Raw genomic sequence first — 56,724 nt, 5'->3', positions numbered from 1 at the left:
GATTTTCAAGTGGGCATGTGGCTCTCCAACAAGGATACGGTGAAGGACATCGCCGAGCATCTTGCCCAGAAGAAGCCGAGCGCCGTGCTGATTGCCGGTGATTTTATCTATCACCCTATCGGCGACGAGCCCAAGGAAGAGATTCGTGAAGAGTACGAGCCGGAAGACGTCAAGGAAGTGCTTAGCGAACTACGCCATGCCCTGTCGCTATTGTCACCGTTGGCGGAGGCTGACGTTCCTGTCTATGCCGTATTGGGAAATCACGACTATGCGATGGAGGAACCTGATGATGTCAAGCTAGAGTGGCTGGCTCATCAAGTGCAATCCACCTTGGAAGAGGTAGGCATTAATGTGCTGAACAATGAAAGCTTGGTCATGGAATCGCCAGCTAACGGTGAAGGGGCTCCTTTATATTTGGTCGGCGTCGGTTCGCATTACGCTGACAATGACGATGCTCAACGCGCTCTGGCGCAGCTCCCTGACAATGCGGCACGGCTCGTGCTCATGCACAACCCCGATAGTTTTGCCTCCTTTCCCGCCGGTACGGCACCGTTAGCCATGGCAGGTCATACCCACGGTGGCCAAATAAGGCTTCCCTGGACATCGGAGTGGAGTTGGATGGCCTTGCTGGCCGAGAATGACGTACATGCCGACGGGTGGGTCGAGAATTACGGCAATCCCGGCAACAGGCTCTACGTCAACCGTGGCATTGGGTTTAGCGTCATCCCTGTCAGACTCAATGCTGATCCTGAGGTTACGCTGTTTACCCTTTCCAGGTGATTTTCGACAAGCCGATGTGCAGCATCGGCTTTCTCCAGGGCAGAGGATCGCCCTGGGGCTGCCACAGTGTCCTGGACATGCAAATCTGCGGTGGAATGACGAACTGATAAACAAAAGCCCGGCATGTTTCAGCCGGGCTATGATCGAACTTTAAGCTTCCTTGCTGTGCAGCGCGACTGCAGGCATCCAGCCTACAACTCCTTGTCACACAGAGGGTCCCTTTCCGTTTCCTTGGCTAGTCTTCCATGACCATGGAATGCACTATCCTTTTTAACCGTGCATTGAAACATTACGTATGTTATCTAGGGATGTAAGCTATTAGCGCTTTGTTTTGTAAGATATAAAATATTACTACATTAAATATTAGTGGCTACAGCCGATGACCTATCCTCAGGATAACCAAGTCAGGCTTCAGGGAGGAAGAATGGCTGAACATTTCGAGAGTTGTGTCACACAGAACTTGTCTCACCACATGGCTATCGGAGAGCAAGAGGCTCGGATCCTTTCTGAACTGGAGCAAGCGCCTAGCAAGGTGAAAAAAGGGCATGAGCTGTGGAAGGCAGGCACACGGCCAGACCAGCTTTACACACTGCGCAGTGGTTGGGCGTATTCCTATCACAGCCTAGGCGAGGATTCGATTCGCGTATTGGACATTTTCATGCCCGGCGACCTGATGGGCATTCGCGACGCTACGCTTCCCCACCATTACACGACGGCTGCCATGCTGACGGACGGCGTCATCTGCCCGTTTCCTACCAGCCGCCTCAAAGGCATTTTCGAGAATCACCCCAATCTCGCCATGGGTATCCATGCCTCTGCCGCTCGACAGCAAGCCGTGATTACCGATCGGTTGATCAATGTGTTAAGCAACGATGCACGCTGTCGCATCGCTCACTTCATCCTCGAGATCTATTACCGCATCAAACGCGTGCACGGCGATCTCGGCAGCGGCTTCACGCTGCCCTTGCTGCAGAAGCATATCAGCCTGGCGCTGGGGCTGACCCATGTACACGTCAGCCGAATCCTCAAAGCGCTTCACGCAGATCATGTCATCAAGAAGACGCGTAGCGAGATCGAAATCCTGGATTTGACGTGCCTCCACCAGATATCGAATTTCGATGCCGAGAAGTTCGGGGACAAGATGAACCCGCTGCTGGTCGATGAGAGGGGGTGAGCGGAGCGCTATCGCAGCGTCTCCCAGACGTAGGTCTCGAGTATCCGGCAACCAGGAGAGGAGGGAGCCGATGCACCGGGGAAGCTGCCTATGCGGCAAGATCTGCTATGAATACCGGGGCGAAATCGACGAAGTCTCCATGTACCACTGTCGGCAGTGTCGGAAGGCGCAGGGCACGGCCTTCGCCGTCGCACCCATACGTTCGGCCGGCTTCCGCATTACCCAGGGTGCACAGTACCTGAAAGAGTTTCGCGCCACGCCGAGCAAGGCGCGGGTGTTCTGCTCGGAATGCGGTAGTCCGCTATACAGCGCCCGCGACGATCGTCCCGAGGCCAAGCGCCTGCGGCTCGGTACCCTGGACACACCCATATCGCCAAGCAAGTGCTACCACGCTTGGGTGTCCACCCAGGCGGAGTGGTTCGAAATCACCGATGGGCTGCCCAAGTTTCCCGAGTTTGCGCGCTGAAGCGGCTGTGATCGGGGGCAATGCGTTATACGGGCAGGGACCTGTATCGCTACCACGTTGATCGGCGTGTTGTAGAAGTAATCATTAGGCTGCATCCTCGTCGGGATACACCGTCAGCCAAAGGGTCAGCCTTGAATGGATTTCCTGCAGGGTCTGCTGAAAAGGGAGTTCATGATCAATGTGGCGGGGATCGGTAATATCCCAGAACAATGTCTCTTTTGCCTTGCCTTTCCACTCGGGGTGGTGCTGTTGTGCCTTTTCGCTCAGGATAATGACGAAATCGAATTCTCGATCGGCATAGGCCTCTACCGGTTCGCTGACCAAACCTGTCGTATCGATACCGGCATGCACAAGCGCATCGAGCGCAGCCTGCTCAGGGGGCGCCGTAGTAATGCCCGCACTGTAAATGTCGTAGTGATCTTCCGACATGTGCCGAAGCATGGCTTCCCCCATGAGAGAGCGTTCTGAATTGGTGTCACCGACAAAGAGGACGCTTTGCTTGGCCATGAAATAGCTCCACACCAGAGATGCTACTTGAATATACCCGTGATGTGTCAGAGCGAAGTCGGTTATATGAACGCGGAGATGCTTGTTTAGTTTTTGTTAAATGAATATTTATCTTCGTTAGTGTTTTTGCATGGAAGCACGAAGTTAATGTTGGGGATTGCCTGGAAATGGACTACTGCTTATGTCGACTCGGCTCGATTTTAAGTTGATGGCTCATTCATGCGGGCAGTGCTGCATTCCGGCACCGGTGCGTTACACGAACAGAAGACTCACGGATCAGACGGGGAGATCACATGGCTGAGCAGACCACACTCATCCTGGCCGGGGGAAACGCACTCGGCGCCTACCAGGGCGGCGCTTATGAAACCCTGTATGAACGCGGCTTTCGCCCCGATCAACTCTTCGCTGTCTCTACCGGTGCGGTCAACGCGGCATTAATCGCCGGCAATCCGCCAGAAAAACGTGTCAGCATCCTTCGAGACTTTTGGGATACCGCTGCACAAGATGGCGCCTGGGCACTCAGGCCAACCTGGACAGCAACGTGGGACAGCAAACGAATGCGTGCGCTACAGAGCCTGCTGCTCGGCAGCCCTGCGTTCTATCGCGCACGCTTTCCAGGCGTTCTGTCAATACTGCCGGGTATGCTGACCGACAATGGCATCTACGACCTCTCGCCGCTGCGCGAACACCTGGAACGACTGGTCGATTTCGACCGGCTGAATGATGGGCAGACGCGGGTGGTGATCGTCGCCGTGGATATGAATAGCGGGGAGGAGGTGCGTTTCGATAATGCCAAGATGACCCTCACGGCCGATCATGTCCTGGCGAGTTGCGGCTTCATTCCCTTTTTCCCACCGACACGCATCGACGGACGAACCATGGTGGATGGCGGCATGACCTCCAACCTTCCGCTGGAAGCGGCCCTGGACGAACCCGCTACGAATGATCGGCTGTGCATCGCGCTGGACCTGTTTCGACGCCTCGGCCCTGACCTCAACACCGTGGGGCAGGCGATGGACCGGCAACTGGAGCTGCTCCTGTCGACCCAGAGCTGGCGCGCCCTGAGAAGCCTGCGCCAACGCCACGAGATGCGTCGCCAATTGCGGCTACTTGCCAGCCGTATTCCGCAAGAACAGCGCAGCGACCCCACCTTGACCTCCGCCCTGGCGGAAGGAGAAAAGAAAGAAGGGGCAACTACCTTGCTCATGCTCAGTCATGCGGGCGTGCCGCACGACACCGAGATGCGCGCCTTCGACTTCTCCCGTCCCTCGCTGACCGAGCGTTGGGACGCGGGGCGTGAGGATATGAAGCACGCCTTGGCAACGCTAGGGGCCCGGCGTGCTGACCCAGGTGAGTTTGTAGTGCAGGCGTTTAATGGGAGCGAAGCTAAGGAGGTTAGTAAAGCTTCGAAGTAGTCATGCCTCTACTGGCCAAATTAGAATGAGATATTAGCCGTCGACCTGCAGCGCATTGTTAGACGGAATTATACTAACCATTTTTGTTTACTTCATATCGTAGCTCGGCCATCCCTACCCCCATTTGCTGAACGGATATTAGACAAAGAGTAGGGCTTAAAACACGGCGCGGAAAAAGTGGTTTACCTTTAGCAAGAGTAGCAGAACCAACTTGAATAATTAGTTCGTCCAGCAAGCCCGCGTCATAGAACTGACCAGCTAAGTCACCACCGCCGACGATCCAAATATTTTTATCTTTAGCAGCAACCTTCATTTCTTCGTGTGCTTGACGTACATCTCCATTTGGAAAATGGATATCTGCGCCGTCAATCACTGGTAGCTTACGACTTGAGAACACCCAGGCAGGTTTGTCATAAGGCCATGGAGAACCTGTCTCTTTAACGACCTGGTCTGCATTACGTACCATCCATTCATAAGTTGATGATCCCATAGCCAAGGCTCCAACTCCGGATATGAACTCTGGATAGCTAGAGCTATTAATATCTCCAAGAGGAAAAAGCCAATCAAGAGAATCTTCTTCAGTCGCGAGGAATCCATCAAGACTTGTGGCTGTGTAATATTGTGTTTTCACTATTTTCCACCTATTTAATTGTATTCGCCTAACAGGTGTTAGACAGCACGCGCGTTCAAGAATGTTATGCAGCTCGCATGCAGGCCCCTAGGGCAATGAAATATGGAACAATTACGTATAGTTCGGCTACATTACACCGATCATCGTGCATGCTGCATCCCCTCAATGAACGTGCTTGCTGCCTTTGTCGCCATGGCTGCTTTGGGTCGTAAACTGTCTTTAATATTTAAGCCAAGCCACTCACCCGCGTTACTTCTCGCAGCACCGCCTCATCCAGTATTCCGCGTCCGCTTTCCGCTAATGTAAACCAATCCTTAGCGCGCGTAACACCCGTGTAGACCAATTCTCTAGTCAGGATGGGGTTAGGGGCGTCGGGCAGTATCAGTGCGGTGTGGGTGAATTCCGAGCCCTGGGACTTGTGGACGGTCATGGCGAAGACGGTTTCCACCGCCTGCAGGCGGCTGGGCAGTACCCATTTGATGCGCCCGCTGCCGTCGTTGCTGGGGAAGGCGGCGCGCAGCATGGTCTTGCCGGGTTGGCCGGGCAGCGGCAGGGCGAGGGTGATGCCGATGTCGCCGTTCATCAGCCCCAGGCTGTAGTCGTTGCGGGTGACGAGCACCGGGCGGCCGAGGTACCAGCCGCGCTCGAGTTCGGCGTCGCTGGCGTGAATCAGCCCTTGGCGGCGCAGGGCGCGGGCAATGCGCGGATTCAAACCTTCCACGCCCCACGGGCCTTTGCGCAGGGCGCACAGCAACTGGAAGCGGCCATAGGCGTCGATTACGGCGCGTGCCCAGGCATCGAACGCCTCGCGGTCGTGCTCCAGGTCGGCATCGGCGGGTGGGCGGTGTTGGGCCAGCGTTTCCAGGTAATGCCGGTAGCCGGTGGGTGGCGGCAGTTCGCCATCGCGCCCAGCACGTCCGCGGCCCTTATTGAGAAAGCCGCCGGGGTTGCCGTCGACCACCAGCCGGTCGAGTGCCGGGTCGTCGCTGTCGCTCAGGCGTAGGTGGGCGATGTCCGCATAGCCCTGCTGGAAGACGCTACGTACCGCGCGGCGCTTGTCCTTGGGTTGATGGTCGCTGGCCAGCGGGCGGTTCACGGCCTGGGCTAGCTGGCCGATGCCGCTGCTGGCATCGAAGCGGTGGCTCACCCGCAGCATGGCGATGGCCTGATCCAGCGCCTGGCCGTGGTGGCTTTGATAACGCTCGGGGAGCGTGGCGCCCGCGACCTGGGCCAGCCAGTCGCAGGTGCTCGGGGTGTAGTGGGCACCCTCGGCACGCTGGCACAGGTCACCGAGTACGGCACCGGCTTCCACCGAGGCGAGTTGGTCCTTGTCGCCCAGCAGTACCAGCCGCGCACGTGGAGGCAGGGCGCCGAGCAGGGCGGCCATCATCTCGATATCGACCATTGAGGCTTCGTCTACCACCAGCACATCGAGCGCCAGACGGTTGCTTGGGTTATAGCGGAAGTGACGCGTGTCGGGGCGCGAGCCGAGCAGGCGGTGCAGTGTGGTGACTTCGGTAGGAATGGCTTCGCGCAGCGTTTGGATATCCACGCCGTCGGCGCAGGCCGCCGAGGCGAGTTCCAGCAGCGAGATGCCTTCGACCTGCTTGGCGATGGACTCGTTGAGGCGCGCGGCGGCCTTGCCGGTGGGGGCAGCCAGGCGAATGCGCAGTGGACGATCTCCCGTCTGGCCAAGTTGCAAGGCCTGAAGCAGGGCGAGCAGGCGCACTACGGTGGTGGTCTTGCCGGTGCCGGGGCCGCCGGTGATCACCGAGAAGCGCGAGCGGGCGGCCAGCGCGCAGGCGAGTTTCTGCCAGTCGAGTTGGGCGTCGTCCTGTGCGGCACTAGCAGTGGCTTCACCGAACAGGGCATCGAGCGCCTGTTTCAGGGTCTCGGTCGGCGGCGTGGGAAGCTCGTGCGTCAGTCGGCCATGCAGGGCGTGGCGAATGTCCTGCTCGTACTGCCAGTAGCGGCGCAGGTAGAGGCGAGTGCTGCCGGAGGTATCCAGCCGCACGAGGGGCGTGTTACCGGAGCGCGCCTGGTCCCCGTGGCTGACCAGCATGGGGTTGGCCAGTGCGGCACGCCACGTGTCGAGGTGCAGCCCGTCGAGAATCTCGCTGGGTAGCGGCGGCGGATCGTTGAGGTCGTCGCCTTCGGGTGGCAGCGAGAGCGCCAGGTTGGGGGCGGCCAGGGTCTGGGCGAGGTCCAGGCATACGTGCCCACGGCCGAGCTGATGGCTGGCCAGCGCAGCGGCGAGCAGCAGCAGAGGTTGCCCGTCGCCGACCTCGCGATGAAGGAACACGACCAGCGCGCGGTCCAGCGGGCGCAGCCAGCCGCGATCCACCCAGCGCTGCAGCAGGGCCAGCAGGGCATCGTGATCGTGCCAGGCGGCATGCGAGACGTCCCGCTGCGGCCTGTCCGCCTCGGGGGTGAGGTCGTCGAACAGGTCGAGTTCCTTCATGCCGGTGTCTCCATGGCCTGGGTGTCGGTGGCAATATCGAGTGGCTCACCGCGGAACAGCGCGTCCAGGGCCTCGATCAGTTCGCGTGGGGGGCGCTCGGCATGCACGCCTCGGCTGGCAGCGTGGGTGCCGCGCAGGAACACCGTCAGCGAGCCGCCAATATGACGGTCGTAATCGTAATCCTTCAGGCGCGCTTTGAGCAGGCGGTGCAGGGCAAGCAGATAAAGCGCGTACTGCAGGTCGTAGCGCTTCTCGGCGACGGCGGCACGCATCGCCTCCGGTGTATAGGCGCTGTCGTCCAGGCCCAGGTGGTTGGACTTCCAGTCGGCCACGTAATAGCGGCCCTGATACTCGAATACCAGATCGATGAAGCCCTTGAGCATGCCGTTGAGCCGGTCGCGTTCGGCGCGGGGGCGCGGCATGCCGTGCAGGGTATGGCGGCGCACCAGTTCGTCAAGCGCGGGCGCGTCGACCTGGTTGGCCGCGAACCAGAACTCCATCTCGACCTGATAGGCGTTTAGCGCCTCCAACGGCACCTCCTCACTGGCACCGGTTGCGCTGGGCAGCGGCAATGGTCGGCTCAGCAGGTCGGCCAGCCACTCGTCCAGCGTGGGTAGCCATTGGGTCCAGCCACGCAGGTTACAGCGCCGCGCCAGGGTGTCCTCGCGCTGAGCGGGGTAAGCGTTCACTTGGCCGAAACCCTGCTGACCGGCCCATTCCAGAATGCCGTGCAGGAAGGTGCCAGGGCCGGGGCCACGCGGGAAGCGGTGCAGGCTGGGCACGGGCTGGTCGGGGTCAGCGTTGTCGCGGGGTTCGGTCATTACCTCGAAAGCGGTGGCCTCGACGGCGGTGGCCGGCTCGAATGGGGCCGACTCGCTCATGGAGCTTGCGACGGACTCGGCGGGCGTGAAGGTCGTCTCCGGCGCGGTGGCCGGGGCCTCTCCGGAGAAGCGCAGCGCCGAGTAGCTGGCAATCCACCAGTGCTCACGGGCGCTGCGCAGCGGCTGGCGCGCTTCGCCAAGCAGCGGTTGATCGTCTTCCAGGGTGATGACGCGGCGAGTGATCTCCGGCGCGGGGCACAGCGTGATCGATTCGCAGCGGCCCTTGAGCGTGGCCAGCATGTTGCCGAAGTTGGATGGCGCGATGGCTTCGCCATTGGCCAGCAGTTGCCCGATGGCGCAGCTTTCCATGCCCTTGAGCGGCGCCATGCCCAGCCAGGTGGCGTGGCGGGCGCGGGTCAGCGCGACGTACAGCTTGCGCAGGTCTTCACCGAGGCGTTCGCGGTCGGCGCGCTCGAGAATGGTGTCATCGGCTTCCAGGCTGATCTGCAGCTTGCCGTCATCGTCGTGCCAGCGCAGCGGCGAATCGTCCTTCTTGGTCGGGCGGTGGCTGCAGATGAAGGGCAGGAAGACCAGCGGGTACTCCAGGCCCTTGGACTTATGGATGGTGACTACTTGAACCAGATCGGCATCGCTTTCCAGGCGCAGCTTGTGGGCGTCGCCCTGGCCCTGCGGGTCGGCAATGGCTTCGGCGAGAAAGCGGATCAGCGCATGTTCGCCGTCGAGTTCCTGGCTGGCCTGCTGCAACAGTTCGCCCAAATGCAGAAGGTCAGTAAGCAAGCGCTCACCGTCGCTGGCGGGCCCGTCGGCAAGCAATCGGGCAGGCACACCGAAGTCGTTCATCACCCGGCGCAGCAGTGGCAGCACGCCCTGGGTCTGCCACTGGCGATGGTAATCGCGGAACTGCATGACCCGGCCTTCCCAGGCCAACTCGTCCTCGTTCAGGGCATCGAGTGCGGGCAGGTCGAGGCCCAGCGCGGGGGTGGCCAGGGCGGCGCGCAGCTTGCGGTCGTCGTCGGGCTCGGCGCAGGCGCGCAGCCAGGTTTTGACCTGCGGCGCGATGGGCGAGGCGAACACCTTGTCCTTGTCGGAGAGGTAGACGCTCTTCACCCCGCGCCGGGCCAGCGCCTGACGGATGGCACGCGCCTCGCCCAGGCCGTTGACCAGCACCGCCATGTCAGAGGGCGTGAGTGCCTTGAAATCGCCTTCGCCGCTGTGACTGAAACCGGCGCGGCCGCGTTGGCCATGTTCGAGCAGTTCGACCATGGCGCTGGCGCAGCGCTCGGCCATCTCGGTGTGGTAGGCGCCCTTGGCCAGCGGCTCGTCGCTTTCCAGTTGCCACAACGTCATGGCCGGCAGTGGCTGGCCGTCCAGCGTGAGTGAGTCCTTGCGTCCCTTGGCGGCCACTTCATGGAACGGCACTGGATTATCTGACTTGCCCTTGAACAGGAAGGCGCCGGGTGGGTGCTGTTCGGCATGCGCGAAGCAGCGGTTGACCGCTTCGACCATTGGCGTGCAGGAGCGGAAGTTGGTGCCCAGCGTGACATGCCGGCCGGCGGTGTCGCGGCGCGCCTGCAGGTAGGTGTGGATGTCGGCGCCGCGGAAGGCGTAGATCGCCTGCTTGGGATCTCCGATCAGGAACACGCCGGTATCGCGGCGGTTCTCGCCGATGCGGTAGACGCAGTCGAAGATGCGGTACTGCACCGGGTCGGTATCCTGGAACTCGTCGATCAACGCCACCGGGAACTGGCGGCGGATCTGCGCACCCAGCGCCTCGCAATTGCCCCCGGCCAGCGCGCGGTCGAGGTGGATCAACAATTCGTTGGGGCCCATCTCGGCGCGGCGCTGCTGCTCGCGTTCCAGGCGCGTGCGGCACCAGTGCACGGCGTGGAGCAGCAGCGTGGCGCGCGGCTCTGGCAGCGCGTCGAGTTCGGCCTGGAGTTCGGCAATGGCATTGAGAGCGGGATGATCCGGCGGCTCGCCCTTGAGCCAGATTTCGGCCATGCCTTCCGGCGTCAGGCGTTTCCAGGCGGCGGGCGTGAGTTCAGGGCGAACGGCGTCGCCCTGGCACCACTCGCGCAGTGCGCCCAGCCAGTTGGCGCGGCTGCGGGCATTGAAACTCTGGCCTTTGAAGGCCTTGCGCTTGGCGGCGTCCTCGAACAATACCTCGCACTCGTCCACCCACTGCGGCCAGGGCGCCTTGAGTTCGGCGAGACGCTGAGCCGTGGCTTCGCGGGCCTCGTGCAGTGCCTCATCGGGGGGCGGAGCGCCCTCGGGCAGGGCGTCGCATTCCGGCAGCAGGCGGCAAACGTGGTCATAGAGTGTCTCGGGGGACTGCCAGTAGCGCATTACCGCGGGCAGCTCATCGACGCTCATTGGGTAGTAGAAGCTGCGCCAGTAGTCGCGTACTACCTCGCTGATCAACTCGCTCTGGTCGGTTTCCAGGTTGAGTGAGAACAGGCTGCCGCTATCGAAGGCGTGCTCGCGGAGCATGCGGTAACACCAACTGTGGATGGTCGAGACGGCGGCCTCGTCCATCCATTCGGCGGCCAGCTGCAGACGACGTGCACAGGCCGACCAGGTGGCCTCGTCGTATTCGTCACGCAATTGGAGCAGTAGCGGGTCGCCCTGAGCATCCTCTTTTGGCTGCAGGAAGACGTCAGAAGCCTCGACCAGCCGGGCGCGGATACGCTCGCGCAGCTCCTGGGTGGCGGCGTTGGTGAAGGTCACTACCAGGATTTCCGGGGGGGTCAGCGGCCGGGCGAAGGCGGCGGGGTCGTCTTCACGGCGCGCGCCGAGCACCAGGCGCACGTAGAGCAGGGCGATGGTGAAGGTCTTGCCGGTGCCGGCGCTGGCTTCGATCAGCCGGCTGCCGTGCAGCGGGAACTCCAACGGGTTGAGCTGGGTGACGTCGCTCATTTTCCGCCTCCCTTCACGGCTTGATACACGGGGGCCAGCAAGCGCTCGCTCAACGTGGCGAAGGCGTACGGCGTGCCGAGGTGCGTCTGGTAGAGCGCGGCGAAGTTTGCCCAGCGGTGAGCCAGATACGGGTCGCGGCCGACCTCGCCGGCGACGAAGTCGTCACCCTGATAGGCGCTGACGGCGGCCTTCCAGGCATCGCTGTCAGGTGTGCTCTCCGGGGTGCCTTCCTTGCCCAGCCAGGCGAACGCAGTGCCAGTGGCCAGTGGCAGGGGCGAGCGCATGCCGACCTGCCAGGCGTCGATCAGGGCGCGCAAGTGGTCACGGGCCACGGCGGGATCGAGCGGCGGCAACGTGATGTTCCCGGCCTTGGAGAGCAGGCGCGTGGTCATGGGTTCGTCGTCGAGATGCCCGGCCAGGTGCGCCACCCAGGGACGCAGCAGGTGGTGCCAGTTGTAGCGGTTCTTTTTCACCAGGCTACTGCTGATCAACAGCAGGCAGCAGCGGTTGCCGTCGTCGTCGCGGCGCAGGTCGCCCAGCCAGTCCTCCAGCAGCGGGCCACCGGGGGTGGCCAAGCGCACCGGTATCGGCTCGTCGAAGGCATGGGGCCATTCGTCCAGGGCTTGGCGGTAGTCGTCGAACAGCGCTTCCATCGGCTCGGCCAATGACTCGCGCATGCGTTCGCCGAAGGCGCCCATGGCCAGTACGCCCTGGCCCTGCAGGCAGTCGAGCATGTCGCTCAGTGCCGCCTCGCGGGAGTGACCGCTGTCCACGGCCTGGCGCTGGGCCTGGATCAGCAGGTCCTGCAATTGCCACTGTTCCAACCCATCGAGGGCGAAGGGCTCCTGGTCGTGACTGACGATATCCTCGCGCTCCAGATAGACCTTGAGGCGCGTATTGAAGAACGCCTTGGCGGGATTGCGCAGGAAGCTTCCGAGCTGGTGAAGCGTTAGCGGCGTGTCCTGCTCGAAGTCGGTTAGAAGCTCGGTGCTCGACGAGGCTGTCAGTGCATCGCTGTCAGCCGCTTCATGGTGATGCACTGCGCGCCACTCATGGGCATAGGTCACCAGCCGGCGTGCAGAGACGCCCCGCGTGGCATATTCCTCGGCGGTGGGAAAATAGGCGCGGCTGAACGGCTGCAGCGGGTGACAGGTGGTCAGCGCATCGAGCAGCTCGGTGTCGTCCTCGGCATGCCAGCCGGCCGCAAGGTGATCGCGCAATTGGCCGACCAGCACCGAGGGTGGCTTTTCGCTGTTATCGACGATGCTGCGGCCTACCCAACTGACGTAGAACTGCTGGCGTGACGAGAGCAGCGCTTCGAGAAACAGGTAGCGGTCGTCTTCACGGCGCGAGCGGTCGCCGGGGCGGTAGTCGCCGTTCATCAAGTCGAAGTCGATAGGCGGATGGCTGCGCGGATAGTCGCCATCGTTCATGCCCAGCAGGCAGACGCGCTGGAAAGGAATGGCGCGCATCGGCATCAACGTGGCGAAATTGACCGCGCCGGCCATGAAGCGTTGCGACAGGTTCTGCTCGTCGATCTGGTTCAGCCAGTGCTCGCGCACGATGGACAGCGGCAGTTCGCGAGTCAGCCCGGCTTCCAGTGCGCTCTCCTGCCAGGCCTGCAGGGCCTGTTCGAGCTGGGTGAGCACCAGGCTGTCGCGGGCGTCCTCGGCAAGGAAGCAGGCCTCGAGTAGCGTGCGCAGGCGCGTCCCCCAGCCGATCACGTCGGTGTCGTCGCGCAGCGCATGCCACTGGTCCTCCAAGGTTTCCAACAGCGTCGCCAGGGGGCCGGCCAGTTGTGCCTCAAGCCCGCCGATGTCGTCGAACGGCTCGATGTCCCGCCATGCGCCGTCCCCCGCGGTGCCCACGGTATAGCCCAGCAACAGGCGGCGCAGGCCGAAGGTCCAGGTGTTTTGCTCCATGCCGTCGGGCAGGTCGAGACTGCGGCGCTGCAGGCCGTGCAGCCCCCAGCGAATACCGGCGCCGTGAATCCAGCGGCGCAGGGTGGGCAGGTCGTCCTCGTCGATGCCGAAGCGGGCGCGCAGGGCAGGTACGTCGAGCAGATCGAGCAGATCGCTCACCGACAGGCGCAGCTCCGGCAGGCGCAGCAGCTTTTCCAGCGCGATCAGCAGCGGCAGACGGTGACGGCTGCCCTGGTCCGAGAGCGTGAAGGGAATGTGCCGGGGGTCGTCCACGGGAATCTGCCCGAACACCGCCTGGATATGCGGGGCATAGCTGTCGACGTCCGGCACCATGACGATCACGTCGCGCGGGCGCAGGCTTGGATCGGCACTGAACGCGGCGAGCAGTTGATCATGGAGAATCTCGACCTCGCGCTGGGCGCTGTGAGCGACATGGAACACCACCGAGTCGTCGCGACGGGTGTCCACCGCCGGCCAGCGCTCGCGGGTTTCATGCAGCGGTCGCAACTCTCGTATATCGTCCTGCAGCTGGTGCAGCAGGCAGCCGTCGCCATTCGAGTCGAACAGGTCGATGCGCAGAGCCTCGGCGGCGAACAGGCCTTCGTACTGCCGGGTGTCGTCGTGTTCGTCGAGCAGGCGCAGATAGTCGCGACCCTGCTTGCCCCACGCCGCCAGCAATGGCTGGGCATGCAGGTGCAGCTCGGCCTCGCCATCGCCGTCGCCGATCACGTCGAGGCGTTCGGGCATGCCGTCCTTGCGCGACTGGCGGAAACGCCGCGCACGCAGCAGGTCCTTGTGTTCGATGATATCCGCCCAGTAGTGCTGGCAGGGGTTGTGCACGCAAAGCACGACCTGGCAGCAGCGGGCGATGGCGGCCAGCGCCTCGAGCGCCTGCTGGGGCAGCGAGGAGATGCCGAACACCATGAGCCGGCGCGGCAGGCCGGGCGGGCGGGTCTCGGGTGTCAGGGCCTGGGCGGCCTCGAGAAAGCGTTGGTGGACCATGGCGCGGCTGGAGTCGATACCGTCGGCGCCCACGTCTGCACGGATCGCGCGCCACAGCTCGGGCTGCCAGCGCTGGCCGTCGTCCAGCGGACGGGCCTCGCCACGGGCGGTGATCAGCACGTCCTCGCCGCGGCCCCAGGCGTCCAGCCAGTCGGCGCGGTAGACCTGGTACTGGTCGAACAGATCGGCCAGACGCTCGGCGAGCTGGTGGTGCTTGCGCAGGTCGCCGTCACCATCCAAAAACTGCTTGAGCGGCGCGAAGACATCATGTGTCATCAGTTCGGGCAGCAGGCGTAGCAGACGCCAGGTCAGCCGCGACTTGTCGAACGGCGAGGTCGAAGGCACCGCTGCGGGATCGCTTTCAGCGTGGATCAGCACGGCGCGGTAGGCCTGCCACAGAAAACGCGCCGGCAGGGTGATGTCCAGCGCGGCGGCGATGCCGGAGCCCGCTTCGTCGGTGTCTGCGGCGAGTGCCAGCTTCATCCACTGACTGATGCCGTTGCTCTGCACCAGGATGACTTCGTTTTCCAGCGGCGCCAGCGGGTGGCGTTTCATCCACTCCACCGCTATGCCGCGCAGGTCTTCCAGACGGTTGCCATGGACGACCATGAAGCCGGGTTGCAAGGCTTCGTCAGAAAACAGGGACATGGCGCTTCCTTGATGCGGGGCGGTCGAACACTTTCCAACCATACCGGACTGGACGAGGCGCGGGAATAAACCATGTCACGGTCGGTACTTCAAGAGCCGATGCGCAGCACCGCTGCGTTCAGTCTTCTCTACTTGAATACTTGAACGGTTCGCATGACAGGACGAGGTTGTGCGTACCGCCATTGATGCGTTCGAGGATGAACCAGCTGTCCAGCGGATCGTCCACCAACTCGGCAAGGGCGCCCACGACCCGCTGCGCATGCGCCTGGAGAAGTTCGCGCTGATCGTCATCAGCGAACAGCGACAGGGTCTTGAGCGATTTCAGCAGGGCGAGACAGATGCTCACATCGTCACTTCCATAGTGCAATATGGGCGTATACAGCTTGTAGAGCAGGTTATCGAGGGTTTCCTCGGGCCAGGTGACCCTGGCTTTCCCGGCATCGTCCGCTAGAGTATTACAGGGTTCGAACATCAGCCTTTCGCGGAGCAGTTCGGTGATCTGATGCAAGCACAGCCTCGCGGTGCCGGGGTCATTGATGCCCGGTGACAAGGCCTTTACGGCAACCTCCATCAGCTGGGTCAGGCCGTTGACGTACAAGTCCTGAATCGACTCGCCTTCCAGATATTCCAGATGAGACCTGACGGCGTCGGACCATTTCTCGGTGGGGGGTTGGTCCGTCTCGACCTTGAGTATCGGAAAACCCGTGACGATGAAGTCACCCAGCGCAAAATTGAAGTGAATGGCGCAGTCCGCCTGTTCGGCCAGGCTGGCAAGTGCCTCGAGATTGGCGCGCTGTATGTAGCCGCTCTGTTGGGCATGAATGAAATGGCATCGACTGCCAGGCACATCTCTATGGCTGACGTAGCACCATTTCTTTTGCTGCTGTCTGGCCTGGAGTCGTTGCATGGAGCGCAGCGCGGAGCGGTGAAGTTCCTGCGTGACGGCGTTGATCTGTACCGATTGCGAGGCGTTATGGATGAAATAGACGAACAGGGCCAGGCAGTGGATCACCATGGCAGCGCCAAGATAGGTTGCCAGCGAGCGCCAGAGATCCGGCGTCCTGCCCTCGATCGGTATCATCAATAGCACCAGGATGAACAGGATTGTGCCCAGGTAGTGACCGAGCACCTGCTGGTGACGACGCTCCGTGACCAACCCGAAGACCAGCTTGAGAGAAAAATTGCCTCCGGCCTGGGTGAGAACCGACATGACCATCGAGAAGCTGAATACCATCAGCGAGATCATGCCCGCGACCAGGGTGGCCAGCAGGGTACGCGCCGTGTCCGGATTGTCGAATTTCATGAACCCGAGAAAGTCGGGGAGCATCGACGAGTCGATGGGCGCCAGAACGACCAGCACGACCAGCGCCAGATAGGCCAGGGTAATCAGGCTGGTCAGATAGGCGATGCTCTGTCGAAGCCTGTTGATGAGACGCAGAGGCCAGGCCAGGGGGTTGGTCATCGTTGACACCTTCCAGGAAAAACGTCGCCCTAGTGTACAGGCTTCACTGTCGCGCTGGGGTGGTCTACCCGGTTCGTGAGATGTCTGGCCTTTCCGGAATGGCCTGCCTAATCGCGCCGTACAGGCGGTTCTCACCCCGGTCTCGTACCTGAACGCTAATGTGCTCAGCGTTAGGTGGCTAGCGGTGAACATTGGCGTATGCTGGCTCTACCCTGCTCCACATCAGGAAGCGGGAGGGAACCATGAAGACGGCACCACGGATCGAACTGACACAGGCTTGTCTGTTTGGCGGGGCGATCGGCGATGCCTTGGGAGCGCCGGTCGATTCGCTGAGCTGGGAGCGGATTCGCGCCCGGTTCGGTCCCGACGGGGTTCGTGATCTGGTAGGGGTCGATGGGCTGCGGGGCAGCGTGACCGGCGATACCCAGACGATGCTGTTCACGGCCGAAGGCATGCTGCGTGCCTACGTGCGCATTCAAGAGCGTGAAATCTACGATCCGGTCGCCGTCATTCACCATGCGTTGATGCGCTGGGCCCTCACACAGGGAATCGCGCCGGCATTGAGCCCGATCGACGACAAGGTCGGTCTGATGAGCGATGTACGTCTGCACCAGCGGCGTGCGCCGGATGAGACCAGCCTCGCGGCGCTCGAGCAGGCGCCAGCCTTTACCTGGCAACCGGACAACCAGATCAATCACTGCGCCGCCCTGACTCGTGCCGCACCCATCGGCTTGTTCCCTTGGAGCGATTTTCTGTTGCGTCACCGTGAACGGGCCTTCTCGGTGGCCAGCGAAACGGCACGTCTCACCCATGGTCACCCCTGCGCCTACCTGAGTGCCGGGGTGTTCGCTTATCTGATCAATGGCCTGTTGGAAAGCGAACAACCCCTCGATACGTTGCTGGCCCAGGCACTGGCTTTCCTGGAAAGCGGGGCCTGCATCGGCTTCCACATCAGCGACGATGACGAGCGCGCCAGTCTGTCGCGCTGCCAGATACAGATTCGCTTTCTGCTCGAGGCGGTACTCGACTTCCATGCCCAGGGCAGCAAGCCCTCGCCACAGGGCATCAAGATGCTGGGGGCCGATAGGAGCGCACAAGTGTCGCTGGCGGTTGCGGTATGGTGTGCCCTGGCCGCCGAAGACTATCGCCAGGGCGTGCTATGGGCAGTCAATCAAGCCGGCGACAGCAAGGGCACAGGCCTGCTCGCCGGAAACCTGCTGGGGCTGAGATTCAGCCTCGGCGGGCTGCCGCCGGCCTGGCTCGAAGTTCTCGAATTGCGCAACTGGATGGATGTGCTCGGCCATGACCTGCAGTGGTTGCCACAAGTCTATGTGGGGCACGGACACGGCGCGTATGATGACGAACTGATTCGACGCTATCCGCCGTCCTGATCTCTCGTTCTGCCGGCATCCCTGCCTGGCATGACCTACGCTGATCGGGACAGGACCGTCATTCGTCATTCGGCTGGATGCCGCTGGAGTTGCGATGTTTCCCGCGTTTACGTTGCGCTATGCACGACTTCCGGAGCGTTTCTACGAGCGCTTCGACCCCGTTCCGGTGAAGGCGCCCGAGCTGGTCGCCTTCAACCGCACCTTGGCCGAGGAACTCGGCTTCGATCTCGAGGCTTTCGATGCCGACCAGGCCGCTGCCTGGTTTGCCGGCAACCAAGTACCGCCGGGCGCCGAGCCGCTGGCCATGGCCTATGCCGGCCATCAGTTCGGCAATTTCGTGCCGCGCCTGGGCGATGGTCGCGCCGTGTTGCTTGGCGAAGTCACCGACCGGCAGGGACGGTTGCGTGACATTCAGCTCAAGGGGGCAGGGTGTACGCCGTTCTCGCGTGGCGGCGATGGCCGCGCGCCGCTGGGGCCGGTACTGCGCGAGTATCTGGTCAGCGAGGCGATGCATGCCATGGGCATCCCCACCACGCGGGCACTGGCTGCAGTGACCACAGGCGAACGCGTCGTGCGCCGCGTGCCCGAGCCGGGCGGTGTCGTTACACGTGTAGCCTCGAGCCACATTCGCGTGGGCACTTTCCAGTATTTCGCCACCCGTGGCGATATCGACGGCGTACGCACCCTGGCCGATCACGTCATCGAGCGCCACTTTCCCGAGCTGCTCGAGCGTCCCGAGGAAGAACGCTACCTGGGCCTGCTGGAAGCGGTGCAGGCGCGCCAGGCCGCCCTGGTCGCCCGCTGGATGGGGGTGGGCTTCATTCATGGCGTGATGAACACCGACAACACTGCAATCTCGGGCGAAACCATCGATTTCGGCCCCTGCGCGTTCATGGAAGCCTACGATCCGCGCAAGGTGTTCAGCTCCATCGACGCGGGTGGGCGCTACGCCTATGGCAACCAGCCGGGCATCATCCAGTGGAACCTGGCGCGCTTCGCCGAGACGCTGCTGCCATTGATCGACGCCGAGCAGGAGCGTGCCATCGAACGCGCCACCAAGGTGATCGAAGCCTATCCCGCTCGCTATGAAAGCGAGTGGCTGGCCGTGATGCGCGCCAAGCTCGGCCTGGAGCACGAAGAGGAGGGCGACGCCGAACTCGCCGGATCGTTGCTCGAAGCGTTGCACGCCGGGCGTGCCGATTTTACCCTGAGCTTTCGCCAGCTGGCCGACGTGGCGGAGTCCTCCGCAGGACGCCAGGCACTGTTCGAACTCTGCGAACGCACCGAGCCCCTCGAGACCTGGCTACCTCTATGGCAGGCGCGGCTGGCGCGCGAAGACGTTGACGCGGCCACCGTCGCCACCCGCATGCGGGCGATCAATCCGCTCTACATACCTCGCAACCATAAGGTCGAAGAAGCGCTGTCGGCGGCTTACCAAGGCGATTTCAGCCCTTTCGAGGCACTTCGCGAGGTGCTGGCCAAGCCCTTCGAGGAACAGCCCGGCCGCGAGGCGTATACGCTGCCGGCAGAGCCCAGCGAGCAGGTGTTTCGGACGTTCTGCGGAACCTGATCTTGCCGCGCCGGTAGCCTCGCCGATTTTTCAGACAGAGCGTAGACTCAGGGGAATTGTCCGTTGCACAGTCTTACGGGACATAACAATCACAACGCAAAAGGAGCCGTTCAACATGTCCGTTCGAGAAATTTCCCTCTACATCGATGGCCAGTCCGTTCCGTCACAAGCTCAGGAGTGGCGGGATGTGGTCAATCCGGCCACTCAGGAAGTGGTGGCGCGGGTGCCGTTCTGCCCCGTCGAGGAAGTCGACCGTGCCGTGGCCAGCGCCAAGGCGGCGTTCAAGACCTGGCGCAAGGTGCCGTTGGCCAAGCGCATGCGCATCATGCTGGCCTTCCAGGCGCTGATTCGTGAGCATACCGCCGAGCTCGCAGCGCTGATCACCGAGGAACACGGCAAGACCCTGCCGGATGCCGAAGGCGAAGTGGGGCGCGGCCTGGAAGTGGTCGAGCATGCTTGTTCGATCACTACGCTGCAGCTTGGCGAGATCGCCGAAAACGCCGCCAGCGACGTCAACGTCTATTCGCTGAATCAGCCGCTGGGCGTGGGCGCCGGCATCACCGCCTTCAATTTTCCGATCATGTTGCCGTGTTTCATGTTTCCGTTGGCCATCGCCACCGGCAATACCTTCGTGCTCAAGCCTTCCGAGCAGGACCCGTCGTCGACCATGCGTCTGGTCGAGCTGGCCCACGAGGCCGGCGTGCCCGCCGGGGTGCTCAACGTGGTGCATGGCGGCCCGGACGTGGCCAACCGGTTGTGTGACCATCCCGATATCAAGGCGCTGTCGTTCATCGGCTCGACGCGCATCGGCAGCCTGATCCACGAACGGGCCGGCAAGGCCGGCAAGCGCGTTCAGGCGATGATGGGCGCCAAGAACCACTGCGTGATCATGCCCGACGCCAACCGTAGCCAGGCCATCAACAACATTCTCGGCTCGGCCTTCGGCGCGGCCGGCCAGCGCTGCATGGCCAACTCGGTGCTGGTGCTGGTGGGCGAGGCCCGCCAATGGCTCGATGAAATCGTCGAGAAGTCCCGGGCCATGAAGGTCGGCCCCGGCACCCAGCGCGATGCCGACCTCGGCCCGCTGGTCTCGCCGGCGGCGCGTGATCGCGTGGTGCAGTTGATCGGCACGGGGGAAAGCGAAGGCGCGACATTGGCGCTGGATGGCCGCGATATTCAGGTGGAAGGCTATCCGGACGGCAACTTCGTCGGCCCGACCATCTTCAGCGACGTGACCGCCGAGATGACCATCTATAAGGAGGAGATTTTCGGCCCGGTGCTGTGCGTGGCAGGCGTCGAGACGCTGGACGACGCCATCGAGTTCATCAACGCCAACCCCAACGGCAACGGCACGGCAATCTTCACCAATTCGGGGTGGGCCGCCAAGCGCTTCGAGAGCGACATCGATGTCGGCCAGGTCGGCATCAACGTTCCGATCCCGGTGCCGGTGGCCTACTTCAGCTTCACCGGCTCACGCGCCTCCAAGCTCGGCGACCTCGGCCCCAACGGCAAGCAGGCCATTGCCTTCTGGACACAGACCAAGACCGTCACTGCGCGCTGGTTCGAGCCCGAGAACGTCTCCAGCGGCATCAACAGCACCATCTCGATGGGGTAAAGGCAAAAACTTCACGACTGCTGCCTGCCGCCGTCTTCGGACGGCGGTTTTATATGCGCTGTCTTGGCGGAATTGGCCTGTCGAAGTGAGGGGGGAGCTTGTACAGTAACGGTACAGCAATACCCCAGTGTCCTGTCGAGGCACGGGAGACGAGACCGCCATGAGTTATGTCCTGAATACATTGATCGTCTTGTTAACGGTGGCCGGCATGGAGGCGTTCGCCTGGTTTGCCCATAAGTACATCATGCACGGCTGGGGGTGGGAGTGGCATCGCTCGCACCATGAGCCGCACGATTCACCCGAGCGTACCGGCTGGTTCGAGAAGAACGATCTGTATGCCGTGGTGTTCGCCGGGGTAGCGATCGCGTTGATCGCGCTGGGTACGTCAGGGTGGTACCCGTTGCAGTGGGTCGGTGCCGGAATGACCGCGTACGGCTTCCTGTACTTTCTCGCCCACGACGGGTTGGTGCATCAGCGCTGGCCGTTCCGTTACGTGCCGCGGCGCGGTTATCTCAAGCGGCTTTACCAGGCCCACCGCATGCATCATGCCGTGAAAGGCAAGGAAGGCTGTGTGTCGTTCGGCTTCCTGGTTGCGCCGTCGGTGAGCACGCTCAAGCGTCAGTTGCGTGAAAAACATGACGGGCCGCTAAGAAACGATCAGCGCCAGTAGCGCGTTGCGCCGGGAGACGATGATCCCAAGTGCCAGCAACAGCAGGACGACGCCGGCCAGCCGCTCGATGGCCTTCAGACCGCGACCCAGATGCCGTATTAGCCGGGGATGCCCGGCCAGCCGCGCCACGAGAAGATCCCAGCCGAGCACCACGCCGACCATCCACAGCGCGTAGAGCCCCTGGATGGCGGGCGGTGTGGCACGGGCGTTGAGTACGGCGAACAGGCTAGCGTAAAAAAGGCCGTTCTTAGGGTTGAGTAGCCCCGAGGTCAGCCCGGCCAGCAACGCACCGTAGGAAACCTTGGGCGTAGCGGCGCTGGTGGCGGCTTCCGACAGCGGGGTCCGGCCGGCATGACGAATGAAGAGCCCTCCCATGTAGACGAGAAAGCCGGCTCCCGCCAACTGCAGCAGCAAAAATGTCGTGCTGTCATTATCCAGAGCCATCAGACCGAACAGTGCCAGACCGATGAACAGGGCGTTGGCCAAGGTGATGCCCAGACAGGCCAGTGCTGCCTGGAGACGGCTCCGAACAATGGCGTAGCGCAGGATGAGAAAGAAGTCGGGGCCCGGACTGAGCAGGGCGAGAAAGTGGGCACCGGCGACCAACAGGAATTGTTGCAGCATGACGGATCTCCGCTCCGAACAGGCTTCCATTGTTGACGCTGGATGGGCCGACGTATTGAAGGAAAGTGCGCCTCAGGATCGGATTGCCCTGTCCTCGGCCCCCGGATCGCGATGGCGATAGCGCCCCGGTGTGGTGGCCACCCGATCCTTGAAGACGCGCTGAAAGTGGCCCTGATCGGCAAATCCCAGTTCCTGGGCCAGGCTGGCCAGATCGGCGCCCTGCTGCAGGCGCCGGCGCGCCTGCCGGATGCGTCGATCCTGCAGCCAGGCGTGCGGCGTCAGGCCCGTTTCGCGTCGAAACAGGCGAATCAGCTGATAGCGGCTCAGGCCATGATTTTGCGCCAGCGTCTCCAGGCTGAGTGGCCGGTCGAGATCCTCCAGCAGACGGGCCTGGATGGTCGCGAGCCGTGTCCGTGACGGTCCCGGCAAGGCAATTGCGGTGCCGCTGCACCAGAGACGTTCACGTAGAAAGGCGATAAGTTCGGCTTCCTTCTCCTCGTTCGACGCCGAGGAGAACAACCGGGCATTGAGCCGGCAGAAGGCCCGGTAGGCCGGAGACGAGGCGACGACGAAGGCGTTCGCATGGGAGAGGGAGGCCTCGTTACCCAGCACGTCGGCTACCCAGTCAGCATCCAGATACAGCATCTGGTAGCTCCAACTGAGCGTTGGCAGGGGGTTGCAGGCGTGCACGACGTTGGCCGGGATGCTGACCAGGCTGCCCGGCGTCAGGGTGAACCGCGCATCCCGACACTGGAAAAGACTGCGGCCACGATCCACCACGCCGATCGACAGGGTAGGATGGCTGTGCGCCCGATAACAGGCCCGACTGTGGCTGGCCCGGCGGCTCTCGACGAAGGGCAGTGCCGGATCGCGCCAGAACTGACTCATGGGGATTCCTCGGCGGATGATGCAGATTGCATGGTGCCGAAGAATGCCACCGTAGGCGAGCTGTCGACTAGTTGGACAGAGCGTGACGAGATCGCGTCCACAGCCCGGGCGGTCTCGGCTCGGGCGTGCCGGCTCGCGAGCGAAGCGCCATGGCCGAGCCCTGGGCCAGCAGGCGCAGCTTGTCGGCCTGGCTGGTCGAGGCCCGCGTATCCCAGGCGCGGGCGCCCTGCGCTTTTACCTTGATGCCGATTTCCCGATAGACGCCGTGTGCCGTGGCGATGGCCCAGGCAGAGCGTAGCGGCAGCGCATTGAGCCCACCCTTGGCTGACTGATAGTAGGGCTCCGCCAGATCGACCAGGCGCGCGGCCAGTCCTGCCAGGGCATCGCGATGACTCGGATCGACAATCTCATCGGCCGGGATGCCGGCTTCACGCAGCCACTCGGTGGGCAGATAGCAGCGGCCGATGCCGGCATCCTCGACGATGTCGCGGGCGATGTTGGTCAGTTGAAAAGCCAGACCGAGATCGCAGGCGCGGTCCAGGGTCGGTTCGTCGCGTACCCCCATCACCATGGCCATCATCACGCCCACCACCCCCGCAACGCGGTAGCAGTAGGTCAGCGTATCTTCGAGCGTCTCGTAACGATGTCGATGCACGTCCATGGCGTAACCGTCGAGGTGATCCATGGGGTAGCGTGCGGGAATGCGGTGGGTCAGAACGACCTGCTGAAAGGCGGCGAAGGGCGGACTTTCCATCGTCTCGCCGGCATAGGCACGCCGGGTCGTCTCGCGTAGCTCGGCCAGGCAGGCCGCATCGGCGCGCTCGCCATCGGCCTGGCCGAAGCCCAGTTCCTGACCGTCGATCACATCGTCGCAATGACGACACCAGGCGTAGAGCATCACGGCGCTGCGCCGGGTGGCGGGGTCGAACAGGCGCGAGGCGGTGGAAAAGCTCTTCGAGCCAGCCTGGATGGTCTGGGTGGCGTGGCGTGCCAGGTCGTTCATGTTGCTCAGATTAGTCGTTTCACTCATGCACCGAGCTGCTCCAGCATCAGGCCGGCCGTGGCCTTGGCCGAGCCGATCACGCCCGGCACGCCGGCACCGGGGTGGGTGCCGGCGCCGACCAGATAGAGGTTGTCGATTCGTGAGTCGCGGTTGTGCGGGCGGAACCAGGCGCTCTGGGTAAGGATGGGTTCCAGCGAGAACGCCGAGCCCAGGTGAGCGTTGAGTTCGTCGCGGAAATCCTCGGGCGTGAAGTGACGGCAGGTGACCAGATGTTCGCGCAGGCCAGGAATGTAGTGGCGTTCGAGATAGTCGAGGATGCGGTCGCGATAGCGCGGCCCCTCGACGCGCCAGTCGATGGGCGCCTTGCCCAGGTGGGGCACCGGGGCGAGTACGTAGTGCGCGCTGCAGCCGGGCGGCGCCAATGACGGATCGGTAACGCACGGCGCATGCAGATAGAGCGAGAAGTCGTCGGCCAGCGTCTCGCCGTTGAAGATGTCGTCGATCAACTCGCGGTAGCGCGGCCCGAAGCACACCGTATGGTGCTCCAGCCCCTCGGGCGGTGGCGTATCGAGGCCGAAGTAGATCACGAACAGCGACATGCTGAAGCGCTTGCGGCCCAGTGCGCGGGCCTGGCTGACACCGCGTGGGTGGGTGCCGAGCAATTTGCCATAGGTGTGCATGACATCGGCATTGGACGCCAGGGCGTCGGCCGGGAAGCGGCGACCGTCCTCGACCACGACGCCACTGACGCGGTCGCCGTCGACCTCGATACGACTGACCGGGGCGTTGAGTTCGAGTCGACCGCCCAGGTCTTCGAACAGGCGAACCATGCCGCTCACCAGCGCGCCGGTGCCGCCGCGCGGAAACCACACACCCCATTCGCGCTCCAGGGCGTGGATCAGGGTGTAGATCGACGACGTGGCGAAGGGGTTGCCGCCCACCAGCAGCGAGTGAAAGGAGAACGCCTGGCGCAGGTGCTCGTCTTGAATGAAGCGCGACACCATGGCGTAAACGCTCTTCCAGGCCTGCAACCTGGCGAGTTGCGGCCCGGCGCGCGCCATGTCGCGAAACGACAGGAACGGCACGGCGCCGAGCTTGCGATAGCCCTCCTCGAATACCGCCCGCGAGTAGCTCAGAAACTGCCGGTAACCTTCCACATCCGCCGGATTGCGCTCGGCAATCTGGCGTTCGAGTTCGGCCTGATCGTTGACGTAATCGAAGGCGGGCGCGTCCTCCCAGCACAGGCGGTAGAACGGCGTGACCGGCAGCAACTCGACGTAATCATCCAGCCGCCTGCCAGCGAGCATGAAGAGTTCCTCCAGGGCCGAGGGATCGGTAATCACCGTGGGGCCGGCATCGAAGACGAAGCCTTTATCCTCGTAGACATAGGCGCGACCACCGGGCCTGTCGCGCTTCTCCAGCAGTGTGGTCCGGTAGCCGCCGGCCTGTAGGCGAATGGCCAGGGCCAGGCCGCCGAAGCCGGCGCCGATCACCACGGCACGCTTGGGAGAGGTCATGGGCGGCTCCTGTGTTGATGAAAAACGACTTGCTCGGGGCGGGTCAATTGTACGGCGCGCGCCGCCTCGCCCAGCGGCACCGGCGGCTTGCCGACGACGATACGCAATTTGTCGGCGCTGGTGAGTCGGCCGGCGTAGAAGCGCTCGATCAGCGGCTCGGGCAGGCCGTAGAAACGTTGCATGACGCGCCAGCGCTGGTCGCTGCGTCCGGCCAGGAACAGCATGCGGTTGAGCAGCCGGAAGTAACCTTGATGACGCCATTCGCGGCACGCCGTGTCGCGGATGGCAGCGAACAGCGCCGGGGCGCTCAGGTCGTCGAGGCCTGCGATAAGTTCGGCGAGACGCACGGCGTGGGGCAGCGAATAGCCGGTGGTGGGGTGGAACAGCCCGGCGCGCAGCCCGCTGCGTGGCTGACCATCGGCGTCGCGCCAGAAAGCCTCGATATCCCCCGCCAGGGTGATCGGCAGTACGCCATGCTCCTCGCGCAGCGTTTCGCGAATCTCCCATCCCTGCGCCTGGGCATAGGCCTGGATATGTCCGCGCAAGCTGGCCGCGTCGACCTGCGGCCCATCGACGTAATGGGTGTCCTCGATGAGCAGCGTATCGGCCGTGAAGGGCAGGACGTAGACGAAGCGATAGCCGTCGTCCTGGGTGACGCTGGCGTCCATGAGGATGGGCTGCTCCAGGCCATGCGGAAGCGCCAGGCGAACTTCCTGGCCGAGAAAGGCCTGATGGCCCAGCGCTACGTGCGGGTTGTTCGTGACGCCACGGCCGTCGATGACCGCGCCGGCATGCAGGACGCGTCCGTCGGCCAGCGTCACATGGGTGGGTTGCACCGATTCGACGCAGGTATCCGCCCATAGGTCGTTGCCGAGCGCGTCTTCCAGCGCTCCGGCGAAATCCGCCGAGAAGATGCTGGCATAGCCACCCCGCAGCTGGCGCGTGCGCTGCGGGAAGACCACCCGGTGGCCCGCCCAGCGACAACCGACCAGGGGGGACAGCCAGGCGTGCTGGGCAGCATCGAGGTCGCCTGCATGAAACGACCATGTATGGTTGCCGCCGGGGCGCGCATCGCGTTCCAGCATCAGCAGGCGCAGTGCAGGGCGTTCAAGCTTGAGGCGCAGCGCGATCAGGCCGTTGGCCAGGCCGCCACCCACCAGGATCAGATCGTAATGTGGCGTCGTCATGCGTAGTTCATCCTGGCTGCAGACACGTGGTCACCGATCACGCCCTCGACGATATCGGCGGCAGCCGGGGCACCGCCGGCAGTGTCGACCTCCAGCCCCAGGCGATCCAGTGGCGCGGCGAAACGCCGGTCATGCAATAGGTCATCCAATTTGCTGGCCAGTGACCGAGCGCTGGCGAATGTCGGGGAGGCGCGTAGGCCGACCCCAGCGTGGTCGACACGGGTTGCGACACCTGGCTGGTCGAAGGCGATGGGCAGCACGAGCATCGGCGTGCGGGTCGCTAAGGCATCCATCACCGTATTGAGGCCGCCATGCGTCACCACGGCATCGGCACGGGCCAGCGCGGCACGCTGCGGAGCGAAGTCGGTGACCCAGGTCGCTCCCTCGCGCTCCAGAACGCGTATCCGGGTAGCGTCCAGGCCGCCGCAGTGGGCCAATAGCAGCTGTACATCGAGTCGTCTGCAGGCCTTGGCGATACGCCGGAACAGTGAAAACCGATGGCCTTGCAGTGTACCCAGCGAGGCGAATACCAGCGGGCGATCTTCTGCAATCGGCAAGTCCAGCGGGCCTTGGGCCGTGACGGGTGGGCGCAGCGGTCCGACATGATGAAAGTGTGCAGGCAGGGCTTGGCGTGGCAGCTCGAAAGCGGGCACCGTCTGGCTGATCTGGGCATAGGGCGACAGGCAGTCGTGCAGCCCGCTACGGGGCGACAGCCCGAAAGTGTCGGCATGGCCGGCGATGACCCTGTGCAGGGGCGCCATTAGCCAGTCGTGGACACGCTCGCTGCCCTCGTACATGTGGCTGAAGCGTGGCCCTTGGCCATACGTCATCGGCATGACCGGCAGTGGGATGCCGGGTTCGCGGTTGACCGGCAGGGCGCAGGCCACGGAGACGTAGAGTAGCCCTGCGGCCTCGGCGACCAGCCCGCCAGCGGCTTCCATCTGATCGCAGAGCAGGAGATCGATGCCCAGCTCACTCAGGGCATCGGGCACCTCGCGGCAGAGCATGTCGGTGCTGCGTGCCAGCTCGCGAATCAGCCGCTGCAGGCCCAGTGGACCACCGGGGTTGGCAGCCAGTTGCAGGGTCCGTGTCAGCGAGTCTGGAGGATGATTGGCGTGCCCTACGGCGTGAAAGCCGATGCGGGGATCAAAGAGCCAGCGCGCGGCGTCTGGCTGACCGATGAAGGTCACGCGGTGGCCACGCTCGAGCAGTTCCAGAGCCAAAGCCTGTAGCGCACGGTAATGGCTCGGGAAGGGCGGGGCAACAGCGGCGATATGCTTGGGTTTAGCCATGCAGGCTGCCCGGTGCCGGATCCCGAAGGTCGATCAGAGCGGCGCGACGCAAGGCCGGAAGGTCCGCACTACCGGTGCAGAAGCAGGCGATGCGCAACTGGCGAATCACTATCTTGAAGTGCTCGATCACCGCCTGGGTGGATTGTGTGGCGCTGTGCAGCACCGCCGCCGCCTGACCGACCACATCGGCACCCAGACGGATCGCCTTGGCGGCATCCACGCCATCACGGATACCGCCCGAGGCGATCAGTGGCGTGTCGGGCAGCGCCTGACGCACCGACTGCAGAGCCAGAGCGGTGGGTATCCCCCAGCCAGCGAAGGCCATGGCCACCTTGCGCGAGGTGTCGTCCGTCGAGCGCTCGGCTTCCACGGCAGCCCAGCTGGTGCCGCCGGCCCCCGCCACATCGATCGCGGCCACACCGACGTCGATCAGCGAGCGGGCGACCGAGGCCGAGATGCCAGCTCCCACTTCCTTGATCACGACCGGGACGTCCAGCGCCGTGACCAGGTATTCGATGGCTTCGAGAATGCCGCGCCAGTCGCGGTCTCCGCCGGCCTGTACGGTTTCCTGAAGGGGGTTGAGATGCACGATGAGTGCATCGGCGCCGATCATGTCGACGGCACGGCGAGCCCAGTCGGTGCCTTCCTTCTCAACCAGTTGGGCGGCGCCGATGTTGCCCAGCAGGGGGATGCTCGGGGCGAGCTTGCGCAGCTCGCGGGTCAGGCCATGATCGCTGCCGGACTGCAGCGCCACCCGCTGCGAGCCGATGGCCAATGCAATGCCAAGAGCTTCGGCAGCCTCGGCCAAATGATGGTTGATGGCCTTGGCGCGTTCGGCCCCGCCGGTCATCGAGCTGATCAACAGTGGTGCGCGGAGTGGCTTGCCCAGTAGCTGGGTGGACAGGTCGATGTCGTCCAGGTGCAACTGTGGCAAGGCGCAATGCTCGAACTGATAGCGCGCGAAGCCCGTCTGCCCGGGGGCAAGCGCACGCTGATCATCCAGGACGATGTCTAGATGATCGTTCTTGCGGTTTACCAGATCGCCATCGGCCATGTGCGTCTCCTGGGCCTAAGGGTTATGGATTGCTATTGTTGAAAGGAGTGCCTAGAGTTATACGTAACTTGTACAATCATGGCAATGCAAAGCGTGTGTCGTCAATCGATACCAAGCCTACCGCTTTCTCAAGATAACAATGTCGCGCCGGGGTGCATAACGGAGTGTCTCCAGATGGGCTCAATATCACATCGACCCGATAGCGTTAACGAGGCGGCGAACGAGTTCTCCGACCTTCGCCGCCAGATCGACGCACGCCTGGAGCAACTGCTACCGAGGCAGGCAGGCGATCCCATAACCCTGGCGATGCGCGACTGTCTGCTTTCCGGTGGCAAGCGCGTGCGCCCCTGCCTGTTGATTCTTGCTGCCAGGGGGGTGGGAGGCGACTCGCCGGCCCTGCTCGATCTGGGCTGTGCCGTGGAGATGATCCATAGTGCCTCGCTGATTCTCGACGATTTGCCCTGCATGGATGACGCCAGCCTGCGCCGGGGGCGACCGACGACCCACCGCCAGTACGGTGAAGACGTTGCCATGCTGGCGATGGTGGCGCTATTGAGTCGGGCGTTCGGCCTGGTGTCGCAGGCGCCTGGCATTTCTCCTGAAACATGCGCGCAGATGGTGATGCAGCTTTCCCGGGCGGTTGGTGACCAGGGGCTGGTCAGGGGGCAGTATCAGGATCTGCATGCCTCCCGACAGTTGCGCAGCGTGGATGACGTCTCCACGACGAACACGCTCAAGACCGGCGTACTGTTCCAGGCGACCCTGGCATTGGCGGGACTCGCCGCTGGCGCGGACGAGCCCACTGCATCACGTCTGCAGCGTTTTGCCCTGGTGCTCGGTCAGGCCTACCAGCTTTACGACGATCTCACCGATGGGCTAGCCGTTAACGGCAAGGATGTCGACCAGGACGATGGCAAGACGACCCTGGTCGCCCTGCTCGGCGAAGCGGAGGTCCGCCAGCGATTGGCGGGGCACCTGGCCGAGGCGGACCGGCACTTGGTCGCAGTATTCGGTGACGATCCGCCGCTTAGCCGGTTCGTGCACGACCTGTTTTCCCGCTTCGACAACGAATTGGGGGCGCTCCGCTCCACAGAAGCGATCGCCTTCCCTCTGTCTCGCCTCTAGCCCCCCCCGGTTGCCTAGGCCATGATTGGCTGGGTCATGTCAGTCACGACGCTTTACACCCAGCGCCTCCGGGTCGATCATTAGCGCTACCCGACATCGTCGGGTCCACAATTCATTCACTGTCGCCAGGGGTGTCCTGCCAACCGGTAGGGCTGAGATTGTCATTCCTTGAAGATGACTGACCCTGGAACCTGATCCGGTTCACACCGGCGGAGGAAGAGCGACATGCTGTACGCCACCCTGGCGGCGCTGGGCGCCGCCTTGCTGCTGTTTGCCATTCTCGGTCTGCGCGCAAGCCGCGCCGGCACCAACCTCGACGATTATGTCACCGCACGCAATTCGCAGAACGCGTCGACTCTGGGGCTATCGTTCCTGGCCTCGGGCATGGGTGCATGGATTCTCTTTGCGCCACCGGAAGTGGGAGCGTTCGTCGGTCCTGTCGCGCTGGGCGGCTATGCGCTGGGGTCGGCGCTGCCGTTCATCGTGCTGGCGCTTTGCGGGCCGGCCATTCGCCGCCGCCTGCCTGAAGGGCGCAGCATCGGCGAGTTTGCCGCAGCGCGCTTCGGCAATGCCGTGCGCCGCTACGTGTCGTTGATCTCGGTACTCTACATGGCTTGCTTCCTGGCCGCCGAGCTGACCGCCATCGGCGGGATCACGGCATTGCTGTCGGATGTACCGGGCGGGGTGGTGGTGGTGGCGGTCGCTATCATCACGCTGATCTATACCGCCTGGGGCGGGCTGCGCGCCAGCCTGGTCACCGACCGCTGGCAGGCCCTGCTATTGATCGGCCTGCTGGCCGTGGTGAGTGTCGTCGCCCTGCAGCGGCTGCCGGCCATGCCCGTCGACGCTACGCTGCCTGGCGCGCCCACCGGCAGCGCGCTGAGCGTGGCGCTGACGCTGGTCATCGCGGTGACCGCCGCCAACCTCTTTCATCAGGGCTACTGGCAGCGTGTCTGGGCGGCCAGAAACGGCGCGGCCCTGGGGCAGGGCGCGGTACTGGGCGGCGTGACGACGATCCTGGTGGTGGCCGTAGTCGGCGGGCTGGGCATACTCGCGGCGATGAGCGGGATAGGACTGGGCGAACCGCCGATGCCGTTCTTCGCATTGCTCAGCGAAGCGCCGGGCTGGCTCAAACTGCTGGCACTGGTGCTGGCGGTGACGCTGGTCGCTTCCAGCGTCGATACGCTACAAAACGGTATTGCCTCGCTGGCCGTGGGCGACGGCCTGTCGCGGTGGGGATTGTCCCTGAGCGGAGCGCGCTGGCTGACGTTAGCATTGATGGTGCCGGTGGTGGTCATCGCGCTGCAGGGCGTGTCGGTGCTGCGCCTGTTCCTGATTGCCGATCTCTTGTGTGCGACGGCCGTGGTGCCGGTGTTGCTGGGCTTGTGGTCGCGCATGAGCACCGCGGCAGCGGTCAGCGGAGGTATCGCCGGGCTGGCCGGCGCCGTGCTGCCGGGGTGGATCGCCCAGGGCAGCCTGCAGGCCGGCCTGCTCGCGGCGAGTTTTCCCGGTGGTGCGCCGACGTTGGCGCCGTTCGTCGGCGCGCTACTGGCATCCAGCGTGACCGGCGTGCTGGTCGCCCTGATAAAGCCGCGGCCCAGCCCGCAATACACCTAGGTGGCGCCTCACAGCATCCGGCACTCAGTTGCCTGTTGCTCGGGCGCAGGCGGCCTGGCACGTGTCCTGCAGGGCATGTGCCAAGGCCCGGGTCGCCGGTCCCGCCCCGTCACGGTCCGCAAAAACCATATACAGCGTTTCCTGCCGACTGCCCCCTTCGACGAGCGGCAACGGCCTCAGCTGGCCCGCGGCCAACTCTTCCCGGATATGTTCGCGCGGCAGCCAGGCGAACCCCAGCCCCTGAGTGACAAACTGGATTGAGGTCTTGAGGTGAGACACGGTCCAGCGCTGTTCGGCGCCGAGCCAGCCGGCATCCTGACGGCGCTTGAGCCCACTGTCGCGGACCACGAACTGGCGATGTCCGGCCAGGTCCTGAGATGTCAGCTCACGCTCTAGCTGGTGCAAGGCATGCTGGGCATGGGCGACAGCAATGAACTCTATCGGCATCAGTGCCTGCCCAAGAAAGCCAGGCGGCATGCGGTTGGTGACGATCAGGTCGGCCTCATGATTAAGCAGGGCCTCGTGGGTACCGGAAAGCACCGACTCGATCAGTTGTACCCGAGTGGCGCGGCTCTTGGGGACGAAGGCAGTCAGTGCCTGCCCGAGCACGTCGGGCGGAAAGATGATCTCCACGGCCAGCCGCACTTCCGGCTCCCAGCCTTGCGCCAGATTATCGGCCAGCCGCTCCAGGCGAAGGGCTTCGTCGATCAGTACCCGGGCCCGTCGCAACAGCGCCTCGCCGGCGTCCGAGAGTTCCGCCTTGCGTCCGCGTAATGTCAGCACATCGACAGGCAGGCGCTCCTGCATGCCCTTAATGGCATAGCTTACCGAAGACTGGCTCTTGTTCAGCGCCTCTGCGGCCTGAGCGAAGCTGCCTTCGTCGACTACCGCCTGAAGGACTGCCCACTGTTCCAGGCTGATACGGGGGATGCGTGTCGTCATGGGGGGCGGGCCTCATGGATATGAAATCATCGAAAACGCCGATCGTTTTACGCTAAACATTGCGACATTTCCGGTGAAAGCAGCGCGTATCCTGAGTTCAGTGACTCATCACCGAACTCAGGAATCTTTCATGAAATCACAAATACTCTCTCAGATGGTATCCACCCGCTCCAGCCTGGCGACACTGGCCCTGCGCGTGCCGGTGGGGCTGATCTTCATGGCGCACGGCGGCCAGAAGCTGTTTGGCTGGTTCGGCGGTTACGGTCTCGAAGGGACCGGGCAGTGGCTGGCGTCGATCGGCATCGAGCCGGGGTATCTGATGGCGTTGCTGGTCGGTGGCGCCGAGTTCTTCGGCGGGCTGGCGCTATTGCTGGGACTGCTGGTTCGGCCGGCCGCTGCGGTATTGGCCTTTGCCATGCTGATAGCGATCTTTAGCGTCCACATCGGCAATGGCTTGTTCATGAGCAACAACGGTTACGAGTTCGCCTTGGCCCTGCTCGCCATCTCCGTCTCGCTGGTCTTCAGTGGCGCGGGGAGTGTGTCGCTCGACCGCCGCTGCGCGAACCACGCCTGACTTCATCCCGACACGTTAAACGGAGGAAACCATCATGATCGTTCGTTCAGGAAATCAGCGCGGTTATGCCGACCATGGCTGGCTGCGCTCATACCACACCTTCTCGTTCGCCAATTACTACGATCCTGAGCACATGGGCTTCAGGGCGCTGCGGGTAATCAACGAGGACCGTGTCGAGGGTGGCAAGGGCTTTGGGGCTCATGCCCACCGTGACATGGAAATCATCTCCTACGTTCTGGAAGGCGAGCTGGCTCACCAAGACAGCATGGGCAATGGCGAAATCATTCGCCCCGGCGAGGTCCAGCGCATGTCAGCGGGTACGGGCGTGCGGCATAGTGAGTTCAATAACGCCAAGGACCGCGAGGTGCATTTCCTGCAGATCTGGATCGAGCCCGAGCGCGGCGGTATTGCACCCAGCTACGAACAGAAGGCGTTCCCCGCGGCCGAGCGTCAGGATCGGTGGCGGCTGGTTGCCTCGCGCGATGGGCGAGACGGCTCGGTCACGGTGCATCAGGATGTCAACCTGTACGCCTCCTTGGTGGCACCTGGGCAAGCGCTGTCGTTCGTCGTGCCCGATACCCGCCACGCCTGGCTGCATGTGGCGCGCGGCAAGGTCGAGATCAATGGCCGGGCGCTGTCGGCTGGAGATGCCGCGGCCTTCGAGCCCGGCGAGGCCATCGACGTGACGGGGAACGAGGACGCCGAACTATTGTTGTTCGATCTGGCCTGAGCCGGCGAGAGGTTTTACTTGGCGAGCGGCTTAGGGTTTGCAACCGTGGCGGTGCATGGCCAGACTCTGTTCTGACCATGCATGCCGCGGAGAGAGACCATGAGCAAGGAGAATTCCCAGGATCCACGTCGTCGCTATTCCAGCCCGGTCGTCGATGGGCCGGGCAAGGCCGCCAGTCGCGCCATGCTGCGTGCGGTGGGCTTCAGCGACGAGGACTTCACCAAACCCCAGGTCGGCATCGCCTCGACCTGGAGCCAGGTCACTCCGTGCAACAGCCATATCGACACCCTGGCCGAGCAGGCGCGATTGGGCGCCGACGCGGCCGGCGGCAAGGGCGTGATCTTCAACACCATCACCATCTCCGACGGCATCGCCAACGGCACCGAGGGCATGAAGTACTCGCTGGTCTCGCGCGAGGTGATTGCCGATTCCATCGAGACGGTGGCCGGCTGCGAAGGGTTCGACGGCCTGGTGGCCATCGGCGGCTGCGACAAGAACATGCCGGGCTGCATGATGGGGCTGGCGCGTCTCGACCGGCCCAGCATCTTCGTCTACGGCGGCACCATCCTGCCCGGTGAGAACCATACCGATATCGTCTCGGTCTTCGAGGCCATGGGCGCGCACTCACGCGGCGACATCGATCGCATCGCCGTCAAGCAGATCGAGGAAACGGCGATTCCCGGCCCCGGGTCCTGCGGTGGCATGTATACCGCCAATACCATGGCCTCGGCGATCGAGGCGCTGGGCATGAGCCTGCCCAACAGCTCGGCGCAGAACGCCGTCTCGCAGACCAAGCGCGACGACTGCCATGCCGCCGGCGAGGCCGTTCTCGAACTGCTCGAGAAGGACATCAAGCCCAGCGACATCATGACCCGTGAGGCGTTCGAGAACGCCATCACCGTGGTCATCGCCCTCGGCGGCTCGACCAACGCCATACTGCACCTGATCGGCATGGCCAGCACTATCGGCGTCGAGCTATCGCTGGAGGACTTCACGCGCATCGGTAAACGTGTGCCGGTGGTTGCCGACCTGCGCCCCAGCGGCCATTACATGATGAGCGAGCTGGTCGCCATCGGCGGTATCCAGCCGCTGATGAAGACGCTGCTCGATGCCGGGCTGCTGCACGGCGACTGCCTGACGGTGACCGGCCGGACCCTGGCCGAGAACCTGGCCGACGTGAAACCCTACCCGGATGACCAGCAGATCATCATGCCGCTGGACAAGCCGATCAAGGCGCAGAGTCACCTGCGCATCCTGTACGGCAATCTGGCGCCCACCGGCGCAGTGGCCAAGATCACCGGCAAGGAAGGCACGCGCTTCACGGGCCGCGCCCGGGTGTTCGGCTCCGAAGAGGAGGCTCAGGCGCGCATCAACGACGGCACCGTGGTGGCCGGCGACGTGCTGGTGATCCGCTACGAGGGGCCCAAGGGCGGACCGGGCATGCGCGAGATGCTCACGCCGACCTCGGCGATCATGGGGCGAGGCCTGGGTAACGACGTCGCACTGATCACCGACGGGCGCTTCTCGGGCGGCAGCCATGGCTTCGTGGTCGGCCACGTGACGCCGGAAGCCTTCGAGGGCGGACCGATCGCGCTGGTGGAAGATGGCGACGAGATCACCATCGATGCCGAGGCCGACGTCATCGAGGTCAACCTCAGTGACGATGAGCTGGCTCGCCGTCGTGCCGCCTGGCGTCAGCCCGAGCCAAGATACCGGCGCGGCGTGCTGGCCAAGTATGCTCGGGTCGTCAGTTCGGCATCCAAGGGTGCCGTCACCGACTTGCCGGAATAACGGAATGCCTGCGCCGGCTCACGACATTGCTTCGCCGATCGGCGTGATCGCCGACAGCGCTGGCCATGCTCGATGGCTGCGAGCTGTTGCTGCACTTGGGCGACGTGGGTAGCCGTGAGCGTGACGAGGAGATCCTGGAGCGCCTGGCCGGAATGGCGCCGTTGTACACCGTACGCGGCAATATCGATACGCCGGACTGGGCCGAGCGTCTGCCCATGACTCAGGATCTCGTCGTCAATGGCTGGCGATTGCATCTGGTCCACGACCTGGCCGACTTCGCTCCCGATACGTCCTGCGATGCCGTGTTGCACGGTCATTCCCACAAGCCGCGCAACGAGTGGCAGGATGGGCGGCTATTGTTCAATCCGGGCGGCGGTGGGCGGCGGCGTTTCACGCTGCCGATCACCGTGGGCAAGCTGTGGGCGGACGCACGCGGATTGCGCGGCGCAATCCTGCACCTGCCGATCTAGATGATATGCGCGAAAACTGTATGCGCTCGGCTACACTGCGATAAATATCAGCCCACGATGCTCGTTGACTCTGCGTCACTCGGATGCGAGCGAGGTTGGCCTTCGTCATTTTGCCTTGTCATACCCTCGCTCGGCGACGTCTCCGAAAGAATCTAAAGCATATTGGGCAGCCAAAGAACCAAGCCAGGAAACAGGGTGTACAAACCTACCGCCGCGAGAAGGATCACCCAGTAGGGCAGCGAGGCCCAAGCGGCAGCAGGCAGAGTAACCTCATTGCGGGTGATCGAGCATAATACGAACAGATTGAGCCCCACGGGTGGCGTGATCATGCCAACTTCCATCAACAGCGTCACGATCACACCAAACCAGACAGGGTCAAAGCCCAGGGCAGTCACCATCGGGAAGGTGATGGGGAGAGTCATCAGGAGCAGGGATATACCGTCGAAGAAGCACCCGAGAATCAGATAGACGAGCACGATCATGAGCAGAATGCCATAGCGATCCAGCCCCAGGCCGGCGATGGAATCCACTGCGGTTCTCGGCAGGCCCAGCAGGCTCACCGCCTGAGAAAGGATCACGGTGCCGATCAGTATCATCGCGATGGCGCCGAACATCATCGACGCATGCTTGAAGGCCTCCCACAGTCTCTTCATGTCGAGATCGCCCCAAGTCATGCCAAGCACGATGCTGGCCGTCACCCCTAGAGCTGCCGCCTCGGTGGGAGTAGCGATCCCCATGTAGATGGTGCCCAACACGAAGAAGATAAGGATCGGCAAGGGCCAGACTTCCAGCAGGCCGCGTCCCACCGCCCGCCAATCCATCTTCTCGTTCCGTGGCGGTGCTACAGGCGTGCCGACGCTTGCTCGCACCATGATCCAGCAGAAGAATGCCAGCGCGATCATCAGCCCGGGCAACATGCCTGCAAGGAACAACTTGCCAATCGATACGTTCTGAGTCGCCCCATAGATCAGCAGTGACAGGCTAGGGGGGATCAGCAGTCCGAGTGTTCCTCCCGCCGCCAGCGTGCCCACGATCATGCTCGGCGAGTAGCCGCGCTGACTAAGCTCGGGATAACCGACCGATCCGATCGCCGCTGCGGTAGACGTACTGGAACCGCTCACTGCACCGAATAGAGTGCAGACTGCGATATTCGTATGCAGCAGTTGGCCTGGAATCCGCCGGAAAAGTGGCGTCAGGCCATTGTAAACCCGGGTGGAAACCCCACTGGCCAGCAGGATATCGCCGAGAAAGATGAACAGCGGCACGGCACTGAGCGTGAACTCGGTCAACAGGTTCCAGGCGGAGTTGATCGCCAGGGCCGAGGCGCCACCGGCCTGAAAATGCAGCAGGATGAACCCGGTGAGACCGAGGGCCGCACCAAGCACGGCGCCACTGCCGAGAAATGTCAGCAGGCTAACGCTTAGTATCGCCCAACTCATGACAGCCCCTCCCCAGATGATCTATCGCCGTTGTGGGTAAGACCCCGCAGCCCGTTTCTTACGACGATTAGAATGCAAAGCAGCATCGACAGAGGCATCAGCGCCATCCAAGGCCATAGCAGTACGCCACTGATCTCGGAACGCGCCCCGATCTGCAGGGAGAATGTCATGAAATCCCAGGCCTGATAGGCAAAGATACTGGCGAAGGCCACCAGAATCGCGTTGGCGAAAATATCGGCGACGGCGGCCATCCGTGAAGGAAGGGCACGCACCAGAAGGTCGATACGAATATGCTGGCTGGTGTTCAGCACATGCGGCAGTGACAGGAACGATAGGGAGAGAAACAGCAGGCCTGACAGCTCGTCCGAGAACCCGATAGGTCTTCCGACGAGGTATCTCATCAGGGTGCTGACCAGCACGAGGCCGGTCATGAACACTCCTCCGCATACGCCTATCAAGAATATCCAGTACACCAGCCTGTCCAGACACGTAGACAAGACTCTCATCCAGGCGCCTCTTTAGTCAGTCATCTGCATGGAGCCTTTCAAGGCTGAAGCTCGTTGGTCACGGTTTCGTAGTAGCGAACGCCTTCGTCCCCGGCTTCACTAGCCATGTCATGCCAAGCTGCCCATGCCGCATCCACGAAGGTCTGTACATCTTCATCAGAGAAGGCAGGCAAGATCGTGATTCCCATGGCTTCGCGTTCCTCGCGCGCACTGGCCTCGCGTTGCGGATTCACCGCGACTTCGCGGGTCGCCTGCCATATCTCCTCTCCGGCACGCGCCAGGGCCTGCTGTTGTTGCTCATCCAGACTACTCCAGGTGCGGTCGCTCACGCCGAACATCCAAGGAGAGGCCGCCCAAGGGTGAAGGTAGGCTTCGTAGTCGGTCACTTCCTGGAGAGATACCGTTTTCGCCACGGTAGACAGGTAATAGGCACAGTCGACAACGCCAGTCTGCAAGGCCAGATACATATCGTTCTGAGGGATTACCTGGGCCGAGATGCCAAGACGCTCGAAGGTGTCGACAAGATGCCCCGACCAGACCCGGACCTTCTTGTCGCGTAGTCCCCCGAGCGTGTTGACCGGCTCATTGCAGTGCAATCCCACATCGAACACGGGGGCAACGACGCCACCGACCGTATGGATATTCCACTCGGCATAGCCTTCGCGATACAGGTCGCGCAGGGTAGGCAGTATATCGAGGTGCTGTTCCGCTTCCGTAATAGCGCCCTGAGCATATATGGAAGCCATTTCCGGAGCATCGCGGTTGTAATATTCTCCGTACAGCAATGCCATATCGACCATGCCACGCTGCATGATGCGCAACATGTCCGCTTCCTTCAGGCCGAGCGATCCAGCATGGTAGACATCTACCATCAGCTGGCCGTTGGAATATTCCTCGACCAGGTCGGCAAAGCGCTCCAGATACTCGGCCTCGGGACGTGACTCTGCCAGGCCGCTATGGAACTTCAGGGTTCTGGCATCCGACCATGCGTGCGAAGCGGTAGTCATAAGCGCCAAGGCAATACTTACAGTGAGAGTTTTTCTTATCATTGCTCACATCCTTTTATGATTAAGTTTTTAAACTCTCATAAAACTAGGAAGCCACTGGCGCCATGTGCGACCGGTTTCGTCTCAAAAGCGGCATTGCGCCCATTTACCTTGACAAGTAGTGGTTCTCATTCATGGCATCACAGAACATCCACCATGAACCGGAGAGGTAAAACCAAGAGCTTGGATGGGGGGGCTGGTTCCCCGCGCCGGCCTGTCCAGCAACCGGCGCTAGAGGGGGAGTAGGTGGACGATTACTGGGCGCCGTCACTCATCCGCTCACGGATCATTTGATCCATGGTTATGGCATTTTCCGGTAGCTCGAACGTGCCGGCATCAGGCGAGGTGTCGGCGATGTCGGTGACCTCGAAGCGATCGCCGAAGCGCAGCATGCCAAGGTCCCGTTCGAGTATCGCCTTGCCGATCGGGTCGGCGCGGCCCATGACGGCTTCCACGTAGTTCTGGAAGGCAGCCAGCATCTCGTGGGCCAACGGATCGTCGCTGAGCACCAGGGTATCCTCGTGGCTCTGGCCGCCGCGGTCGGTCCACTCGAGGCGATAGACTTCGCCGTCGATGCCGGCGACGGTTTGCGTCTCGCCGGTGGCTTCCAGGCTGTCGACGGTTTCCGCCTGGCTGGCCATGGCGCCAGTGTCGTCGCCCATCGAATCGCTCATATCCCTGAGCATCGACATATCCATGATGAGCGGTTGCCCACCCTGTTGGGTGACCATATAGCCCTTGCCGTCACGCATCAGCATGTAGCCGTGCTGCTGGCTGGGAAAATCCATGCGCATCTTGTCGCCGGCCCACTGGATCTGCATGTCCTGCTGGCTATCGTTCGAGGCGATGGTGGCCGTGCCGTCGGCGAAGGCCGGCACAGCAGCGGCGAGCATCATTCCCGCGAGGAGCTTTTTCATGGGGTCTCCGAGGTCGCATCCTTGAGTAGGCGTGGCACCGGTGGTGTCACGCAGCACGTCGTTACCGTGTCTACCCTAGTCAAGCCGGACGATGCGGCCAAGTCATAAGCCGTCATTCTCTTTATCCCAGAACGAAATCGCGGTGCGCCTGCTCATGGGCCAGCAGCCACTGCTTGCGTGCGATTCCCCCCGCATAACCGGTGAGCTGGCCGTTGCTGCCGATGACACGATGGCAGGGCACGATGATCGCCAGCGGATTGCGACCATTCGCGGCTCCCACGGCCCGATGACTCTTGGGGCTGCCGATCGCGGCGGAAATCGTCGCGTAGCTGCAGGTCTCGCCGTAGGGCACGTCGCGCAGTCGCCTCCATACCCGTTGCTGGAAATCGGTGCCTGCGGGACTCAAGGGGAGATCGAAATCCAGACGATGACCCTGGAAATACTCCGCGAGCTGCGCCTTGCAGCGCTCGATGAACGGATGGGGGGTGGGCGGCTGCGTGGGCGCATCGACGAACAGCAGATGCGTGATGCCTCGCTCGTCGGCGCGAATTTCCAGCAGGCCGAGGGGGCTGTCGCAGGGTGGGGTAAAGTGATCCACGTACATATCAGCGATTCCACAGTTGCAGGGTCAGGTAGCTGCGCCAGGGGGCGGCAGCTTGCGGGTCGAGGCGTGAGTCGCCCGCCGCCAGGGCGCTCACGGCCTGTTTCACGCCGAGGTCGCCGGCCAACCAGATATCCGGATGGCTGGTGCCACGCAGCCGGGCGTAGTCCACCGTCCATGGGCCGATGCCCTTGAGCGCCTGCCAATGCGCAGGGTCATGCGGGGTAGGATCGGCATGGTACCAGGCGGCGAAGCGGCGCAACGTCTCGCGACGGGTGCCGGGCATGCCCAGGAAGGCCAGGTCGCTTGCGGCAATGGCCTCTGCGTCGGGAAAAAGGCGACGCTGACCGTTGCAGGCGTCGGGGAGCGGCTCGCCGAGCGTATCCACCAACCTCTGTACCTGGCGTTTGGCAGCCTCGACCGTCACCTGTTGACCGAGAATCGCCCGTACGCCGGCTTCGAACAGGCTCCAGGTGCCGGGCAGTCGCAGGCCCTCGATCAGCGGCAGGCCGGGTACCGTCCTGGCCAGGTGGGCTTCGATCGTTCGGGTATCGGCATCCAGGTCGAGTATGCGTCGAATGTTGGCCACGACCGGTTTCATGACGCTCAGGTCATCGAGTTCCAAGGTGACCTTGAACCCGTGCCGTCGGGGATCGTGAACGGCGGTAAAGCATCCCTCGACGTGTTGCCAGGAAAACGTACGGCCATAGCTGTCGTCGTCGACCCACTCCAGCCCGTCGATTCGTCGCCTCGCCAGAAAACGCTGCATGACCGGCCAGGCATAGGGTGGGCGATAGGCCAGGTGGAGCGTCAGGCCGCCAGCGGCGGTCCCGGCCTGGCGGCGCAGTTGGCTGGGCGCCATTCCCATCTGCGTACGAAAGCAGTCGTTGAAGCGACGCAGGCTGCGAAAGCCGCTGGCATAGGCGATATCGGTCACTGGCAGGTGAGTCTGATGGAGCAATTGCTTGGCGAACAGGCACTGCTGGTAGAGCGCATAGCCTTTCGGCGAAACGCCGAAGCGGCGCTGGAACAGCGCGCGAAGATGACGATCGCCAATCCCCAGGCGGGTGCATAGCCGTTCGAGCGGGGCATGTTGCAGGGCGCCCTCGTCGATCAACCGCAATGCACGCTCGAGTGTGGTGTCGGTGCCTTTCCAGGCCGACGAGCCGGGAGCGCTATCGGGCCGGCAGCGCAGACAGGGACGATAACCGGCCCTGGCGGCTTCGACGGCGCTGGAATAGTACTCGACATTACCTTCCTGGGGCGGTGTCGCCGGGCATACCGGGCGACAATAGATCCCGGTGGTCCTGACGGCGGTGTAGAACTGGCCGTCGAAGCGGGCATCACGCGCGAGCCGCGCGCTTCGGCAGGTTTCCCGGTCCAACATGCGCTGACTCTCCGCAGGTCGTGGTTGGTTGTATTCTACCCCGGGATTGGGCGGGGACTCGCCGGAATCGGAACTGATGCTGGTGCGGTCCGGGTGGGCGGCGTTGCGCCTGCAGGTTATGCTAGGCGCCCATTTTTCAGGAAGCGCTTTCATGGCCCTGACTTCAACGCCTTACAAGATCGACCTCAGCCTGTCCGATCTGGACCGTGGCGTCTATGCGACGCTGCGCTTTACCGTGGCGCGCCACCCATCGGAAACCGAGGAACGGTTGGTCTCGCGTCTCTTGGCCTATGCGCTGTGGCATGCCGAGGGACTTGCCTTTGGGCGCGGCCTGTCCGACGTCGACGAGCCGGCACTATGGGAGAAAAGCCTGGATGATCGCACCCTACACTGGATCGAGGTCGGCCAGCCTGACGCGGAACGTCTGACCTGGTGTTCGCGGCGCGCCGAGCGGGTATCGTTGCTGGCGTACGGCAACCGACGGGTATGGGAAACGCGCATCTTGCCCAACGTGTCTACGCTGGGCAATCTCAATATCGCGGCGTTGCCCCAGGCACCCTTGAGCGCATTGGCAGAAGACCTGCCGCGTAGCGTCAAGTGGGCGATAATGATCAGTGAGGATACGCTGTTCGTCACCGACGAGCGTGGCCAGCACGAACTGCCGCTCGAGTGGCTGCAGGGCGGTCGGTAGGTTCAGAAGGTCGGCGTAGCGTCGTCCTCTTCCACGGTTTCGCGCAGGGCCTGCAATTCGTCGACCGAGAACTGCTCGATACGTCCTGCGAGAAGATCGCTGATACGTTGGGGAGGAATGCCTGCGCGGCGGGCGATTTCCCGGTTGCCCAGTTCCGAGAGGGCGATGCGGCGGGTGACGACGCGCATCAGGCGGGTGCGTTTTTCCATGTCGCGAACATCGAAGTCGCTTTTCCATTTCGACGGCTGTGCGGAAGAAACACAGCCGTTCATCTGTCGTACAGCGTCCATGAGGCTCCAGTGCCTTACCTATGACCGTGTCAGGATGCGCAATTTTTCGATCTTGCGCTAGCCCCGAATCATGTCATCGATCAAATTTTTTGTTGTTGCTTTTCCAGACTAGTCCATAGGAGGTGTGGGGCGCACGAGAATTTCGTTGACATCGACGTGAGACGGCTGGTTGACGGCGTACAGTACGGCATTGGCGATATCCTTGTCCTGCAAGGCATGCGGCGGCGCCTGATCGAAGAAGGCGGTATCGACCATGCCTGGCTCGATCAGCGTGACGCGGATGCCGCTGCCTCGCAGTTCCTCGCGGAGGTTGTAGCCGATTCCGGTTACCGCCCACTTGCTGGCGCTATACATCGAGCCGGGAATGGTGGCACGTCCGGCCGCCGACCCGGTGAGCAGGATATGCCCGCGACTGCGGCGCAGGGCGGGAAGTGTCGCCTGGATCGTCAGGCCGACGCCGTAGACGTTGGTGAGCAATAGCTCACGCCACGATTCGTGATCGGCTTCGCTGAAGCCGCCCGAGGAACCGCCGCGCCCGGCGTTGGCGAACACGGCATCGATACGCCCGAAATGCTCCAGCGCTTGGTCGACCATGGCGCGTTGGTCGTCCATGGAGGTCACGTCGCAGGAAACGGCCAGCGCCTTCTCGGGACCGAACTCCTTGACCAGGGCATTCAGCTTGTCGGCGGATCGCGCAGCCAGTACCAATTGGTAACCTTCACGATGGGCTGCGCGTGCGGTGGCGGCACCGATCCCGCTCGAGGCACCGGTGATTAGAAACACTCTGTCGTTCATATGATCTCTCTCCTCATTTTTCTAAAGACTAGGATGGTAATTAACCGGACAAGCTGCAAATGTCGGTATGGTCCATTGCGGGAGTCTATCCATGAACGTCACTTGGCAAGTGGGGTTGGCCGCCTTGCTCGATGCGGTTTACCTGGTGAGTTACTGGTTCGTGCCGGACCTGCCCTGGTTGAGTTACGGCCTGCTGCTGGGATGGATCGTCGCCGGCGTCGCAGCGTGTCGGTGGTGGTCGAGATCCATGTCGGCGCGCTGGCAGGCCTGGCTATTGGCATTTAGCCCGATCCTGCCTTGCGTTTCCTGGGTCATGTCGCGCCAAGCGGCGCCGGTCGGACTCTCTGGACTCCGTCATGGCGTAGGCCAGCGGTTCGCCATGGCGTTTCTGCTGGGTCTTGCGTTGCTGGCGTCGGCCAGTGGCTTGGCCGAGCGTCGTGTGCTGGGGCCGGCCATGGTGCCTGTCGAAGTGACGGCGGTGGATACGCTCAATCGCTCGCTGGCGCTGGCTGCCGCCTCCTACGCGTCGGCCCGGCTCATCGACCGCGGTATCGCCCTGGTGTCAGAGGCCGAACTGACCCTGCCGGTGATCGGTGGTGTGGCCGTCAAACCCGGGCAGTTCTTCAAGCCGCTGCAGGACATGGCCGAGCGCTACTCCGATGTCATGGTCGTGGCGATGGCCTCGATAGGCATTCAGCGGGTGCTGATCGAGCTTGGCCACAATGCCTCGGTGGCCGTGTTGGGCAGTGCCGTGGCTCTGATCCTGCTGGTCTCGCTATTGTGGCCGGCGATGGCCTGGCGCCTGGTCCGGCTGGCGCGCGGCGCGCTGGTTCTGTTGATCGTGGCCCGGCTCATGGTGCCAGTGGCGGTGGCCGGAGTCGCAGGCATCTCGGATGCCGTGCTCGAACCACGACGTATCGAGGCCCAGCAGCAACTGGATAGCGCCACGGCGGAACTGCAGGAGGCGGATGTCGACGGCCTGGAAGAGGAGGGGAGCGGGCTGTTCGACTGGATGCGTGATCTACGCGACGAGACGACGTCGATGGCGCTGGACGTTCGCGGCTTTTCCGACGACATGGTGGATCGCTTCATCCAGTTGCTGGTGGTCTACCTGCTCGAGACCGTGCTGTTGCCGCTGGGCCTGCTCGCCGGCCTGTGGTGGATGGTGCGTACGTTCACGATGCCGCCGACGACTCTGCCTGTCGAACGGCATCGCTAGCTTGCCGAAAAGGCGCTGTCTCCCTTTACATGACGCGATCGGTCCGCAGCACGCTGGCCGAGCTGTCGTCGTCATTGTCCTCCTCGGCATAGCGGGTCGCGCCGGAGCGTAGGCGAATGCTCAGGTTGTTGTGGGCTTCCTCGGTCTCCGGTGGAAGCAGGCGTTCGACGGCGGCCTTCTCTTCCAGCAGTTCGGCTTCGGTGGCTTTGAGGCGCTGCAGGCTCGATTCGTCCATCGCCAGGTTCTGGACGATCTGGTAGCGCCCGTAGCGGCAACAGACAGGGAAGGAAAATACGATGCCCTTGGCCACGCCATAGCTGCCGTCCGAGACGATGCACATGCTGGTGAAATCGCCCGGCGGAGTACCCAGGGCCCAGTCGCGCATGTGGTCGATGACCGCCTGGGCCGCAGAGGCGGCGCTTGACTGGCCGCGGGCGGCGATGACTTCGGCACCGCGCTTCTGGACTCTGGGAATGAAGGTGTTCTCGACCCAGTCCAGGTCGAGACTGGGAAATACCGGCATGCCGAACGCTTCTGCATGGCGCAGGTCGGGAAACTGGGTGGCGCTGTGATTGCCCCACACCGCCACCCGACGGATGTCGGCCGGGTTGCAGCCGGTATGGTTGGCCAGCATGCCCTTGGTGCGGTTGTGGTCGAGGCGACTCATCGCCGTGAATTGCGAAGGTGAAAGATCCGGGGCATTGCGACTGGCAATCAGGGCATTGGTATTGGCCGGGTTGCCGACTACCACGACCTTGACGTCGTGATTGGCATGGTCGTTCAGGGCCCGCCCCTGATGGCTGAAGATGTCGGCGTTGGCCGATAGCAGATCCTTGCGCTCCATCCCTGGTCCCCGTGGCCGGGCGCCGAGCAGGATCGCATAGTGCACGTTCTTGAAGCCGGATTCGGCGGTATCGTGCAGGCGTACGGTATGCAGCAGCGGGAAGGCGCAGTCCTCGAGTTCCATGGCCACGCCATACAGGGCAGGCATGGCTTCGGGGCGCTCGATGAGTTGCAGGATGACGGGTTGATCGGGGCCGAACATGTCGCCGGCAGCGATGCGAAAGAGCAGAGAGTTGCTGATGCTACCGGCGGCACCGGTAATGGCGATCCGGACGGGACGTTTCATGGCATGTTCCCCAGGGTCGGATGGAAGCTGCGGCCACCATGGTCTCCTGTTGTTGTATGGCGGAGTTGCCACTGACGGGGCTTCGCGATGGCCGCCCCGGTGGGGTTAACGCCCACAGTGCGCTTACCTCACCTTAAGCCAAGCATAGCAAGGCTTGAGCCCCCTCAAGGCCAGAAAACGAAATATCGGCAAACGCTCCAGCGATTCAATGCATTGCACTCATTCGTTCGTCGGGGCATGTTGGTTCGCTATGATGAGGTAACGTAAGGGTTTGGGTACCAGCCACTATGGCGTGCTCAGGGACAAAGGCATTAGGCCTGAAGGAGAAGGGATGTCTGGATCATTCGGGCGCTTCAAGCCGTGGCGGGGCTGGCCAATCAGCCGGGAAATCTTGCCTGTGGTGCGCCGCGAACAGGTGAAAATGCTGCATGCCGGGCTGTGGCAGCCGGTGCTGGCCAGTGTTGCCTGCGCCTTGCTGCTCGTCCTGTCGCTTTGGCCGGTCGTCCCGCATATGTGGCTGTTGAGCTGGCTGGCGAGCGTCTTGCTGGTTTCCTCGGTGCGCCTTGGCCTGGCGGCCTATTATCAGCGCCAAAGCGACGCTGTTCAGGCACGAACCGGCTGGTTGATCGGGTTTTCGCTGGGCGTTCTGGCCGCTGGCGTGACCTGGGGCGCGGCCGGCTTTTGGTTGTTTCCTGCCAATGACCACGAGCATCAGGCGGCGCTGGCCATCATCCTGGCCGGCGTCAGTGCCGGCGCAGTGACGACGTTATCGTCATTGTGGGGTGTCTCGGTCCTGTTTCTGGTGCCGACCATGGCACCGTTGATGCTGCGCTATCTGCAGGTCGGGACGCCGGTCGCCCTGTTGCTGGCGCTGCTCATGGCACTGTTCCTGGGGCTGACCCTGGTCGCCAGCCGACGTTTCGGTCATTTGATTGCGGACAACATCCGGCTGCGCGTCGAGGGTGACGAGCGCGAGCGAGCCCTGCGCGAAAACCGCAGTCGTTACCGAAGCATCTTTCACTCCGCCCCGCTGGGAATCCTGCATTTCGACCAAGACGGCAAAGTGCTCGATTGCAACGACAAGTTCCTCGATATCGTCGGTGGGCGACGGGGGGGAGTGATAGGGCTCGATCTATGCCGTGATCTGGCCGACGACAAAGTGATGAATGCGGTTAGCTGCGCGCTGCGTGATGGCAATGGCTATTACGAAGGCGACTATGTCAGCCTCCACTCCGGACGCTTGATTCCGTTACGCGGTTTCTTCAACGGCATTCGCGGCAGTAGCGGTGAGATCACCAGTGGCGTAGCGGTCATCGAAGACTTTACCGAGCGCAAGCGGGCCGAGCAGACCATCCATCAACAAGCCTATTACGATCCCCTGACCAACCTGCCCAACCGCCGCTTGCTGCTCGGCCGGCTCGCTGCCGCCTACCAAGCCTGTCAGCAGGGCAGCGAGCGAGGTGTCGTGCTGTTCATCGACCTGGATCGTTTCAAAGCGGTCAATGATACGCTGGGCCATGCCATGGGCGACCGTCTGCTTCGCGATGTGGCGCAGCGTTTGACCGGTTTGCTGCGTCAGGGTGATGTGGCGGCGCGTCTCAGTGGCGATGAGTTCGTGGTATTGGTCACCGGGCTGCCGTCCTGTGCCGATCGGGCAAACCAGGTGGCCATGGCGCTGGCGCGACGGTTCTTGAATGCACTTTCGGCCCCCTACGAGATGGCCGATCGCGCCCTGCGCGTGACACCGAGCATCGGCATGGCGCTGTTCCCCGATGGTTCGCAAGATGCCGACGATCTCCTCAAGCACGCGGATACCGCCATGTATCAGGCCAAGACGCAGGGGCGCTCGCGTGTTTGCTGCTATCAGCCGAGCATGCAGATCGAGGTGGAGCGTCGCCTGGCTCTGGAGAGCGACCTGCGACGAGCCATCGAGCAGAATCGTCTGAGTCTGCATTACCAACCCCAGGTCGATGCCGGGGGCGCTATCGTCGGTGCCGAGGCATTGCTGCGCTGGGAGCACGAAACGCGAGGCGGGGTGTCGCCCTCTGAATTCATTCCCCTGGCAGAGGAAAGCGGGCTGATCATCGAGCTGGGCGAGTGGGTGCTGCACGAGGCCTGTCGTTGTCTGCAGCGCTTCGGTGCCGATCGCCTGCCTCGGCTATCCATCAACGTAAGTCCGCGCCATTTCAGCGAGCCCGACTTCGTGGCCTGTATCGAGCGGGCGGTGTCCGGTGCGAGGATCGCTCCCGAACGACTGGTACTCGAGTTGACCGAGGGGGTACTCATCGACCACCTGCAGGATGCCGTCAACAAGATGCGCGAACTCAAGCGGATCGGTGTCGGCCTGGCCATCGACGATTTCGGGGTCGGCTACTCGTCGCTGTCGTATCTCAGGCGCCTGCCGCTCGATGAACTCAAGATCGATCGCAGCTTCGTTCAAGACCTGGACGATGCCAACGACGCGGCGATCGTTCAGACGATCATCGCCATCTCCCAGCATCTTGCGCTGGATGTGGTGGCCGAGGGGGTGGAAACCGAAGACCAACTGGCCTTCCTGGTCGCCAACGGCTGTTCGCGATTTCAGGGATTCTATTTCCACCGACCGCTGTCGTCCTCGGCGCTGGGTCGGGTGTTGTCCGCACCGCAATACCATCCGTGACGGGTCGGGCGCTTGCGTTGCGCTCACTCGATCAAGAGCAACAGGATGGCAATGACCGCAAAGTGTGCGGGATACCAAGCGAGCCACATCCGGCGCGGCATGGCGTAACCGACCTGCGGTATACGACTGGCCGCGCCGGCGGCAAGCATCAGCACCGCCAGGCAGGTCGCCACGGTAAACGATTTGGCCATGTCCGAACTGTTGAGCAGGCCGGCATTGAGCAATAGGGGCAGAGCGGCAATGGCGGCCGTTAGGCGCTCCACCAGCGTCTCCGCCGGCTGGGTCAATGCATGGAAGGCGAGCATGTAGAACGGGATCATCAGCAGGCCCTGATGGCCATATTCCACCCAAGGACCGATGGCAAGCCAGGCCAACCCTGACAAGGCGACGAGCAGTGCCGTGGAGAAGGGGCTACGTAGCTTACCTGTCGCTGACTGTCGGGTAAGATCGTATAGCCAGCTTCCCCAGAACAGGCCGAGCGCCAGGGTAAAGCAGATGTTCAACTGGAAGTGATCGCGCGGCATGGCCAGATAGGGCAATTGAGCCACCAGGCCGATGACCAGGATGCGCCGGGCGTAGCGCAACGGATTGCGCGTGTTGAACAGCGCATGCCAGGCCACCATCGCCGCGAACAGGGGGAAGGCGATGCGGCCGATGGAAGAACTCGCCCAGCCGATGTTCCAATGGTCGGATAACAGGTAGCGTGTAACATGATCCACGGTCATGGTGATCAGGGCCAGCCACTGGCCCCAGCCTGTCCAGGCCGACGAAGGACGCTGAACGTCTTGAAAGGCAACGCTCGGTGAAGTCAGGGGCATGGATCGCTCCGACACGTATCGATGAAGGCCCTAGAGCCCGGGTTCGACGCTACGATAGCGCTCATGGCTGCCGTACGCCATGGGTTCTCGTGGCCTGAACGAGGCTCGATGCCCGAGGAAGGTCGGCCAGGCATAACGGAAAAGAGAGAGTCAATGATTCATGAAGGAGTGATGCATGCGCATCGGTCTACTGCAATGCGATGACGTCGCCGAAGCGCTTCAGCCCCGGCACGGTAACTACCCCGACATGTTCGAGCGGTTGCTGACGTCGGTCGACCCCACCCTGACGTTTCGAACCTGGCGTTGCCATGACGGCGACATACCCTCCGACACCGAGGCGGCGGATGCCTGGCTGATCACCGGGTCCAAGTTCGGCGTCAACGACGGCAGCGATTGGATCGAGGCGCTGTGCGGTTTCGTGCGTGAGCTTTGGCAGGCCGGTCGGCCCCTGGTGGGCATCTGTTTCGGACATCAACTGATCGCCAAGGCGCTGGGCGGCGAAGTGGTCAAGAACGAGCGTGGCTGGGGCGTGGGCATGTCGTTCAACCGCGTGACGGAACGTGCCCCGTGGATGACGCCCTGGCAGGAGGGGCTCGACCTGGTGGTCAGCCATCAGGATCAGGTCAGGCGATTGCCGGACCGGGCAACGATTCTCGCCGTGAGCGATTTTTGCCCCATCTACCTGATGCAGGTCGGCGAGACCTTTTTGGGCATCCAGGGGCACCCCGAGTTCACCAAGGCCTATTCGGCCGATCTGATGGATTACAAGCGCGACGCCTTGCCCAGCAACCGGCGGCGTGAAGGCATGGCTTCGCTCGATGCACCGGTGGACGATCAACTGATGGTGCGCTGGATACTCAACTTCCTGAACCAGGCATTGCGCCGGCCGGCAGCGCCGTAAAAACGGACGGCGGAACCGATGAGAGCGCCGGTCCCGCCGTTCAGGCGATGCATTTGGAGTAAAGCAAGGTGCGTGCCAAGCGACTGTCAGGCCACGGCTCCCGTCACCGTGGGTTCACTACCGCTGAATGAAGGGCACCCGGTTGGGATGGCGCACCTCATCGGGGCAAAATCCAGGCATCGACGGCGTTGGCTGCACCTCCGGGATGCGCTGTCTCAACGGCTGAGCGTGGGACCTTGCGTCAGGCGCTCGACATGCCAGGCATCGCGCCCGTCTTGTGCCAGGTAGACCAGTGGAGCGCGACGCTGAGCCCAGAAGCGCAGCAGGCTGCGTTGCTCGTGAAGACGCTGGCGCTTGTCGGCACTGAAGGCACTGGCGTCGAGTACCACGGCTTCGGCATCCAACAGCCACAGGGGCGGATGATAGGGCCAGCTGCGATGAATGGTTTCCAGCCACGGGGCTGTCTGCCCACCATACTCGGGTTGCCAGTACCAATGCTGGCGCGCATTGCGGATCCCCGAGGCATCCCACCACAGGGCACTGGTCGGCAGGCCGCTCAGGGCAAGCCGTTGGCGGATCGTATTGCCTGGCGGAAGGATGACCACCTGGCGGTAGGCGATGCGCCAGGCTGCGCCATTGGCGAGTATCGCCGTGGCGTAAGGGGTCAGCAGGTGCGGATCGATACGTGCCGCTTCCATTCCGTAATTGAACATGGGCTATGGCTCCTGATGTGCGCTGGCGATGCGCTCGCGTCTCGATGAACAAGAAGCAATTTTCCGGCCAGACTCGGTCGGTCGAATTGATGGCCAGTGATTTGGTGCCTGGCTTACACTCAAAAGAGTTTCATTGGCCGCTAGGTGCGGGAGGGACGCACTCGCGTGGCACATCGGCAGGAGACACGCCATGAAGATCGGCGAATTGGCACGTCAGACGGGCTGCCAGGTGGAGACGATCCGTTATTACGAACGCGAGGGGCTGCTGCCCGAGCCGGCACGCAGTCAAAGCAATTATCGCGTCTATGGCGCCGCACATGTCGAACGTCTGACGTTCATTCGCCACTGCCGGGCGTTGGACATGGCACTCGGTGAGATCCGCGAGCTATTGGCTCTGCGCGATCATCCCGAGCGCGACTGTGCCGCAGTCAACGCCCTCATCGACGAGCATATCGGCCACGTCGAGACCCGCCTCGCCCAGTTGTCCAGCTTACGCGATGCGCTGCTCGACCTGCGGGCACGTTGCCGTGACGAGGCGGAAACCGGGACCTGCGGCATCCTGCGCGAACTGGCGCTGCCCGCCGAGGAACAGGACAGCGGGGAATTGCCGCCACCGGTGCAGCATATCGGCGGCTCCCACTCCCAGTGATCGACGTTCTTTACAACCAGTTCTTGTGTTTGAAATACAGGTACGGCGAGACGCCAGCCGCCACCATCAGCAGCAGGGCGAACGGATAGCCGTAGGGCCACGACAGTTCCGGCATGTGTTCGAAGTTCATACCGTAGATACTGGCCACCAGGGTCGGTGGCAGGAAGACCACGGCGGCGATCGAGAAGATCTTGATGATCTGGTTTTGCTGAATGTTGATGAAGCCCTGGGTCGAGTCCATCAGGAAGTTGATCTTGTCGAACAGGAAAGTGGTGTGGGTCATCAGCGTCTCGACGTCGCGCATGACCTCGCGCGCCAGCTCCTGCAGGTCGCTGTGGCCACGCAACTGACGCATCAGGAAGGCCACCGAGCGCTGGGTATCCATCAGACAGAGACGGATCTTGCCGTTGCTGTCTTCCAGCTTGGCCAGTTGGTCGATCGCCTCCTCGAGGTCGGAGCCTTCTTCTTCGAGTACCAGATGGCTGACGTCTTCCAGGCGGCGATGGATGTCCTCCAGGGTATCGGCGAGGTTTTCCACTTTCTGGTCGAAGATGGTCAGCGTCAGCGCCTGGGGAGAGTCGGCCTCGACCTGGCCGTAGCGGGCACGCATGCGCAGCAGGCGAAAGTCGGCAAGTTCACAGTCGCGAAAGGTGATCAGGCGATCCGGCTGGAGAATGAAGGCGACCGTCGTGTTGCCGTGGCGTCCCTCACTATGCGAGAGAAACAGCGAGTGAACGTGGATCCCGTCGGCATCGACGAAGTAACGTGCCGAAGATTCGATCTCTTCCACATCCTCACCGGCCGGCAGCTCGTCGGCAAGAAAGGCGTTGAGGTGCTCGCGCTCGTCCTCATCGGGTTCGTGGGCATCGATCCAGGTCGCCGTGGAGAGCCGTTGCGGAAGTGTCAGGGTTTCCCGGTTGTCTTCCTTGATGGTGTATCTGTCCAGCGTGAAGGTGCGAATCATGGGCATCCCTGTTCCTGTGTATCTGGAGAACAAGGTTAAGCGCTGACGGGATGTACGCCAACCGCTAGAAATACGCAGAAAACCAGGTTGGTCAGAACGGGCGGGGGCAGGCGAAGAGCGCCCCGGATCTCCGGGGCGCGGTGAGCGTTACTTCTTGTTGCTGAAGTACTTGGCGAAGATTTCGTCGTAGGTGCCGTTTTCCTTCAGCGTGGCGAGTGCCTCGTTGAACTTGCTGGCCAGCGCTTCGTCACGCTTGCGGAAGGCGATGCCGAAGCCGTCGCCGAAGTAGGACTTGGGCTCGGTGATCATGCTGCCGACGACCTTGTAGTTGCCGTCTTCGCTGTCGAGCAGCGTGGACTTGCCGACCGGAAAGTCGAGGAACACTGCGTCGAGGCGGCCGGCTTCCATGTCCAGCACCATGTCGTCGGCAGTGGCGTAACGGTTGATGTCGGCGATATCACCGTACATGTCGCTGACGTAATTGTCCTGCAGGGTGCCGCGCTGGACCCCGATGTTCTTGCCTTCGAGGGTTTCCTTGGCGGGCATGTCGATGTTGCTGTCGGCAGGCGCGAACCAGGCGGACGGCGGCGTGAAGTACGGATCGGAGAACAGCACCTGTTCGCGGCGTTCTTCATTGATGGTCATCGACGACATGATGGCGTCGTATTTGCGTGCCATCAGGCCCGGGATGATGCCGTCCCAGCCCTGCACGATCCATTCGCACTCGATGCCCATTTCCGCGCACAGGGCGTTGCCGAGTTCGATATCGAAACCGGTCAGTTCACCTTCGGGGGTGCGATATTCCATCGGCTCGTAGGGGACGTCGACACCGAAGCGTACGGTGTCGTAGTCGCGAGCCTGGGCGGTGCCGGCAAAGAGAGCGGCGCTAAGCAGTGTGACGGTCAATAGCTTGTTCATGAAGAGACTATCCCTTTGTTGTACGAATCGACTTTTGGTCGAATGACCCGACCAAGGTAGCGTACCCGAGGTCGAGTCGGAAGAGGGAAACCTGTCGCCTGAGGACATTTTCCCAACGCTTGTTTGACGTCACGCCTCAGCTCTGCGGTCTGAGATGCGCCAGCATGCGCTTCTCGAGATAGCGGAACAGGTAGAGGATCGCGAACGTCAGGCATAGATAGAGCGCGGCCACGAAAAGGAATGCGTCGAACGGGGCGTAATAGCGCGCATAGACCAGACGGGCGGCGCCGGTCAGGTCCATGATCGTCACCACGCTGGCGATGGCGCTGGCATGCAGCATGAAGATCACTTCATTGCCATAGGCCGGCAAGGCGCGACGAAAAGCGCTGGGCAGCACGATGCGACGCATCATCAGCCCACGCGACATGCCGTAGGCGCGTGCGGCTTCGATCTCGCCCTTGGACGTCGCCTTGATTGCACCATGGAATATCTCGGTGGTGTAGGCGGCGGTATTCAGAGTGAAGGCAATCAGCGCCGGGTAGAATGGCTCCTCGAGAATCAGCCATAGCCAAGTGTCCTGGATGCCTTCGATGAATACCACGCCGTAATAAATGATGTAGAGCTGAATCAGCAGCGGGGTGCCACGGAACACATAGGTATAGAAGAAGATCGGCAGTTTGATCCATTTGCGTCGCGAGCCCCGGGCGATGGCCAGGGGGACGGCCATGACCAGGCCGATGATCAGCGACAAAAACACCAGTTGCACGGTGGTGACCAGACCCTCGGCATAGTACTCCAGTGTCTGGGCATTGAAGATGGTGTTGTCGGCCAGCAGGTTGGTGAACCAGGCGTTCAGTTGTTCCATTCGTCAGCCTCCCCGAACCCGACGTTGTAGCGCTTCTGCAGGCGTGCGAAGAGCCACTCAGAGACGCTGGCTATGGCCAGGTAGATTACCGCCACCGGAATCAGGAAGGTGAACGGCTCGTGGGTGGCCTTGGAGGCCTCTGCAGCCACGCGCACCATGTCGGTTAGCCCGATGATAGAGACCAGCGCCGTGGTCTTGAGCAGTACCATCCAGTTGTTGGACAGCCCCGGCAGGGCATGACGCATCATCTGCGGAAAGCGAATGCGCCGGAACATCAGCCCTTCGGACATGCCATAGGCGCGGCCGGCCTCGATCTGACCGCTGTCCACGGCGAGGAAGGCGCCGCGGAACGTCTCGCCCATGTAGGCGCCGAAAATCAGCGCGATGGTTATTACACCGGCGACGAACTCGTTGATGTTGATGAAGATATCGATATCGAACTGATAGTAGAGCCAGTCGGTGACCGCGTTGATGCCCATCTGGCCGCCGAAAAACAGCAATAGCATCAGTACCAGGTCGGGCACGCCGCGGATCACCGTGGTATAGAGCGTGCCGATACGATGCAGGATCCAACTACGTGACATCTTGGCGCTGGCGGTGAGCAGGCCAAGGACAACGGCCAGCAACAACGACAGTACGGCAAGCTCGATGGTGACCAGAGCGCCTTCCAGCAGGCGTGGGCCGTAGCCCTGCAGGTCGATCATGGTTCTCTCCTGCTCAATGCTTTGGCGCGAGGAATTGCTTGAGGCGTTCGGAGCGTGGGTTGTCCAATACCTCCTTGGGAGGCCCGGCTTCTTCCACCACGCCCTGATGCAGATAGATCACCTGGCTCGACACGTCCCGGGCGAAGGCCATCTCGTGGGTGACCACGATCATGGTGCGTCCCTCCTTGGCCAGGTCGCGCATGACCTTGAGCACATCGCCGACCAGTTCCGGGTCGAGCGCCGAGGTCGGCTCGTCGAACAGCATCACCTCAGGGTCCATGGCCAGGGCGCGTGCGATGGCGCCACGCTGCTGTTGGCCGCCGGACATCTGTGCCGGGTAATAGTCGGCGCGTTCCAGCAGACCGACGCGATCGAGCAGGGCGCGGCCCTGCTCGATGGCTTCCTTGCGCGGTTTCTTGAGCACATGGATTGGCGCTTCGACGACGTTCTCGAGCAGCGTCATGTGCGCCCACAGGTTGAACCCCTGGAAGACCATCGACAGCTTGGCGCGGATGCGCTCGACCTGCTTCCAGTCGGCGGGCTCGCGGCCGTGACGGGTTTTCTTGAAGCGAATTGGCTCGCCATGAACGATCAACTCGCCCTCGTTGGGCTGCTCGAGCAGGTTCATACAGCGCAGAAAGGTACTCTTGCCGGAGCCCGAGGCGCCGATGAGCGTGATCACATCGCCCTGACGGGCTTGCAAGGACAGGCCCTTGAGGACCTCGTTTTCTCCGAAGCGCTTACGCAGATTGCGCACTTCGAGGGGTAGGGGCGTTTCGGCCATGCGTCGGACTCCGGTGACTGGCTTATCAGGTCACCTACGAAACAGCATCCTCGGGCCATGAGTCGGGATGGGCCGACATGGCAGGAGCGGACCGTTTCGTAAGCCACCTGTGCGGTGTATCGATGCGGACTGGCGCAGCGTGCTTGCCGCAGAAAAGGCAGCGATTCTAACAGGCGTTCGATGCCGATTCAGAGAGGGTTGTTCACCCAGAGTTGCGACTTTGGTCTGATGGCGCTTGGGGAAGCATGGTATGTTTCCTCTAAATTATTGTAATAATGCCTTTTTTTGTTCCAAACGGTGCGTTAGAGGCAGTACATGCCGCTAACGCTAATTTTGCGGTGCCGAGGTGGCACATACCAGTAGCGCGGCACGCGCCCCGAGTTCCACGTTGGCATTGGGAAAGACCACTGCCAAAGGCCGCTCGGTGACGATGAACTCGCCGG

Annotated in this window: 50 protein-coding genes and 1 riboswitch (2 of these 51 cut by a window edge); of the genes, 19 read left to right on the top strand and 31 right to left on the bottom strand. The window is 62.7% G+C overall.

Features of this window, described 5'->3' with window-relative positions; translation table 11 throughout:
- From MHM84_RS05920 to MHM84_RS05910, 3 genes are all read left to right on the top strand, one after another.
- A protein-coding gene (locus MHM84_RS05920) for a metallophosphoesterase (protein WP_239263545.1) crosses the window boundary here: on the top strand, positions 1–780 show its 3' portion. Its footprint begins 165 nt before the window's first position; 780 of the gene's 945 nt are visible here — the last part of the coding sequence; the start codon falls outside the window, past its left edge; its stop codon occupies positions 778–780.
- Between the two features lie 424 nt (positions 781–1,204).
- Positions 1,205–1,954 carry a Crp/Fnr family transcriptional regulator gene (locus MHM84_RS05915; protein ID WP_239263542.1) on the top strand — a complete coding sequence of 250 codons (750 nt, stop codon included), beginning with the start codon at positions 1,205–1,207 and terminating at the stop codon, positions 1,952–1,954.
- A gap of 70 nt (positions 1,955–2,024) precedes the next feature.
- On the top strand, positions 2,025–2,420 hold the full coding sequence (locus tag MHM84_RS05910) for a GFA family protein (RefSeq protein ID WP_239263540.1): 396 nt from the start codon (positions 2,025–2,027) through the stop codon (positions 2,418–2,420).
- A gap of 84 nt (positions 2,421–2,504) precedes the next feature.
- Here the strand turns inward: MHM84_RS05910 and MHM84_RS05905 are convergent, their stop codons facing one another.
- Positions 2,505–2,927 (bottom strand): arsenate reductase ArsC, encoded by a 423-nt coding sequence (locus MHM84_RS05905; RefSeq protein ID WP_239263538.1) that lies wholly within the window; start codon positions 2,925–2,927, stop codon positions 2,505–2,507.
- Positions 2,928–3,220: 293 nt separating this feature from the next.
- Between MHM84_RS05905 and MHM84_RS05900 the strand changes: the two genes are divergently transcribed.
- Positions 3,221–4,342: a patatin-like phospholipase family protein gene (locus tag MHM84_RS05900; protein WP_239263536.1), complete on the top strand. Its 1,122-nt coding sequence runs from the start codon at positions 3,221–3,223 to the stop codon at positions 4,340–4,342.
- 73 nt (positions 4,343–4,415) lie between these two features.
- On the opposite strand, the gene MHM84_RS05895 is transcribed toward MHM84_RS05900, so the two are convergent.
- The 5 genes from MHM84_RS05895 to MHM84_RS05875 all read right to left on the bottom strand — a co-directional run bounded on the left by MHM84_RS05895 (position 4,416) and on the right by MHM84_RS05875 (position 16,226).
- Positions 4,416–4,973 carry a dihydrofolate reductase family protein gene (locus tag MHM84_RS05895; protein ID WP_239263534.1) on the bottom strand — a complete coding sequence of 186 codons (558 nt, stop codon included), beginning with the start codon at positions 4,971–4,973 and terminating at the stop codon, positions 4,416–4,418.
- A 226-nt stretch (positions 4,974–5,199) separates the two neighbouring features.
- Positions 5,200–7,434: an exodeoxyribonuclease V subunit alpha gene (gene recD / locus MHM84_RS05890; RefSeq protein ID WP_239263532.1), complete on the bottom strand. Its 2,235-nt coding sequence runs from the start codon at positions 7,432–7,434 to the stop codon at positions 5,200–5,202.
- Positions 7,431–11,192 carry an exodeoxyribonuclease V subunit beta gene (gene recB / locus MHM84_RS05885; protein ID WP_239263530.1) on the bottom strand — a complete coding sequence of 1,254 codons (3,762 nt, stop codon included), beginning with the start codon at positions 11,190–11,192 and terminating at the stop codon, positions 7,431–7,433. Before recB ends, recD begins: the two co-directional genes overlap by 4 nt.
- The gene (gene recC, locus MHM84_RS05880; protein WP_239263528.1) at positions 11,189–14,764 is read right to left on the bottom strand and encodes an exodeoxyribonuclease V subunit gamma; all 3,576 of its coding nucleotides are present in this window, start codon (positions 14,762–14,764) and stop codon (positions 11,189–11,191) included. The genes recB and recC overlap by 4 nt, the downstream gene beginning before the upstream one ends.
- A gap of 118 nt (positions 14,765–14,882) precedes the next feature.
- Positions 14,883–16,226, bottom strand: a complete 1,344-nt coding sequence (locus MHM84_RS05875; RefSeq protein ID WP_239263526.1) for a DUF2254 domain-containing protein — start codon at positions 16,224–16,226, stop codon at positions 14,883–14,885.
- A gap of 242 nt (positions 16,227–16,468) precedes the next feature.
- Between MHM84_RS05875 and MHM84_RS05870 the strand changes: the two genes are divergently transcribed.
- The 4 genes from MHM84_RS05870 (at position 16,469) to MHM84_RS05855 (ending at position 21,472) form a co-directional block, all read left to right on the top strand.
- Entirely contained in the window at positions 16,469–17,617 is a 1,149-nt protein-coding gene (locus MHM84_RS05870; protein ID WP_239263525.1) for an ADP-ribosylglycohydrolase family protein, read from the top strand.
- 94 nt (positions 17,618–17,711) lie between these two features.
- Positions 17,712–19,187: a YdiU family protein gene (locus MHM84_RS05865; protein ID WP_239263523.1), complete on the top strand. Its 1,476-nt coding sequence runs from the start codon at positions 17,712–17,714 to the stop codon at positions 19,185–19,187.
- 115 nt (positions 19,188–19,302) lie between these two features.
- Positions 19,303–20,802: a CoA-acylating methylmalonate-semialdehyde dehydrogenase gene (locus MHM84_RS05860; RefSeq protein WP_239263520.1), complete on the top strand. Its 1,500-nt coding sequence runs from the start codon at positions 19,303–19,305 to the stop codon at positions 20,800–20,802.
- Between the two features lie 160 nt (positions 20,803–20,962).
- Positions 20,963–21,472 (top strand): sterol desaturase family protein, encoded by a 510-nt coding sequence (locus MHM84_RS05855; protein ID WP_239263518.1) that lies wholly within the window; start codon positions 20,963–20,965, stop codon positions 21,470–21,472.
- Here MHM84_RS05855 and MHM84_RS05850 read toward each other — a convergent pair.
- The 7 genes from MHM84_RS05850 to fni form a co-directional block, all read right to left on the bottom strand.
- On the bottom strand, positions 21,449–22,096 hold the full coding sequence (locus MHM84_RS05850) for a LysE family translocator (RefSeq protein ID WP_239263516.1): 648 nt from the start codon (positions 22,094–22,096) through the stop codon (positions 21,449–21,451). The genes MHM84_RS05855 and MHM84_RS05850 overlap by 24 nt on opposite strands.
- Positions 22,097–22,168: 72 nt before the next feature.
- Positions 22,169–22,984: an AraC family transcriptional regulator gene (locus MHM84_RS05845; RefSeq protein ID WP_239263514.1), complete on the bottom strand. Its 816-nt coding sequence runs from the start codon at positions 22,982–22,984 to the stop codon at positions 22,169–22,171.
- Positions 22,985–23,051: 67 nt separating this feature from the next.
- On the bottom strand, positions 23,052–24,014 hold the full coding sequence (gene crtB, locus MHM84_RS05840; RefSeq protein WP_239263512.1) for a 15-cis-phytoene synthase CrtB: 963 nt from the start codon (positions 24,012–24,014) through the stop codon (positions 23,052–23,054).
- The gene (locus tag MHM84_RS05835) at positions 24,011–25,504 is read right to left on the bottom strand and encodes a phytoene desaturase (protein WP_239263510.1); all 1,494 of its coding nucleotides are present in this window, start codon (positions 25,502–25,504) and stop codon (positions 24,011–24,013) included. The genes crtB and MHM84_RS05835 overlap by 4 nt, the downstream gene beginning before the upstream one ends.
- Entirely contained in the window at positions 25,501–26,691 is a 1,191-nt protein-coding gene (crtY, locus tag MHM84_RS05830) for a lycopene beta-cyclase CrtY (protein WP_239263508.1), read from the bottom strand. The genes MHM84_RS05835 and crtY overlap by 4 nt, the downstream gene beginning before the upstream one ends.
- Positions 26,688–27,983: a nucleotide disphospho-sugar-binding domain-containing protein gene (locus MHM84_RS05825; protein WP_239263506.1), complete on the bottom strand. Its 1,296-nt coding sequence runs from the start codon at positions 27,981–27,983 to the stop codon at positions 26,688–26,690. Before MHM84_RS05825 ends, crtY begins: the two co-directional genes overlap by 4 nt.
- A complete protein-coding gene (gene fni / locus MHM84_RS05820) occupies positions 27,976–29,037 on the bottom strand; it encodes a type 2 isopentenyl-diphosphate Delta-isomerase (protein WP_239263504.1) in 1,062 nt (353 codons plus the stop codon). Before fni ends, MHM84_RS05825 begins: the two co-directional genes overlap by 8 nt.
- A gap of 174 nt (positions 29,038–29,211) precedes the next feature.
- Between fni and MHM84_RS05815 the strand changes: the two genes are divergently transcribed.
- Together MHM84_RS05815 and MHM84_RS05810 are read left to right on the top strand one after the other, a co-directional pair.
- Positions 29,212–30,162, top strand: coding sequence for a polyprenyl synthetase family protein (locus MHM84_RS05815; RefSeq protein WP_239263502.1), 951 nt, complete (start codon positions 29,212–29,214; stop codon positions 30,160–30,162).
- Between the two features lie 117 nt (positions 30,163–30,279).
- A riboswitch (TPP riboswitch) is annotated at positions 30,280–30,398 on the top strand.
- Positions 30,388–31,779 carry a sodium:solute symporter gene (locus tag MHM84_RS05810; RefSeq protein WP_239263499.1) on the top strand — a complete coding sequence of 464 codons (1,392 nt, stop codon included), beginning with the start codon at positions 30,388–30,390 and terminating at the stop codon, positions 31,777–31,779. (Overlaps the previous riboswitch by 11 nt.)
- Positions 31,780–31,803: 24 nt before the next feature.
- Here MHM84_RS05810 and MHM84_RS05805 read toward each other — a convergent pair whose 3' ends face one another.
- On the bottom strand, positions 31,804–32,721 hold the full coding sequence (locus tag MHM84_RS05805; protein WP_239263497.1) for a LysR family transcriptional regulator: 918 nt from the start codon (positions 32,719–32,721) through the stop codon (positions 31,804–31,806).
- A gap of 130 nt (positions 32,722–32,851) precedes the next feature.
- Between MHM84_RS05805 and MHM84_RS05800 the strand changes: the two genes are divergently transcribed.
- The 4 genes from MHM84_RS05800 (at position 32,852) to MHM84_RS05785 (ending at position 36,286) form a co-directional block, all read left to right on the top strand.
- Positions 32,852–33,295, top strand: coding sequence for a DoxX family protein (locus MHM84_RS05800; RefSeq protein ID WP_239263495.1), 444 nt, complete (start codon positions 32,852–32,854; stop codon positions 33,293–33,295).
- Positions 33,296–33,329: 34 nt separating this feature from the next.
- Entirely contained in the window at positions 33,330–34,025 is a 696-nt protein-coding gene (locus MHM84_RS05795) for a pirin family protein (protein WP_275445658.1), read from the top strand.
- Positions 34,026–34,124: 99 nt separating this feature from the next.
- Positions 34,125–35,816, top strand: a complete 1,692-nt coding sequence (gene ilvD, locus MHM84_RS05790; protein ID WP_239263493.1) for a dihydroxy-acid dehydratase — start codon at positions 34,125–34,127, stop codon at positions 35,814–35,816.
- 65 nt (positions 35,817–35,881) lie between these two features.
- Entirely contained in the window at positions 35,882–36,286 is a 405-nt protein-coding gene (locus MHM84_RS05785) for a metallophosphoesterase family protein (RefSeq protein ID WP_343218271.1), read from the top strand.
- Between the two features lie 152 nt (positions 36,287–36,438).
- Here the strand turns inward: MHM84_RS05785 and MHM84_RS05780 are convergent, their stop codons facing one another.
- From MHM84_RS05780 to MHM84_RS05755, 6 genes are all read right to left on the bottom strand, one after another.
- Entirely contained in the window at positions 36,439–37,725 is a 1,287-nt protein-coding gene (locus MHM84_RS05780) for a TRAP transporter large permease subunit (RefSeq protein WP_239263491.1), read from the bottom strand.
- Positions 37,722–38,156: a TRAP transporter small permease gene (locus tag MHM84_RS05775; protein WP_239263490.1), complete on the bottom strand. Its 435-nt coding sequence runs from the start codon at positions 38,154–38,156 to the stop codon at positions 37,722–37,724. The genes MHM84_RS05780 and MHM84_RS05775 overlap by 4 nt, the downstream gene beginning before the upstream one ends.
- A gap of 113 nt (positions 38,157–38,269) precedes the next feature.
- A complete protein-coding gene (locus tag MHM84_RS05770) occupies positions 38,270–39,280 on the bottom strand; it encodes a TRAP transporter substrate-binding protein (RefSeq protein WP_239263488.1) in 1,011 nt (336 codons plus the stop codon).
- Positions 39,281–39,531: 251 nt separating this feature from the next.
- Positions 39,532–40,194 (bottom strand): hypothetical protein, encoded by a 663-nt coding sequence (locus MHM84_RS05765; protein ID WP_239263486.1) that lies wholly within the window; start codon positions 40,192–40,194, stop codon positions 39,532–39,534.
- A gap of 121 nt (positions 40,195–40,315) precedes the next feature.
- Positions 40,316–40,798 (bottom strand): methylated-DNA--[protein]-cysteine S-methyltransferase, encoded by a 483-nt coding sequence (locus MHM84_RS05760; protein WP_275445657.1) that lies wholly within the window; start codon positions 40,796–40,798, stop codon positions 40,316–40,318.
- A 1-nt stretch (position 40,799) separates the two neighbouring features.
- Complete coding sequence (locus MHM84_RS05755; protein ID WP_239263484.1) at positions 40,800–42,182, bottom strand: AlkA N-terminal domain-containing protein; 1,383 nt, start codon at positions 42,180–42,182, stop codon at positions 40,800–40,802.
- 151 nt (positions 42,183–42,333) lie between these two features.
- On the opposite strand from MHM84_RS05755, the gene MHM84_RS05750 reads away from it, so the two are divergent.
- A complete protein-coding gene (locus tag MHM84_RS05750) occupies positions 42,334–42,873 on the top strand; it encodes a YaeQ family protein (protein ID WP_239263481.1) in 540 nt (179 codons plus the stop codon).
- A 2-nt stretch (positions 42,874–42,875) separates the two neighbouring features.
- On the opposite strand, the gene MHM84_RS05745 is transcribed toward MHM84_RS05750, so the two are convergent.
- Positions 42,876–43,145, bottom strand: coding sequence for an XRE family transcriptional regulator (locus tag MHM84_RS05745; protein ID WP_343218276.1), 270 nt, complete (start codon positions 43,143–43,145; stop codon positions 42,876–42,878).
- Between the two features lie 126 nt (positions 43,146–43,271).
- Positions 43,272–43,958 (bottom strand): SDR family oxidoreductase, encoded by a 687-nt coding sequence (locus tag MHM84_RS05740; protein WP_239263475.1) that lies wholly within the window; start codon positions 43,956–43,958, stop codon positions 43,272–43,274.
- A gap of 91 nt (positions 43,959–44,049) precedes the next feature.
- Here MHM84_RS05740 and MHM84_RS05735 point away from each other — a divergent pair, with 91 nt between their 5' ends.
- Positions 44,050–45,177, top strand: coding sequence for a hypothetical protein (locus MHM84_RS05735; protein WP_239263473.1), 1,128 nt, complete (start codon positions 44,050–44,052; stop codon positions 45,175–45,177).
- A gap of 25 nt (positions 45,178–45,202) precedes the next feature.
- On the opposite strand, the gene MHM84_RS05730 is transcribed toward MHM84_RS05735, so the two are convergent.
- On the bottom strand, positions 45,203–46,306 hold the full coding sequence (locus MHM84_RS05730; RefSeq protein WP_239263471.1) for a malate dehydrogenase: 1,104 nt from the start codon (positions 46,304–46,306) through the stop codon (positions 45,203–45,205).
- Positions 46,307–46,637: 331 nt separating this feature from the next.
- Here MHM84_RS05730 and MHM84_RS05725 point away from each other — a divergent pair, with 331 nt between their 5' ends.
- Positions 46,638–48,965, top strand: coding sequence for an EAL domain-containing protein (locus tag MHM84_RS05725; protein ID WP_239263468.1), 2,328 nt, complete (start codon positions 46,638–46,640; stop codon positions 48,963–48,965).
- A 23-nt stretch (positions 48,966–48,988) separates the two neighbouring features.
- Here the strand turns inward: MHM84_RS05725 and MHM84_RS05720 are convergent, their stop codons facing one another.
- Positions 48,989–49,783 (bottom strand): TraX family protein, encoded by a 795-nt coding sequence (locus tag MHM84_RS05720; protein WP_239263466.1) that lies wholly within the window; start codon positions 49,781–49,783, stop codon positions 48,989–48,991.
- A gap of 175 nt (positions 49,784–49,958) precedes the next feature.
- On the opposite strand from MHM84_RS05720, the gene MHM84_RS05715 reads away from it, so the two are divergent.
- Entirely contained in the window at positions 49,959–50,684 is a 726-nt protein-coding gene (locus tag MHM84_RS05715) for a gamma-glutamyl-gamma-aminobutyrate hydrolase family protein (protein WP_239263463.1), read from the top strand.
- Between the two features lie 215 nt (positions 50,685–50,899).
- Here MHM84_RS05715 and MHM84_RS05710 read toward each other — a convergent pair whose 3' ends face one another.
- Positions 50,900–51,397: a hypothetical protein gene (locus MHM84_RS05710; protein ID WP_239263460.1), complete on the bottom strand. Its 498-nt coding sequence runs from the start codon at positions 51,395–51,397 to the stop codon at positions 50,900–50,902.
- Positions 51,398–51,587: 190 nt separating this feature from the next.
- Here MHM84_RS05710 and cadR point away from each other — a divergent pair, with 190 nt between their 5' ends.
- Positions 51,588–52,046, top strand: a complete 459-nt coding sequence (gene cadR, locus MHM84_RS05705) for a Cd(II)/Pb(II)-responsive transcriptional regulator (protein WP_239263458.1) — start codon at positions 51,588–51,590, stop codon at positions 52,044–52,046.
- A gap of 10 nt (positions 52,047–52,056) precedes the next feature.
- Here cadR and corA read toward each other — a convergent pair whose 3' ends face one another.
- From corA to astE, 6 genes are all read right to left on the bottom strand, one after another.
- On the bottom strand, positions 52,057–53,010 hold the full coding sequence (gene corA, locus MHM84_RS05700) for a magnesium/cobalt transporter CorA (protein WP_239263853.1): 954 nt from the start codon (positions 53,008–53,010) through the stop codon (positions 52,057–52,059).
- A 147-nt stretch (positions 53,011–53,157) separates the two neighbouring features.
- Positions 53,158–53,928: an ABC transporter substrate-binding protein gene (locus MHM84_RS05695; RefSeq protein WP_239263455.1), complete on the bottom strand. Its 771-nt coding sequence runs from the start codon at positions 53,926–53,928 to the stop codon at positions 53,158–53,160.
- Positions 53,929–54,064: 136 nt separating this feature from the next.
- Complete coding sequence (locus MHM84_RS05690; RefSeq protein WP_239263452.1) at positions 54,065–54,793, bottom strand: ABC transporter permease; 729 nt, start codon at positions 54,791–54,793, stop codon at positions 54,065–54,067.
- Positions 54,781–55,497, bottom strand: a complete 717-nt coding sequence (locus tag MHM84_RS05685) for an ABC transporter permease (RefSeq protein ID WP_239263449.1) — start codon at positions 55,495–55,497, stop codon at positions 54,781–54,783. The genes MHM84_RS05690 and MHM84_RS05685 overlap by 13 nt, the downstream gene beginning before the upstream one ends.
- 13 nt (positions 55,498–55,510) lie before the next feature.
- Positions 55,511–56,281, bottom strand: a complete 771-nt coding sequence (locus MHM84_RS05680) for an ATP-binding cassette domain-containing protein (RefSeq protein ID WP_239263447.1) — start codon at positions 56,279–56,281, stop codon at positions 55,511–55,513.
- Positions 56,282–56,608: 327 nt separating this feature from the next.
- Positions 56,609–56,724: the end of a succinylglutamate desuccinylase gene (astE, locus tag MHM84_RS05675; protein ID WP_239263851.1), read on the bottom strand. Its footprint extends 871 nt past the window's final position; 116 of the gene's 987 nt are visible here — the last part of the coding sequence; its start codon lies beyond the right edge, outside the window; the stop codon is at positions 56,609–56,611.

Origin of the sequence: Halomonas sp. McH1-25 (assembly GCF_022348165.1) — a bacterium.
Lineage (GTDB): Bacteria > Pseudomonadota > Gammaproteobacteria > Pseudomonadales > Halomonadaceae > Modicisalibacter.
The sequence above is the reverse complement of the archived record's forward strand: the minus strand, read 5'-3'. Positions and strand labels throughout refer to the sequence as shown.

Excerpts from the sequence above, each read along its gene's own strand:
- MHM84_RS05915 (WP_239263542.1), top strand. The coding sequence starts at position 1,205 with ATGGCTGAACATTTCGAGAGTTGTGTCACACAGAACTTGTCTCACCAC.
- MHM84_RS05910 (WP_239263540.1), top strand. The coding sequence starts at position 2,025 with ATGCACCGGGGAAGCTGCCTATGCGGCAAGATCTGCTATGAATACCGG.
- MHM84_RS05905 (WP_239263538.1), bottom strand. The coding sequence starts at position 2,927 with ATGGCCAAGCAAAGCGTCCTCTTTGTCGGTGACACCAATTCAGAACGC.
- MHM84_RS05900 (WP_239263536.1), top strand. The coding sequence starts at position 3,221 with ATGGCTGAGCAGACCACACTCATCCTGGCCGGGGGAAACGCACTCGGC.
- recD (WP_239263532.1), bottom strand. The coding sequence starts at position 7,434 with ATGAAGGAACTCGACCTGTTCGACGACCTCACCCCCGAGGCGGACAGG.
- recB (WP_239263530.1), bottom strand. The coding sequence starts at position 11,192 with ATGAGCGACGTCACCCAGCTCAACCCGTTGGAGTTCCCGCTGCACGGC.
- recC (WP_239263528.1), bottom strand. The coding sequence starts at position 14,764 with ATGTCCCTGTTTTCTGACGAAGCCTTGCAACCCGGCTTCATGGTCGTC.
- MHM84_RS05875 (WP_239263526.1), bottom strand. The coding sequence starts at position 16,226 with ATGACCAACCCCCTGGCCTGGCCTCTGCGTCTCATCAACAGGCTTCGA.
- MHM84_RS05870 (WP_239263525.1), top strand. The coding sequence starts at position 16,469 with ATGAAGACGGCACCACGGATCGAACTGACACAGGCTTGTCTGTTTGGC.
- MHM84_RS05865 (WP_239263523.1), top strand. The coding sequence starts at position 17,712 with ATGTTTCCCGCGTTTACGTTGCGCTATGCACGACTTCCGGAGCGTTTC.
- MHM84_RS05860 (WP_239263520.1), top strand. The coding sequence starts at position 19,303 with ATGTCCGTTCGAGAAATTTCCCTCTACATCGATGGCCAGTCCGTTCCG.
- MHM84_RS05855 (WP_239263518.1), top strand. The coding sequence starts at position 20,963 with ATGAGTTATGTCCTGAATACATTGATCGTCTTGTTAACGGTGGCCGGC.
- MHM84_RS05850 (WP_239263516.1), bottom strand. The coding sequence starts at position 22,096 with ATGCTGCAACAATTCCTGTTGGTCGCCGGTGCCCACTTTCTCGCCCTG.
- MHM84_RS05845 (WP_239263514.1), bottom strand. The coding sequence starts at position 22,984 with ATGAGTCAGTTCTGGCGCGATCCGGCACTGCCCTTCGTCGAGAGCCGC.
- crtB (WP_239263512.1), bottom strand. The coding sequence starts at position 24,014 with ATGAGTGAAACGACTAATCTGAGCAACATGAACGACCTGGCACGCCAC.
- MHM84_RS05835 (WP_239263510.1), bottom strand. The coding sequence starts at position 25,504 with ATGACCTCTCCCAAGCGTGCCGTGGTGATCGGCGCCGGCTTCGGCGGC.
- crtY (WP_239263508.1), bottom strand. The coding sequence starts at position 26,691 with ATGACGACGCCACATTACGATCTGATCCTGGTGGGTGGCGGCCTGGCC.
- MHM84_RS05825 (WP_239263506.1), bottom strand. The coding sequence starts at position 27,983 with ATGGCTAAACCCAAGCATATCGCCGCTGTTGCCCCGCCCTTCCCGAGC.
- fni (WP_239263504.1), bottom strand. The coding sequence starts at position 29,037 with ATGGCCGATGGCGATCTGGTAAACCGCAAGAACGATCATCTAGACATC.
- MHM84_RS05815 (WP_239263502.1), top strand. The coding sequence starts at position 29,212 with ATGGGCTCAATATCACATCGACCCGATAGCGTTAACGAGGCGGCGAAC.
- MHM84_RS05810 (WP_239263499.1), top strand. The coding sequence starts at position 30,388 with ATGCTGTACGCCACCCTGGCGGCGCTGGGCGCCGCCTTGCTGCTGTTT.
- MHM84_RS05805 (WP_239263497.1), bottom strand. The coding sequence starts at position 32,721 with ATGACGACACGCATCCCCCGTATCAGCCTGGAACAGTGGGCAGTCCTT.
- MHM84_RS05800 (WP_239263495.1), top strand. The coding sequence starts at position 32,852 with ATGAAATCACAAATACTCTCTCAGATGGTATCCACCCGCTCCAGCCTG.
- MHM84_RS05795 (WP_275445658.1), top strand. The coding sequence starts at position 33,330 with ATGATCGTTCGTTCAGGAAATCAGCGCGGTTATGCCGACCATGGCTGG.
- ilvD (WP_239263493.1), top strand. The coding sequence starts at position 34,125 with ATGAGCAAGGAGAATTCCCAGGATCCACGTCGTCGCTATTCCAGCCCG.
- MHM84_RS05785 (WP_343218271.1), top strand. The coding sequence starts at position 35,882 with ATGCTCGATGGCTGCGAGCTGTTGCTGCACTTGGGCGACGTGGGTAGC.
- MHM84_RS05780 (WP_239263491.1), bottom strand. The coding sequence starts at position 37,725 with ATGAGTTGGGCGATACTAAGCGTTAGCCTGCTGACATTTCTCGGCAGT.
- MHM84_RS05775 (WP_239263490.1), bottom strand. The coding sequence starts at position 38,156 with ATGACCGGCCTCGTGCTGGTCAGCACCCTGATGAGATACCTCGTCGGA.
- MHM84_RS05770 (WP_239263488.1), bottom strand. The coding sequence starts at position 39,280 with ATGATAAGAAAAACTCTCACTGTAAGTATTGCCTTGGCGCTTATGACT.
- MHM84_RS05765 (WP_239263486.1), bottom strand. The coding sequence starts at position 40,194 with ATGAAAAAGCTCCTCGCGGGAATGATGCTCGCCGCTGCTGTGCCGGCC.
- MHM84_RS05760 (WP_275445657.1), bottom strand. The coding sequence starts at position 40,798 with ATGTACGTGGATCACTTTACCCCACCCTGCGACAGCCCCCTCGGCCTG.
- MHM84_RS05755 (WP_239263484.1), bottom strand. The coding sequence starts at position 42,182 with ATGTTGGACCGGGAAACCTGCCGAAGCGCGCGGCTCGCGCGTGATGCC.
- MHM84_RS05750 (WP_239263481.1), top strand. The coding sequence starts at position 42,334 with ATGGCCCTGACTTCAACGCCTTACAAGATCGACCTCAGCCTGTCCGAT.
- MHM84_RS05745 (WP_343218276.1), bottom strand. The coding sequence starts at position 43,145 with ATGAACGGCTGTGTTTCTTCCGCACAGCCGTCGAAATGGAAAAGCGAC.
- MHM84_RS05740 (WP_239263475.1), bottom strand. The coding sequence starts at position 43,958 with ATGAACGACAGAGTGTTTCTAATCACCGGTGCCTCGAGCGGGATCGGT.
- MHM84_RS05735 (WP_239263473.1), top strand. The coding sequence starts at position 44,050 with ATGAACGTCACTTGGCAAGTGGGGTTGGCCGCCTTGCTCGATGCGGTT.
- MHM84_RS05730 (WP_239263471.1), bottom strand. The coding sequence starts at position 46,306 with ATGAAACGTCCCGTCCGGATCGCCATTACCGGTGCCGCCGGTAGCATC.
- MHM84_RS05725 (WP_239263468.1), top strand. The coding sequence starts at position 46,638 with ATGTCTGGATCATTCGGGCGCTTCAAGCCGTGGCGGGGCTGGCCAATC.
- MHM84_RS05720 (WP_239263466.1), bottom strand. The coding sequence starts at position 49,783 with ATGCCCCTGACTTCACCGAGCGTTGCCTTTCAAGACGTTCAGCGTCCT.
- MHM84_RS05715 (WP_239263463.1), top strand. The coding sequence starts at position 49,959 with ATGCGCATCGGTCTACTGCAATGCGATGACGTCGCCGAAGCGCTTCAG.
- MHM84_RS05710 (WP_239263460.1), bottom strand. The coding sequence starts at position 51,397 with ATGTTCAATTACGGAATGGAAGCGGCACGTATCGATCCGCACCTGCTG.
- cadR (WP_239263458.1), top strand. The coding sequence starts at position 51,588 with ATGAAGATCGGCGAATTGGCACGTCAGACGGGCTGCCAGGTGGAGACG.
- corA (WP_239263853.1), bottom strand. The coding sequence starts at position 53,010 with ATGATTCGCACCTTCACGCTGGACAGATACACCATCAAGGAAGACAAC.
- MHM84_RS05695 (WP_239263455.1), bottom strand. The coding sequence starts at position 53,928 with ATGAACAAGCTATTGACCGTCACACTGCTTAGCGCCGCTCTCTTTGCC.
- MHM84_RS05690 (WP_239263452.1), bottom strand. The coding sequence starts at position 54,793 with ATGGAACAACTGAACGCCTGGTTCACCAACCTGCTGGCCGACAACACC.
- MHM84_RS05685 (WP_239263449.1), bottom strand. The coding sequence starts at position 55,497 with ATGATCGACCTGCAGGGCTACGGCCCACGCCTGCTGGAAGGCGCTCTG.
- MHM84_RS05680 (WP_239263447.1), bottom strand. The coding sequence starts at position 56,281 with ATGGCCGAAACGCCCCTACCCCTCGAAGTGCGCAATCTGCGTAAGCGC.